Source organism: Gemmatimonas sp. UBA7669 (assembly GCF_002483225.1).
Taxonomy (GTDB): Bacteria; Gemmatimonadota; Gemmatimonadetes; order Gemmatimonadales; family Gemmatimonadaceae; genus Gemmatimonas.
This window is the reverse complement of the sequence record NZ_DLHL01000027.1, coordinates 1-56,570: the sequence shown is the minus strand read 5'-3', so window position 1 is coordinate 56,570 and position 56,570 is coordinate 1. Positions and strand designations below refer to the sequence as shown.

The window sequence follows — 56,570 nt, the reverse complement described above, 5'->3', positions numbered from 1 at the left end:
CCGAGCCAGGCCGTGGTGCCCTGCACACCAAGCGGATAGGGCGACGTCAGAAGGGTTGCACCACGCGCCACCAGCGCACGCGCCGTTTCACTGAGAAAGGGCTGTGCCAGCAAGACCCGCGTGCCGCGTCCGATGGGCGGCAGGTCGCGCGCACGACGTGGCGGGAAGAAATGCACCGGGCCCACGCCGAGCTCGTCGAACAGCCGACGGAACTGATCTTCGACCACGTCGGCCAGCGTGCCCACGACCAGCAACGAGGGCGTGTCGCCCGACGCGGCCGGCAGATGTGGTACGAGGCTGTTGAGACAGGCGTCCTCGCCCTGCGTGAACGTGGTCTCGATGCCGCTGCCACTGTAGTTGAGCACCTGCACGCGGGGCATGTGCTGCGCACTGAGGCGTTCCGCGGCGCGCCCGAGGTCGAGCTTGATGACTTCCGACGGACAGGAGCCGACCAGAAAGAGCGTGGCGATGTCAGGACGCCGTGCGAGCAACTGGCCCACCACGCGATCGAGTTCGTCGTTGGCGTCCGCGAGGCCAGCCAGATCGCGCTCCCCCAGAATGGCTGTCGCGAAGCGCGGCTCGGCGAAGATCATGACGCCGGCGGCCGACTGCACGAGATGCGCGCAGGTCCGCGAGCCCACCACGAGAAAGAACGCGTCCTGCATTTTGCGGTGCAGCCACACAATGCCGGTGAGGCCACAAAAGACTTCGCGCTGGCCGCGTTCGCGCAGCACAGGCAGTTCGAGCACCGTACTCATGAATGGCCTCCGGCCATGACTGGCAGGGTAGCCACTCGCGATGCCTGCTCTTCACGACGCGCTGCGCGCAGCTTGAGCAGGAATTGCACCGCATTGATGGTGTAGGCGGCGTAGGCCACGAGGGCCAGCACCATGAGACTGCGCGGCGACCAGGCCTGCGCCAGTCCCACCAGATACGCGGTATGCAGCGCAATGACCCCGAAGCTCACCACGTCCTCCCAGAAGAAGGACTCGTGGAAGAGGTATTGGCCGAACACCACTTTCTCCCAGATCGCGCCGGTCACCATGATGGTGAACAGCACGAGCGTCTTGATGACGATGGAAATGTGCGCGGCGGCGAGCCCGTCGCCGGTGCGCAGGTAGCGCAGCACGAGCACGACGGACACGGCCATGACGAGAAACTGCACCGGCGCGAGGACGCCCTGTACGAGCGTCCAGCGGGTTTCGTCTCTGCGCCGGCGTTCCTCCGGGGTATACAGCCCCCGGCGGGGTGGGTGCTTCGATGCGGCGGCCGAGGCGACGGCAGGGGCTGCCGTCGTCGGTGGGGTAGGTACTACGGTCATCTCGCCTTCTGGTCCGGGGGTTCGCTGCCCTGGTGATTCGACAGTACGGCCCGGAACACAAGTTGTCAAGCATTGTTGACGTAAACCATACTTGACAGACAAAATTTCTTATATCACTTTGCTGGTCCAAGCGTTATCCTGCAGCTCACCCTCGGGCTTCGTCCTCACCTGCCACGCGCCTGGAGTACGCCGTTGTTCGGCTCGTGCTCTTCCCTCCGCGCCAGTGGCCTGGATACGGTGTCCTCTTGCCCGGGACCGACAACAGGCGTCAATGGATCACGTCTCAACTTCGCGCCGTAGCGAGCGTCTCGAACGGACGATCCAGAATGAGCTGGTGCCGCGCCTGCTGCAGAGCCATCGGGCGGGGCCGCTTTCTCCTTCTTTAGCATCCGCCGTTTCACGCAATCTGCCGCCCGAAGACGTCCGCGCTTTCGTAAACGCCTTGCGCAACCCTGACGATGTCGTCGGGGCACATTTTGTCGACTCACGCCTGCAGGACGGCTGCACCATTGAAACGGTGTTTCTCGACCTGCTGGCCCCCGCCGCCCGACGGCTCGGGGAGATGTGGGAGTCCGACGAGGTGGATTTCGTCGAAGTGACCATGGCCATGGGGCGCATGCAGCGCTTGCTGCGCAGCCTCTCCCCGGCGTTTCTTGGCGATGCCGAGCGCCATGAGCCTGTCGGCAGCGTGCTGCTCAGCTGCATGAGCGGCGAGCAGCATACCTTCGGACTCATCATGGTCGGGGAGTTCCTCATCCGCGATGGATGGCAGGTGCTCGTTGGTGCCCCGTGGTCGGACGCCGACCTCGCTTCCATTGTCGCGACACAATGGTATGATGTGATCGGCTTCTCGGTGGGCACCGACAACCGCCTGCCGAAACTGCGGAACGACATTCGCCGCCTGCGGGCGGCGTCTCGCAACCCCAACGTGCAGGTCATGGTCGGCGGGCAGCCCATCGCCAAGAATCCCAATCTGGCAAGAGAACTGGGTGCAGACGCCTTTGCGGCGGACACCCGGTCGGTTCCCAAGGTGGCGCGCGCCCTCCTTGCTGCGGCGCGCGCCAACGCCCCGGCTGAACCTGCGTCCGAAAAAGGATCAGCCGCCCGTGGCCAGCTCCATCAAGACCTTCGCCGGGAGTAATCCCGCCTCCAGCGCTCTCGATCCGAGTACCGCAGCCGCCCTGCTGGCGGTTGCCGGGGATATTGCGTTGGTCATGGACGGTGCGGGCGTCATTCGCGACGTGGCCCTGTCTGCTGGCGGGGACTCGCATCTCGAAGAGGCCACACATTGGGTGGGCCGCTCGTGGATCGACACCGTCACTTCGGAGTCGCGCGGCAAGATCGACACCCTCATCAAGGAAGCCGCCAACCAGGGCGTCTCCAAGCGCCGGCAGGTCAATCACCTGCTGGCCGAAGTGTCCGAACTGCCCATCGCCTACACCGCGCTGCGTCTCGGACCGGGAGGCTCACTCGTCGCCGTCGGCCGCGACATGCGCAACGTGTCCACGTTGCAGCAACGTCTGGTCGAAGCGCAGCAGGCCATGGAGCGCGACTACTGGCGCATGCGTCACGTCGAAACGCGCTATCGCCTGCTCTTCCAGCTGGCCAGCGACGGCATCCTCGTGCTCGACGCCACCAACCTCAAGGTGCTCGACGCCAACGCCGCAGCCGGTCAGATCTTTGGCGAAGCCACCGACAAGCTCGTTGGGCGCAACTTCCCCTTCGGCGTCGACGCCGCGAGCATCCGCGTGGTTGAGGACCTGCTCTCTTCCGCGCGGAGCGCCGGGCGAGCGGGCGAAACGGCCCTCACGCTGCAGGGAGGACGCGGCTACCACGCGTCCGCCAGTTGCTTCCGTCAGGAATCGTCCACCTTGCTGCTGCTCCGCCTCTCGCCGATTGCGACGGAAGGTGGACCGGCCATGGGGGGACAGGCTCCATCGCGCGTCCTCGACCTCATCGAGCGCTCGCCCGATGCCTTCGTGGTCACCGACCTCGAAGGTGGTATCCTGGCCGCCAATCGCGCCTTCCTCGACATCGCCGAAGTCGCCACCGAAGAACAGGTCCGCGATCAGGCGCTGTCGACCTACATCGGGCGGCCCGGCGCCGACTTCGGCGTGTTCCTTTCCATGCTGCGCAAGAACGGCGCGGTGCGCCTGATGGCCACCTCCGCCTTCGGCGCGCTCGGGCATCAGTCTGAGGTGGAAGTTTCCGCCGTGTGGGTGCCTGAGGGCGAAGAGCCCTGCATCGGCTTCTCCATTCGCGATATCGGCCGCCGCCTTGCCGGTGGGCCGCAGGGCGCGCGTGACCTGACCCGCGCCGTCGAAGAACTTACGACGCTCGTCGGCCGCGTGTCCCTGCCCGACCTGGTGCGCGACACCGTCGATCTCGTGGAACGGCACTTCATCGAAGCGGCGCTCGAACTCACCAACGACAACCGCACCTCCGCCGCCGAAGTCCTCGGCGTCAGCCGTCAGAGCCTCTACGTCAAGCTCCGACGACACAAACTCGCCGACTCCGCTCAGGACCGAGACACCGACAGCTAGACCCAATATCCCGCGGCCGAACGTCAGCGGGTCTATCGCTTTCCCGCGGTGTCAACTAAACTAGACAGTCATGGGCGTCAGCCTCTCAGAACACTCGGCTCCCGCGCGTCTGGACCTCTCTGCGGTTCTCACGCTGCTCAAGCCGGTGACGTGGTTCCCTCCGATGTGGGCGTTTACCTGTGGGGCGATCTCAGCCGGGGTCCCCTTCACGAATGAACGCTGGTGGACGCTGGCGTTGGGCATCGGACTGACCGGTCCCATGGTCTGCGCCTCCAGCCAGGCAGTCAACGACTGGTTCGACCGCCACGTGGACGCCATCAACGAACCGCAGCGCCCCATCCCCTCCGGACGCATTCCCGGGCAGTGGGGCCTCGTCATCGCGATTGGCTGGAGCCTGCTCTGTGTGATCTGGGCGCTCCCCCTTGGCACGTTTGGCCTGACGGCCGTGGCGCTCGCCCTGGCCTTCTCCTGGGCTTACAGCGCCCCGCCCTTCCGCTTCAAGCGCAATGGCTGGCTCGGCAACGCCGCCGTGGGCTTCACCTATGAAGGCCTGGCCTGGGTGACGGGCGCCGGCATCATGCTCGGTAGCACGTTGCCTGGCACCAACGTTCTGCTGGTCGCCGCGCTTTACAGCCTCGGTGCGCATGGCATCATGACGCTCAACGACTTCAAGGCCATGGCCGGTGACGAGCGCATGGGTGTACGCTCCCTGCCCGTGCTGCACGGCGCGAAAGGCGCGGCGTGGTTGGCCTCACTCATCATGCTGGCTGCGCAGGCGGTGGTGATTGTGCTGCTGACCTCCTGGGGCCGCCCCATGCATGCGTTGGCCATTGGCGTGCTGGCTGCCGTGCAGGCCGGTCTCATGCTGTGGTTCGTGCGGGCGCCCGAGTCGCGTGCGCTCTACCTGAGTGCGTTTGGTGTGCCGTTCTACGTGAGCGGCATGATGGTGTCGGCCTTTGCCCTTCGCGCCCTGTGAACACCAGCACCCTGCCGTCGGCTTTGCCTCCGCTCAAATGGACCCAGATGGCGCGCCTTGGTCTGGTGCAGGCCGCCATCGGCGCCGTGGTCGTGTTGCTCACGACCACGGTCAACCGCGTGATCGTAGTGGAGCTTGCCCTGCCGGCGCTCATTCCCGGCTTGCTGGTGGCCGTGCACTTCGCCGTACAGCTCTATCTGCGCCCGCGGCTCGGTCATGCCTCCGATGTACAGGCACGGCGCACGCCGTGGATTCTGGGTGGCATGGGTCTGGCTGCCGTCAGTGGCGTGGGCGTCACGGCGAGTGTGGGACTCATGCAGCAGCAGCTGGTGCTCGGTGTGGTGCTGGCCTGCGTGGCGTCGATTCTGCTTGGCGCCGGCGTGAGTGCGGCCGGTACCCCGCTGCTTGCCCTGATGAGTGAGCGCGCCCATCCCACGCAGCGCGCTGCGGCGGCCGCGATCACCTGGATCCTCATGATCGTGGGCATCATCATCACCGCGATCGTATCAGGCAGTTTGCTCGATCCGTTCTCCATGACGCGGCTCGTGGGCGTGGCCGGTGGCATTGGTGGCGTGGGCCTGCTCATCGCCTGGATTGCCACACGCGGCATGGAAGGCGTGACCATGCGTTCTGCCGCGACAGTTGCCTCGACGCCCGTGCAAGACGAGGCCCGTCCGTCGTTCCGTCAGAGCTTTGAGACCGTATGGAATGAACCGGCGGCACGTCTGTTCGCCGGCTTCGTGTTTCTCGCCATGTTTGCCTACAGCGCGCAGGATCTCATCCTCGAGCCGTTTGCCGGTCTGGCCTTCGCCATGACACCGGGCGAAAGCACCTCGCTCTCGGGCGCGCATCATGGTGGCGTGCTGGTGGGCATGATCCTCACCGCCATCGCCGCGCGCTTCACCGGGCAACTGCGCCAGTGGGCCGCTGCAGGTTGCTTTGGTTCGGCACTCGCCTATCTCGCGCTGGTGCTTTCTCCGACATTCGGCAGTGTGACGGTCTTCACTGGCATCGTGGTCGTGCTTGGCCTCGCCAACGGCGTCTTCGCCATCGGCGCGATCGGCTCCATGATGGCGCTCACGGGCGATCGGCGTGACGGCCGCGCCGGTCTCAGACTTGGGGTGTTTGGTGCGGCACAGGCCATGGCCTACGCACTTGGCACACTCTCCGGCGCCGCTGGGGTGGACGCGGCCCGTGTTATCCTGGGTTCACCGGTACGCGGCTATGTCGTCGTGTTCGCGGTGCAGGCGGTGTTGTTCTCCGTGTCGGCGTGGCTGGCCTTGCGCAGTGCGTCCAGCGAACGCGCCACCTCTGTCCTTCGCGAACGCGGCGATATGCTGCAGGCGGTGTTGTCATGATGAGTTCCGACTCCCCGATGTCTCCCGTGTTCACATCCGACCTCGAAGATGGCGCGCTCGTTGACGTGCTCGTGGTCGGTGGCGGGCCAGCGGGCGCCACGGCGGCGCACGAGTTGGCCTGTGCCGGCCGCTCCGTGGTGCTGCTCGATCGTGCCGGACGCACCAAACCCTGCGGCGGCGCGGTGCCTCCGCAGCTGCTCCGGGATTTCAACATTCCGCAGTCGCTGCTCGTGGCGCGGGTCAATACGGCCCGCGTGATCTCTCCGCGTGCACGGAAAGTGGACATCCCGGTGGGACAGGGCTTCGTGGGCATGGTCGACCGCGATGTCTTCGACGAGTGGCTGCGCGTGCGTGCACAGTTGGCCGGCGCGCAGCGCATCACCGGCACCTTCACGCAGCTCGATCGCGACGCCGATGGTACGGCCATCGTGCGCTTCACTGATGGCCGCTCTCGGCAGGGCGCCCCGCGCTCGCTGCGCGCGCGCTTCGTCATCGGCGCCGATGGTGCCCTCTCGCCGGTGGCGCGGCAGTGCATTCCCGGCTCACATCGCGCCCGGCATGTGTTTGCCTACCACGAAGTGGTGAAGTCGCCCACGCAGGACAGCGAAGTGTTTGGGCATGATCGTGTGGATGTGTACTACAACGCCCCACTTTCGCCCGACTTCTACGCCTGGGTGTTCCCGCACGGCCCCACCACCAGCATTGGCACCGGCACGCTGCAGAAGGGCTTCGGCCTGCGCGAAGCGGTCGCCAAACTGCGTGCCGACACCGGCATGGATACGCTCGAAACCATCCGTCGGGAAGGCGCACCCATTCCCCTCGCGCCCCTGCCACGCTGGGACAATGGCAAGGATGTCGTAGTGGCCGGTGACGCGGCCGGTGTCGTGGCCCCGGCCAGTGGTGAAGGCATCTTTTACGCCATGACTGGTGGACGCGTGGCGGCCGACGCCGTCGAAGAAGCGCTGCAAACCGGTGATGCGCGGGCCCTCAAGCAGGCACGCAAGCGCTTCATGCGACTGCATGGCCCGGTGTTCTTTGTGCTCGACGTCATGCAACGCTTCTGGTACACCACCGATGATCGTCGCGAGCGTTTTGTGGCCATCTGCCGCGACCGGGACGTGCAGCAACTCACGTTCGACGGGTACATGCGCAAGCAACTCGTGCGCGCCAAACCCATGTCGCACATGCGCATCTTCGTGAAGAACCTGGCGCACCTCGTGGGTCTCGCGCCCGCGTGATCCGACATCCCGTCATCCGCCCGCCATGCTGATCTCGATCGCGATCGATTTCCGCCATGCCGATGTCGCCACGCGCGAGCGCTTCCACCTGTCGGAGGAGCGCCTCGCGCAGCTGTACCAGACGGTACGCACCGACGTCATCACCGAGGCGGCGCTCATCTCCACCTGCAATCGCACCGAGCTCTATGCCTGGGTGGCGAGTGACGCGCCCGAGGTCATCGCGCGCTCCGTGCAGGTGCTGGCGCGCCGCTGGATGCGCACGCGCGCCGAAGGCGAGGCGCTGCTCAAGGTGGCGTGTCTGCGGGAGGGTCGCGAGGCGGCGGAGCACATCATTCGCATTGCCGCCGGCCTCGAGTCGCAGGTGCTGGGGGATGGGCAGATTCTCGGTCAGCTCAAGACCGCGTACAAGCGCGCCGCCACCGGCGTCTCGGCCCCCGGGCCCAAGGCCACGGGACATACCGCGACGGGGCCGGTGCTGCATCGCCTGTTTGAAACCGCACTGCGGGCCGGCAAGCGGGTGCAGACGGAAACCGCGCTCACGGCTGGCCGCAACTCGGTCGGTGCCGAGGCGGCGCTCACGGCCGCGCAGCGTTTTGGCGATCTCGCCATGGCCCGCTGTGTCGTGGTGGGCGCAGGCAAGACCGGCGCCCGCGCCGCCAAGCAGCTGCACAAACTTGGCGCACGCGATCTCGTGATCGTCAATCGCACGTTCGAGAACGCAGTCACACTGGCGGCCATGGTGGGCGGTCGCGCCGCAGAGTGGGATACCCGCCACGTCGAGGCCGCCATGGCCGATGTGGTCGTGGTCGCCACGGGTAGTGAAGTGCCGGTACTCGAAGCGCCGCGGCTGGCGCTCGCACGCGAAGCCTGCGCCAACACGGGCTACGCGCTTCTGCTGCTTGACCTGAGCCTGCCCCGCAACGTGGACCCGCAGGCCGTGGCCATGCCGGGTGTGACGTTGGTGGATCTCGATTCGCTGTCGCAGCCGGTCCTGGCCGCGGAACACATGCGACGTGAGGCCGTCCCCCAGGCGGTATCGATCTGCACGCAGGAAGTCGAGGCCTTCCTCGACTGGCTGGCCACCATGCCGGCCCGGGCCGCCATCCGGCCCCTGCGCGCTGCGCTGGAGGATGTCGCCCGGCGTGAAGTGGCGTATCATGCAAAGGACGCCCATGTGGCCGAGCGCGCAGCCGCGCGCATTGTGGCGAAGCTGCTGGCCGGTCCCATGGCCGCACTTCGACGCGCTGTCCAACGTGGCGAACCCCTCGATCAGCATGCCATGATGTTGCTGGAGATGTTTGCGCCGAACGGCGCACTGGCCGATGTCCCTGTCGCCTCCGATGCGCGCGAGGTGTCCGCGCCGCAGCGCGAGGCCACGTCGCGCATTGGCACCGATGCGGACCTCGCCTCGCTCCAGCCGTCCCTGTCCCCGTTGCCATGAACGACTTGTTGTTGCGCGCCCTGCGCCGCGAAACGGTGTCCCGTCCCCCCGTCTGGATGATGCGTCAGGCCGGTCGTTACCTGTCGCAGTATCGCGCGGTGCGTGCCGGCTCCGATTTCCTCACCATGTGCCGCACGCCGGAACTGGCCACGGAAGTCACGCTGCAACCCATCGACCTCGTCGGCGTGGATGCGGCCATCATCTTCAGCGACATTCTCGTGGTGCCCGAGGCCATGGGCATGCATCTCACGCTGGACGAAGGCGTGGGGCCACAGTTTCCCTCGCCGCTGCGTACGGCGACCGATGTGGCCAGACTGCATCCGGTCGATCCGCAGGATCAACTGGGCTACATGCTGGCGGCGCTGCGCATGACGCGTCGCGCGCTCAATGATCGGGTGCCGCTCATCGGCTTTGCGGGCTCACCGTGGACGCTGGCCGCGTACATGGTGGAGGGCAAGGGCACCAAGCAGTTCGCGGTCGCCAAGAAGATGCTGTTTGAAGCGCCCGACGTGGCACACGCCCTGCTCGACAAGCTGGCCACTGCGGTGGGCGACTTTCTCGTGGCGCAGGTGGAAGCCGGTGCACAGGTGGTGCAGCTCTTCGAGTCCTGGGCTGGCGCCCTGGGTCCGCAGGAATTCCGCACCTTTGCCCTGCCCTATCTCGCCAAGGCCGCACAGCGCGCGCGCGAGGCTGGTGTGCCGGTCATCGTGTTTGCACCGGGGGCAGGTTGGGCCATGAGCGAGATTGCCGCGGCCACACATGCCGACGCGATTGGCGTGGACTGGCACACGACCCCGCACGAAGCGCGTCGCCTGACCGATCCGTTCTCCGTGGCCCTGCAGGGCAATCTCGACCCCTGCACGCTGTATGCCCCGGTAGGCGAAATCCAGCGGCGCACGCACCAGATGATTCAGGCCTTCGGCCCGGTGGGCCACGTGGCCAATCTGGGGCACGGCATTCTGCCGGACATGAATCCGGATCATGCCCGGGCGTTCATCGATGCCGTGAAGTCCTGGGAGTGGACCGAGGAGCGCATTGACACCGCCAGGCGTGCGAGCGGCCGCGCCCCGCAACTGGCGGAGATCGCATGACCCTCACCCTGCCCGCCGGCGAGTCGTCGTCGGTCCTGTCATCATCAGGCAGCGAGCCCACCGCACGCAGCAGTGCTCGGCCCGTCACCTCGAGTCACCGCGCGGACATCACGCGCTGGATGGCGGGCCTGCACGACGAACTCACGTCGTTCTTCGGTCGCCTCGATCGCGGCGGCACATTCACCGAAGACCGCTGGGAACGTCCCGGCGGCGGTGGTGGTGTGGCGCGTGTGATGACCGACGGCGTGACATTCGAAAAGGCCGGCATCAACCGCTCGGCGGTCATGGGCACGCTGCCCGACGCCGCCGCCAAGCGCCTGGGCGGCACCGGCGCCACGCAGGGCAGCACGATGTTCTTTGCCACCGGCGTGAGCCTGGTGGTGCATCCGCGCAGCCCCATGGTGCCCACGGTGCACCTCAACGTGCGCTACTTCGAGCTCACTGATGAACAGGGCCGCGTGACCGATCGCTGGTTTGGCGGCGGCACGGATCTCACGCCGTTCTATCCGCACGAAGAGGACCCGCGCACCTTTCACCAGGCGCTCGCGACCATGTGCGATCGACATCACCCCGCGTTCTACGGGGAGTTCAAGGCCTGGTGTGATCGCTACTTCGTCAACACACATCGCGACAATGAAGCGCGCGGATGTGGTGGCATCTTCTTCGATCATCTGCGGCCTGACGACCCGACGCATGGGCGTGATGCCGAGGCGCTGCAGGCGTTTGTCTCTGACGTCGCGCGTGTTCTGCGCTTTGCCTACGAACCCATCGTGGAGCGTCGTCGCGACGAAGCCTTTGGCGAGCGTGAGCGGGAGTTCCAGCTCGTACGTCGCGGCCGCTACGTGGAGTTCAATCTGGTGCACGATCGTGGCACCACATTTGGTCTGCAGACCAACGCGCGCGTGGAGAGTGTGCTCATGAGCCTGCCCCCACTGGCCATGTGGCAGTATGCGCCGCGCTACGCGCCCGGTTCATTCGAAGCACGCCTCGTGGCCATGCTCGCGCCACGCGACTGGCTGAGCGCTCACTGACCATGGGAACCCTCACCGGCCGCCCGGAGCAGCAGGACCACGACGGATCAGCCCAGCGGCTGCATCCGGAGGGTCGCTGCGCGGCTGTCGTGGTGGGGGCTGGCATTACGGGCCTGACGGCCGCGCATGCGCTGCGGCAACAGGGGGTATCGGTCGTGGTGCTCGACGCGGCGCCACAGGCTGGTGGCGTCATGCGCACCACACATGCCGACGGCTTTGTGGCGGAGCACGGCCCCAATTCCTTCGTCAGTTCGCCGGTGGTGGAGCAATTGCTCACGGCCCTCGACCTGCAGCAGGACGTGGTGGAGCCCGACACGGCGGCCAACAAGCGCTACGTGGTGCGCGACGGCAGTCTGCATGCTTTTCCGCTCTCGCCGAAGGCCATGCTGTCCACACGGCTGCTTTCCACCAGGGCCAAGCTCCGTGTGCTGCTCGAGCCCCTCGTGCCGCGTTACCAGGGCGCCGGCGAGGAGTCCATTGCCTCGTTTGTGCGCCGCCGGCTTGGGCGTGAAGTGCTGGACTACGCGGTGGATCCGTTTGTGTCGGGCATCTTCGCCGGTGATCCGGATACGCTGAGCATGGCGCATGCGTTTCCGCGGGTCACCGAACTCGAGATGGTACACGGCTCGCTGTCGCGAGGACTCATGGCGCAGCGTCGGCGCGCAGCATCGGCCGCCGGCGAGCAGCCCGCATCCCCGGCGCGGCTGGTCTCGTTCGTGGACGGCATGCAGACCCTGCCCGACGCGCTCGCGTCGTCACTTGGTGCGTCGCTGCATCTCTCGCGTCCCTTGCGTCACCTGCACGCGCAGGACGGGCACTGGGTGGTGGAATCGGGTGAGGGCCAGGACGCCCACACGCTGATTGCCGACACCGTGGTGCTGGCCACGCCCGCGCACGCGCTGGCGGCCATGGAGCTGCCGGCGGCACTGCGGCGATTTGCCGCGCCCATCGAGCATGTGAGCTATCCGCCCGTCAGCACACTGACGCTGGGCTTCACGCGGCAGCAGGTCGCGCATGCGCTCGACGGCTTTGGCATGCTGGTACCGCGTGTCGAACAGCGCCGCGTGCTGGGTGTGTTGTTCAGCTCTTCGCTGTTTCCCGCTCGAGCGCCCGAGGGTCATGTAACGCTCACCGTGTTCGTGGGCGGCGCACGGCACCCGCAGCAGGCCGCGCTCAACACCGAGGCGCTGCTGCCTGCGGTGCTGCGTGACCTCGGAGACTTGCTTGGCGTGAGCGGGAGTCCGGTGTACATGCATCATGCCTATTGGCCGCGCGCCATTCCGCAGTACCTCCTGGGGTATCAGGAGGTCAAGGACGCCGTGGCGCGCACCGAATCTGAGCACCCGGGGCTCTACCTCGCGGGCAATTATCACCTCGGCGTGTCGGTTGGCGACTGTGTGGCCAATGGCGTGCTGACGGCCGAGCGGGTGGCCAGCTATCTGGGCCGGTCGGCCTGACGGGATTCGATCAGTCGTCGGCACGCAGCTGACACATCTCGTATGCGGCGGGCTGGTTCAACCGCCTTGTCGCGGATGACACGGATAGGGCGGAAACAGCACGGATAAGAATCATCGACTGCTGGTCATCTGGTGTTCATCCGTGTGGTTTCCGTTCGTTTCCGCGTAATCCGTGATAATCAGTTGCGAGCGCCAGGGCCCGTGCCGCTTGCCGGAGGCCGTCCCATGGCCCAGCATTCGGCATGGATTCACTCGACCTGTTGTGCATCGCGCCGCATCGGGATGATGCCGAGCTGACCTGCGGGGGCACCCTCATCAAGGCCGTGGACGCCGGCAAGCGTGTCGGTATCCTCGACCTGACGCAGGGTGAGATGGGCACCCGCGGTTCGGCGGCCCTGCGTGCCGAGGAGGCGGAGGCGGGCCGGCGCGTGATGGGCGTGGCACTGCGCGAGAACCTCGAACTGCCCGACGCCGGGATCACCAACGATGACGCCTCCCGCGCACGTCTGGTGCAGGTCCTGCGGCGTCTGCGCCCCCGGGTGGTGATTGCCCCGGCACCACGCGGCCGGCATCCTGATCATCGTCGCACGACGGAGTTGGTGCGTGATGCCTGCTTCCTGAGCGGGCTTGCCCGCTACGCGCCCGGTGAGTTTGCGGCCTTCCGTCCGCTCAAGTTGCTCCACACCATCGCGTATCGCGAAGACCACGTGAAGCCCACCTTCGTGGTGGACATCACGGAGCAGTTCGAGCGAAAGCTGCAGGCCATCAAGTGTTATGGCTCGCAGTTCGATGGCACGACGCAGGCGGGCGAGGTCTATCCGAACGGCGAGCCGCTGTATGACATCGTGCGGCATCACGCCGCGCACTATGGCTCGCTCATCCGCAAGACCTACGGTGAGCCGTTCTACACAGACGAAACCATGGAAGTGGATGACGTCACCCAACTCGGCGTCTCCACCTTCTGAGTGCTGTTGCAGGTGTTCCTCCGCGGTACCGCGCCACACTCCCCGGCGTCCACCCATCTCGCGTTTCCGCGCGTTCATTCATGACCGACATCGACTACGGCTCCTACCTGCGCCTGGAGGAGTTGCTCGCGCTGCAATTGCCGCAATCTCAGCCCGAGCACCCGGACGAACTGCTGTTCATCGTGGTCCACCAGGCCAGTGAGCTCTGGTTCAAGGTGCTGCGCCACGAGTTCGACACCCTCATTGCGGCGCTTGAACAATTCGACACCATGCGTGCCCTGCTTTCGGTGCAGCGTGTCAACGCGCTCACCGAGATCATTTCGCAGCAGCTGGCCGCCCTCGACACCCTGCCGCCGCAGCGTTTCGCGCAGTTCCGCGGCTATCTGGGTTCGAGTAGCGGTTCGCAGAGCGCACAGTTCCGTGCCATTGAGGCAACGGCGGGCCTGCGCGACGCACACTTCCTGCAGACCATCAGCGAGCATGGTCCACCGCCGGCCGAGGTTCAGGCCGCGCTCGAGCGGCCCACGCTGCAGTCGCTGGTGCTGGCGCTACTGGCGCACGAGCAGGTGGAGCTGGCGGCACTCTACACAGGCCCCGGCCCCACGCCGCTCTTTCTGCTCGTTGAGGGGCTGCTGGAGTTCGAACAGCGCTTCGCGCGCTGGCGCTTCCTGCACGTGCAGTTGGTGGAGCGCATCATCGGCCCGGGCACGGGTGGGACGGGCGGCACGCTGGGCGCCAAGTACCTCTCGCGTACGGTCGCTCAGAAGTTCTTCCCCGAGCTCTGGGCCGTGCGTTCGGCGTTCTACGGACGCTGACGCCACGTCTTCTCACCCTTCGCTGACCCGTCAGGCCTCCCTGTGCTCTACGACATCTCCGTTCCCATGAGTGCCCGTACGCCAGAGTGGCCGGGCGATCAGCGATTTGATTGCGGGTGGACCTGTCGCCTCGACCGGGGCGACAGTGTCAACCTGGCGGCCGTCACCACCAGTCTGCATGTGGGAACACACGCCGATGCTCCACTGCACGTGCATGAGGGCTGGCCAGCGTCGGAGTCGCTGACGGTTTCGGCGTTTGTGGGACCCTGCGTCGTACTCTCGCTTCCATCAACACCCACCCAAGCGCAGGAAGTCGACACGTCCATGTTGGCGGCGCTGCTGGAGGCGCAGGGCCACCGCGACATTCCAGCCCGCATGTTGCTTCGCACGGGCCGCAGTGTGGCCGCCGGTGTGTTTCCCGACGACTGGCCCACGCTGAGCGCCGACGCGGCGACCTGGTTGGTGTCGCAGGGCCTCGTGCTCTGGGGCGTGGATGCGCCCAGTGTGGACACGCGGCACAGCAAGACACTCGATGTGCATCACGCGCTGCTTGGACGAGGGGCGTATGTGCTGGAGAACCTCAATCTGCGCGCGGTGACGCCGGGCTTGTACGAGTTGCTGGCGGCACCGCTGTCCATTGAGGGCGCCGACGCGGCGCCCGTGAGAGCGTTGCTCAGAGCGGGCGGCGTGCCACACTGAGCACTATCGGCTGCGCGTGTGGCACGGTGATTTCGAACATCTCGCGCACCGGTCGGTCCTGCAGCAGACAGAGCGCCAGTCGAATCCAGCCGGCGTGACTGACCACCAACACCCGTGGTTCGGGCCGTTGCGTGAGGCGACGCAGCGCCGTGGCGACACGCCGCTGCATGTGCGCGAGACTCTCTCCCCCAGGCGGTGCGGCCAACTGCCAGTGCGCCATCCAGGTCGCCAGTCGTTCTCCGTCCTCCGCCTCCAGCTCGCCCCAGGTCCGTCCATCCCACGCACCGAAGTGCATCTCGCGAAGATCCGCGTGCTCATGCACCGGTACCTCGACGCATTCGGAGATGGCAGCCGCCGTGTCACGCGCTCGGCTCAAATCGCTGCTTTCCACGTGCAGGTCGCCGCTGTCACCGGCGAGGAGCTGCCGTAGCGGCCCATCCGTCGTGATGAGGGATGTACACTGCGCTCGACCGGTATCGCTCAGCGGCACATCGGTCCAGCCGATGCAGCGCCCGTCACTGATCGCATCGGCGTGGCGGAGTAGAATGAGCTGCAATGGGCCAGACTCATCGTCCGGTGCCTTCCTCATGACCGTGCCACGATCTGGAGGAACGATGCCCCCTGCACGTTGGCCGAGAGCGCAAGATACACCACCAGTTCCACCACCTGATTGGCGGCGCCCAGCGCATCACCAGTGATTCCACCAAGTCGAGCACGGAAATAACGCGCTGCCAGTGCGGTCGTGGCTGCCGCCGCCAGGAGCACCGTCCAGACCGCGCCGCCCAGCAACACGACACTCAGCACCACGGCGCACCATACAGCCAGGATCACCCGAATTCGCGATACGCCCGCCACAAACGGCCGACCGGCACTCGCGCGCGCGGCCTCGCCGTCGCTGCGCACATAGGGCAACGCGCCGATGAGCGCGACGCTCGAGGCCCGTGCGAGCACATGGGCGGCCAGCATGGCCAGCACGGCAGCGGGCCATCGCCCCGTGATGCCGTTCGCCGGCAGCGTCGTGACCGTGGCGAGTTCCACGAGCAACGCGGCTTTGAGGACCAGTGCGACGCACATCCCCACCAGCGCATACGAACCCACGCGACTGTCCTTCATGATGTGCAGCACCTGCTCGCGCGTCCACCCGCCCCCGAAGCCGTCAAGCGAGTCCGCGAGTGCATCCTCGTGAAAGGCCCCGGTGAGCCGAATGGTTGCGGCCATGGATAACAGCACCGCGATCCATGGCGTCCAGAACCACGAGCCTATCCACCATACGGCCGCACCAGCACCGCCCACGATCAGTCCAACCAATGGGAAGTAGGCGGCGGACGCCGGAAGATCCGTCACGTCGTGTGCCACGACACGCCACGTGGGGATGCGCGTCATGAAGGTGCAGGCCGCAGAGAAGGCGCGCAGTTCGCGGCTCATGCGTGCGCGGTGGACACGCCGGCATCGGAGAAGGTGGCCATCTGCCGCATGAGCGCAGTAGCCGATCGCAGCAAAGGGACCGCCATGGCCGCACCGCTGCCCTCACCCAGGCGCATGCCAAGATCGAGCAATGGCCGAATCGGCACCTCGCCCAGCGGCTCGCCTTGCCGCAGGGTACTCCGCATGCCGTTGAGAGCCCGGATGGCTTCCGCATGTCCCGTCTCGCTGGATCGGTGCGACAACACCAGACGCTCGAGCAATGCAAACGCGGAGGATGTTTCGGACAAGACGCTCGACTGCGCCGCGGACTCGTGCAGCATGCGCGCCGCCGCCAACACGGCTACCGTGGAGATGAATCCGTCTGCCACCAGCAGCACCGGATGCTCGACGACCGCCATGGCGGCTCCGGCCATGGCGGCAATTTCCAATCCTCCCACGCGCCGCAGCCATTCGCGCGTGTCCGGAGTCTGCACCCCACTGGCTGCGAGCGCCGCCCGATGCCACGCGAGGGCGTCGTCCACCACCCCGCGCTTGTGTTGAAGGCCCTGGCCCTGCACGCCCGTGCCGGCGCCGACCGTGCGTTCGGCCGGGAGGCCCGTGAAGGCACTCAGCAGCGCCGCCGCGCTGGTGGTGTTACCGATGCCCATCTCGCCGAGGGCGATGGCGTCCATGCCGCAGCGCACCATGCGCTGTGCGCGCTCCGCGCCCACGGCCAGCGCCTGATCCAGCATGGCCGGTGACATGGCCGGCGCGCGTCGGAAGTTGTCTGTCCCAGGCGCCACCTTGGCCGCCACCAGATTGGGCCACGCCTCCAGTGAACCATTCACGCCGACATCCACCACATCGAGCGTGAGGTCATGCGCACGCGCCAGCACATTGATGGCCGCCCCACCGCGCGCGAAGTTGCGAGTCATCTCCGCCGTCACCGCCGCCGGGTAGGCGCTGACCCCTTCTGCTGTTATGCCGTGGTCGGCCGCGAAAATGCACAACCCCACGCGATCGATCACCGGCTCCACGGTCTGCTGCACTACCGCCGCCTGCACGGCCACGCGCTCCACTTCTCCCATGGCACCGAGCGGCATGGTCTTGTCGGCCATGGCCGCCTGTGCCGCTGGCACGGTGACGCGCGGCTCGGCACGCTGCACGTCGCCCAGCACGAGGCCCTCCGCGCATATGCTGCAGGACATCCACCACGCCGACGCATTGGGAATGCGAAGCCGCCAGAAGTCTGCGCCGGTGAGCCCCAGCGCCTCCTGCAACAAGACCCGCAGAACCAGGCCATGCGTGGACAGCATCACCGTCTGACCAGCATGCGCCTGCGTCACCTGCCGCAGCACGCGATGCACACGAGACTGAAGGAGCGATAGCGACTCCCCATTCGGGAACGCCACCCGCCAGGGGTCAGAACGCCAGTCAGCGCTGAGCCCAGTCGGCCATGAAGCGTCGGCCAGCCCCTGCACGCTGCCGTAGTGGAGCTCCATCAGCTGCGGGGCATCCACACAGGGACAATCACGATCCCCCATGAGCAACTGCGCCGTGCGCCAGGCACGCAGCATCGGCGAGGTATACACGGCGTCCACCGCATCCAGTACGGACGTCGTCAGTCGGGCGGCCAAGCGAAGAACCTGCTGTTCACCGATGTCCTGCATGGGCACATCAAGCTGTCCCTGGCAGCGACCGGCCGCATTGTGTGGCGTTTCCCCATGGCGCACCAGCAGCAGGCGCACCGACGCGGCCACTTCTGTCCGTGTGTGCGTCACAGCTCGATACCCGGTTGCGCACCAATGCCCTGCTCACGGAACGGATGCTTGACGAGGTGCATCTCCGTCACGAGGTCTGCTGCGTCGATGAGTGCGGGTGAGGCGTTGCGGCCCGTGACCACCACATGCATCCACGAGGGTCGCGCCCGCAGTACACGCAGCACCTCCTCTTCCTCGAGCCATCCGTAGGTCAGGCAGTAGGTCAGCTCATCGAGAATGAGGATGTCGAACGTCCCGGCCTCGATCACCTCCCGCACGCGCTGCCAGCCCCGCTCAGCGAGGGCCCGGTCTGCATTGATGTCTTCGGATAGCCAGGTGAAGCCGTCGCCGAGTGGTACGATGTCCACACCAAGCAGCTCCGCGGCAATGTGTTCGCCGTATCGAGTCTCCGCACTCTTGATGAACTGGAACATGCCGATGGAGAAGTCGTATCCCGCCGCCCGAACCAGAATGCCCAGTGCGGCCGTGGACTTGCCCTTGCCATTTCCGGTGTTGACCAGCAAAAGACCGCGCCGTCTTGTGCGATCGGTGCTCATACGTCGATGCCTCCCTGGGCCTTGAGACCCTCGCTGCGGTAGGGATGCTTGATGACCCGCATGTCTGTCACGAGATCGGCCGCCGCCACCAGGGCCTCTGGGGCATGACGACCCGTGACGATGACGTGGGTGCCCTGTGCCCGACCGCGCAGGGCGTCGATGACTTCCTGCTCGTCGAGCCACCCCCAGGTCATGGGCAGGGTCAGTTCATCCAGGATGAGCACGTCGTAGCGACCTTCCGCAAGAACGCCCTGCACGCGCTGCCAGCCGGCCCGCGCCCGTGCGATATCGGTGTCTGTTACGCTGCGTGCACCCGTGCAGCCCGCCCCCAGCGCCTCCATGACCACGCCAAGGCGCCGCGCCACGCGATGCTCACCGGTGTTGGTGAGTCGCTTCACGAACTGATACATGCCTACCTCCATGCCGCGACCATAGGCACGCAGCAGCACACCAAGCGCCGCCGTGGTCTTGCCCTTGCCGTCGCCGGTGTTGACGATGAGCAAGCCATGTCGCTGCGCGCGAGGCGGCACGCGGTAGGGGCCGGGGCGCTTTTGCCTCGGGATAGGCACCTGCCGACCGTTGGCAAGACGCGTGACGGCTGGTTGCTGCAGCGGGTCCGTGCGCGGGGTATCCTGCCCACCGCTGTCTTTTTCGCTGGAGTCCGGCACCTCGGTGCCTGCGCCCTGCGTGTGGGGTGTGCGTTCAGTCATGGCCCGTCTGGAAGTGGGTGGCCTGCGCGGCTATGGCGCGCAACAGTCTGGCATTCTCGTGAGGACGGCGGGCGGCCACGCGAATGTGGCGCGGGAGTCCGAAGGAACTGCAATCGCGCACCAGCATACGCTCGTGCCGGAGCAAGACGGCACGCGCGTCGGCGGCACTCCGACAACCGATGAGTCGGTAGTGTGTATCGCTGGAAGACACCGCGATGCCTTGACGACGGAGCGCGAGCTCGAGCTGCAGGCTCTCGGCGCGCAGTCGCTGCACCGTCTCCCGCGCATGATCCCGCGCTTCCGGTGTGAAGAGCGCTTTCGCCGCCGCCTGGGCCAACTGGCTGCTGGCCCACGGCACACGGGCCGCCTCGATCTGCGCCAACACCTCAGGATGACCGTGCGCAAAGGCCACGCGGACGCCGGCCAGGGCATGCTCCTTGGTCATGGAGCGCAGGTGCACGACGTGTGCACGATCCGGGAGTATCGGAGTGCCGAGCGGTGTGGGTGTGAAGGCGTCATAGGCCTGATCGACCACCAGCAGGACGTCGTGCGCCACGCAGGCGTTGGCCAGCCTCTCCAACGCGTCGCGTGGCATGCTGCGCCCGCACGGACTATCCGGTGTTGCCACGAAGGCCACGTGCACGTCGTACGCCAGGCATTCCACCATGGCCGCCACATCGTGCACGCCGTGCACGGACGCGCCGGCCAGAATCGCGGCACGTTCGTACTCTCCAAAACAGGGACGCAGCACGACGGCTCGACGCTCTGGGGCGAGGTAGGCGCGGCAGATGGCGTGCAGCAGCTCAGCCGAGCCGGCGCCCATCATGAGCCAGTCCGCATCACAGCGCCAACAGCCCGCCGCTGCCCTCCGCGCGGCCCTCGCCGTGGGATCCGGATACTCGTCCACGGCGCAGGTGGTCATGGCCTCGCGTACCACCGATGACGGACCGTAGGCATTGAGGCAGACGCTGAAGTCGAGCACCGCTGCCTGCTCATCAGGCAGCGCGGCGCGTCCGCCATGCACGGCCGGCGCGAGCCGCGCCATATGCGAAGCAGGCGTGGGCACGCGTCAGCTCAGGTAGGACAGTTCAATGCCCACCACCACCAGCAGCGTCGCCATACGCACCAGTCGACGACCTGTGATCAGATCGTGCGCGGTTGGCGCGCGGCCTGTGGCATTCAGCGTGTACGTCTGACGCTTATCCAGCACGACACCCAAAGCACCAGCCATGGCGGCCATGGGCCAGCCGCCATTGGGGCTTGGTGTGCGCCGCGCATCATGGCACAGACAGCGCCAGGCGCCCCGCGGTGAGGCCTTGCACAACACGCTGGCCAGCAGCAACGCCGTGCCCGCCACACGCGCCGGAACGAGATTGCACAGATCATCGAGGCGGGCGGCGGGCTTGCCGAACCGTTCGAGCTCCGGACTGCGATACCCGAGTACGGCGTCGGCCGTGTTCACAAAGCGATAGGCGTACGCGCCCGGCAGCCCGGCCACGCGGTACGCCAGCAATGGCGCCACGATACTGTCGGAGAAGTTCTCGGCCAGCGATGCGAGCGCGGCGCCTGCCACTTCGTCGGCGCGAAGATCCTGTGTTGGACGTGACACCAGATGCCAGGCCAGTTGGCGGCGCGCCTCCACCAGACCGGCGTGTTCGTCGGGCATGGTGAGAGCCTGCTGCACTGCATGGGTCGCATCCAGCAGGGCACGCGCCGCCATGGCGGGCTTGAGCAGCACACCGTGAGTCAGGGCCGCCAATGGTTCGAGCGAGACGCCGACGTCGCGGCGCGATACGCCCGGCAATCCGGCACCGCGCGCGGCAGCCGCTGCCAGCACCCACGTCAGCAACCCGGTCAACGCGAGCGACGCGGCGCACACCAGCAGGAGCCCGAGCAGCACCCACGCACTACCCGCCGCCAACTCACGCAGTGCTGCCCTTGTATCGCCACGTGCGCTCGCCATGACATGCGCGTGTGCGCGCGCACGGCGCAACCAGGCGCCCATCCACACGGTGGGATGAAACCGAGCGGGCGGTTCGCCAAGACACCAGTCGGTGACCAGGGCAACGGACACCGCACCACGCACCGGGCCACCCCAGAACGTGTGCACTTATCAGAACGTACGGACCGTGATCGACATGGGGCCGGCACCCACCGCGATGCTGTCCCGCAACACGAACGTGCTCCTGTCGTAGACAAACACATAGGGCGCGAGACTCTGGGCCGCACTGCCGAAGAATGTCTGATACATCACGCCCGAACTGGCGGCCGTGGCCGACGCGGCGCCTCGGCAGGTGTTGCTGGCCGCACGGCGGGCGCACACCGGATTGTCTGGCCCGCGCACCCAGGTCCGGGTGCGGGTGTTGAAGACCACGGTGGCGTCGGAGAAGCTCGAGATGTATGCGAGCCCCTCGGCGTCGATGGCAATGTGTCCGGCACCCACGCTCAGCGGGCTGATGAGCGCGACGCGCTGCATGCTCGACGGATCGATGATGGCCATACTGGCCGGCGCCACGTAGTTGCCGGTGTTGACCACGTACAGCAATCCATCGGGGCCCACAGCCGCTTCGGTGGGATTGGTGCCACCGGTCTGCACCGTGGCAATCACGGCCATCGTCACGGGATTGATGGCGGTCACCACGCCTTCACCGACCGGCACGAAGTTGGCCAGGTTGCCCGACACGGCCAGCACACGACCCGCGGCAAATGCCATCGCGGTGGGCGACGGCGCCACCTCCACACTACTGGTGATGTCCGTGCCGGTCTGATTGATATAGAAACGGCCGACACGGTTGGTGGCCGTGTTGGCGGCAAACACCGTGGTGTCGTTGCTCCACACCGAGCCCGTGGCATTGCCACTCGGGAAAGTGAAGAATCGACTCACGCTCGATGTGCTGAGATCAACCAGCGCCACGCTGGCCGCATTGCCGAGTGGTACGGCGGCGCGACGGCCACGGAGGGAGAAACCCACCGGGGTGACTGTGGCGCTCGAGCCAAGCGGAATCTGCTGAGTGACCGTTGGCGCACCGAGCTGGAACAGGGTGAGGGACTTGGTCCCGGTATTGACGACGATGCCGATCTCGCGATTGCCAGCCACACCACCCAAGAAGCCAGGCGCCGGTGTGGGTTCGGTGATGGTGTCATCACCGCAAGCGGCCACGCCGATGGTGGTGGTGATCAGGGCCAATCGCGACCAGCGAGCGAGCACGGTGCGGAGAGCGGACGGTGAATTGTGTGACATGTGCGACGCAGGGTTCAGGGGAGTGCCGAAGCGGACGGCGGACGCAGGCGAAGCGCGATGCTCCACAAGCGAGTGGGAAAGGGGTAATCCACCAGCATCGCGGCTTGCGTGGAGAGGAGATTCTCCACCGCGAGCATGGGTTGCAGCGTCCAACCGGCACGCTGCCATTCGGTGGACAGGCGGGCATCCGCCATGCGGTAGGCCGGCAGCGCATTGAGCGCCGAACCGGCCACTACGCGGCGCACACCCACGTGACGCAGCACGAACTCGGCGCGCGTTGTACCGAGACTGCTACCGATCTGGAGATTGGCAGTGCGACGCGGACGATACGCCACCTGTCCGCTGAGAATGCCGCCAGCATAGCTGACACGCGATTCGTCGAGGCCACCTTGCAGATCGAGATGCCAGCGCGGAATGCGTAGGCCCCCGCGCAGTTCCCAGCCGCGACGCGTGGCATCGTAGTTGCTTGGACTCCAGATGAACCGGAAGTCGGGCAGCCAAAGGATCATGCCATCAACGTCGGCCCGGTACCTGGCCGCCTCGGCGTGCCATAGCGCTCCGAAGCGTGGCAACTCGCGCGCGGACAGCCGCACTTCCACATCGTGCCGCGTGCGCTCTGGGCGCAGCGCCGGATTGGCGCGCACCTGCACCCCTTCCTGGAAGAACTGATCGGCCAGCGTGGGCGGCGCAAAGCCGGCGCCATAACTGACGCCCATCGACAGTGTGCCGGTGGACCAGGCGCTGCGCGTGAACTGCGTGGCCACGCGGGGCGACCAGGCCACACCGTCCAGCAGCGTGCTGTGGTCGGCACGCAGCGCGCCTTCCGTTGTCCATCGCCATGCACTCCGGCCTACGGCCTGCTCGCGACGTGCGTTCACCCAGCTGCCCAGCAACGTCTGTCCGGTGGGAGCGCCCGAAGCGAGCGCATTGGCGCGCACTCCCAAGTGCCGCCATTCGACACCGGCCGCCGTGGTCACACCGCGCCAGACTCGCGTGGCACTGGACGCGGCGGCGAGTGTCGTGGCCGTCGTGCTGTTGTCAAAGGCCGCGCCAAAGGGCGGCGTGGCATCGGCGAACACGGCGGACTCGCGCGCCGCATCGAGGCTGTGGGTGAACACCCAGTCGGACAGCGTGTGCTGTGACGTGGCGCCTACACTGGCGCGATCGAACACCTGACGCCCCGTCAGCGAAGGCTGCACGATGGAGCCCGCCATGCCGCGCCTCGTGTGACCATAGGTGGCCCGAAGCACGACCTGCTGCGCACGCCCGTCCAGCGATGCGCCCGCCACCACCTGCGTGTTGGCCACATCGGCGTTTTCACGCCGGGCCCATCCGCCACCTCGCACCGCCGGCAGTGCAAAACGAAAGTCCCCTCGTGTGGCCCGATGATCGACGCCCAGCGACCACGAGCCCTGACGTCCACCCACGGGAGCCTGATGGGCGACCGCGGCGGCTGCACCCCATTCGCCCAATGCCCCTGTGCGCAACACCAGCGACTGTTCGGTGCGCGGACGGCGCGTCACCACCTCAATGACACCGGCCATGGCGCGTGGACCGTAGCGTGCCGACTGCGCGCCGGTCAGCACCGTGATGCGCTCCACGTTCTCCACCGGCAACAGGGAGAGATCTGCGGCACCCGACAACGCGGAGTTGAGAGGCACACCGTCCAGCAGCACGAGGACCTGATTTGCGGATGAGCCGCGAATGGACACGCGACTCGGCTGACCCGGGCCACCCGAGCGGGTAACGACCACGCCCGGCAGGTTCTGCAGCACATCGGCGACATCACGCGCGCCAGAGCGCTCGATGCCGGCGCGGTCGACGATCTGTGCGTGAAATGCGGCAGTGTCCTGCGTGGCACGGACCTGCTGCGTGGTCAGGGTCGCAGCCACCCGTGCGAGGCTGATCTCCACCTCACTCACGCGGGCATTGACGACCTGCACATCTACGGCGGTGCTGCGGTAGCCAAGGGCCTGCACCCGCACACGGTGTAGGCGCGGATCGAGACTACGCACGTGGAACGAGCCATCGCTGGCCGTGCGCAGTCGCACGGCGGTGCCTTCCAGTTCCACCTGCGCACCGGCCACCGGCACGCGATCGGTGGCGTCGATGACCCGTCCGCGTACTTCACCGGTGACCTGACGCGCCTGAACGGCCGACGGGGCAAGCAGGAGACCCGCACACACCGTCCGCTGAGCGACGCGCCACAGCAAAGCGGAGACTGTGCCCGATGGGCGACTTATCATGGGATCTCCTGTCGCATCGGGCGCCGCTCGGGCACGATCTGCGGCGCCCCCTCGCGGTGCGCGATTACCTCGACGGGCCATTCGTAGACCGACTCCACACGCGGCGCGAGCAGGACGTCGCGAGGCGCCCCCTGCGCGACGATGCGGCCCGCATGCAGCAGCACGAGCTGATCGGCATAGCGGGACGCCAGGTTCAGTTGATGCGTGACCAGCACGGCCGTCCTGCCCGTGGCGCGCAAGGCCGCAACCTGCTCGAAGACCGCCATTTCGTAGCGGATGTCGAGCGCACTGGTGGGTTCGTCGAGCACCACGATGTCGGTCTGCTGCGCGAGCGCGCGCGCAAGACGCACGCGCTGCCGCTCGCCGCCGGACAACGAGCCAACCACTCGATCGGCAAAGGGCAGCACGCCGCATTGCGTCATGGCCTCGACAATCGCCTGCGCATCGGCTGTCGTTTCACGTTGCCACGCGGCACGATGCGGATACCGCCCCATGGCCACCGTGTCACGCACCGTGAACAGCGGCTCGGCTTCGGCTTGCGGCACAACGGCCACTGTGCGCGCCATGTCGACCCGGCGCCAGCTGTGCGCCGGCGTCCCGAACAACGTCACGTGTCCGGCGTTGGGTACCGCCACGCCGAGCAAAAGATACAGCAGGGTGCTCTTGCCCGCCCCGTTGGGACCGATGATGGCCGTGACGCGTCCCGCTGGAATCTCCAGCGATACCTCGGACAGCGCGCAGGTAGAGGCACCGGGATGACGGAAACCCACCGCATCGAGCTGCCACACGACGGCACCGCCGACCGCCGCGTGCCGGGGCATGACCGGAGCCATTGGCCGCGCTCGCATCAGACGTTGGCTCCGTTGACGGGACGGCGCAGCAGCCACACAAAGCATGGCACGCCCACCAATGCGGTGACGACGCCGATGGGCAATTCGTTGGCGCCAGCTACAGTCCGCGCCGCGGTGTCCGCCGACACCATGAACGCCGCACCAGCCAGTGCCGACGCGGGGACGAGCAGGCGATGGTCGCCGCCCCAGAGCAGCCGCAGCGCATGTGGCACCACCAGCCCGACAAAGCCGATTGATCCACTCACCGACACGCCGACGGCGGTGAGGAACGTGGCGGCCGCATATGCCCACCACTTGCTGCGCTCCACATTGGTCCCGAGGAACGCGGCGGTCATTTCCCCGATGGCCAGCAAGTTGAGGGCACGCGCCTGCCACAGCAGTACGACCGCCGTAGGCAGCATGACCACCGCGAGCACCGACACGGAACGCCACGATGCGCCCGAGTGGCTTCCCATCATCCAGAACACCGCCGTGCGCACCGATTCATCGTCGGCAAAGGTGAGCAGCAACCAGATGCAGGCCACCAGAAAGGCGCTCACCACCACACCCGACAGCAGGAGAACCCGCGCGTCAAGTCGATGGCCCACTGACCACGCGATGCGAAACACCAGCACCATGGCCAGCACCGCGCCCGCGAACGCGCAGAGAGGCAGCGCCCAGACTTCGCGCTGCGACCAACCGTTCACCACGCTCACCACGGCACCGAAGGCCGCGCCGCTCGACACGCCCAGCACATAGGGCTCGGCCAGAGGATTGCGCAGCAGGGCCTGATAGGTGGTACCACTCAGCGCGAGTGCCGCACCAACCAGCGACGCCTGAACGGCTCGCGGCAGGCGCAACTCATGCAGAATGTTCTGGTGCACCAGCGATCCGCTGCCATGCAGCGCGTCGAGCACATCGATGGTGCTGAGCGGCACCGCACCAAAACGCAGGGCCGCGAGCATGGCCAGGCCAAGCAATGCGCACAACACGAGCAACCGCGCGATGGGCACGGCTCGCGTGTCGGCGGCCCAGGAAGTGCCGGCACTCATCGGCGTGTCGCTCGACCGTCTACGGTGGTCGGTGCCAGCCCATCGGCGGACCCAGCCCGCCAGTCCGTGTCGGCGGCATGCACCGCGGTGGCGAAGGCCGGGAACATGGCCGCGCGCAGGACCCGGGCCGCCTTGCCGATGTTGGGGCTCGGCCGGCTCAGCAGATTGGCCGGCACCTGCACGAGGCGTCCTTCACGCACCGCAGGCAACGTGCGCCACCCAGGCATGACGCGCAGGCGTCCAAGGGCCTGCCCCTTGAACTCGCCAACAGGCACGATCACGATGTCCGGATTACGCCGCACAATCTCTTCCATGGGGACATTGGGCCAATTGGTGGCGGCGTCCGCAAAGATCGACGTGCCGCCGGCCAGGTCGATGAGCTGCCCGATGAAGGTGTGTGGCCCGACAGTCATTGGCGGGTCGTTGAACACCACATACAGGACGCGCGGACGTGGCAGCGCGGCCACGGAGATGCGGACACTGTCCAACTCCGCTCGCAAACGCGCGGCCGTCAGTTCCGCGCCGCGACTGTGCCCGGTGAGTACACCCAGGTTGTGCAGGCCGCGATAGACATCGCTGGTATCCTGCGTGCGCAGCATGAAGATGGGCACGCCGAGTCGCTCGAGCCGTTCGCGAAACTGCTGGCGTTTGTCGCTCTCCCACGACACCACCAGATCGGGGCGCAGCGCCGCAATGGCTTCGATGCTCGGGTCCACCGAACCGCCGACGAGCGGCAGATGCTGCACCTCCGGTGCCACGTCATAACGCGTGCGTCCCACCAGCAGCGGCCCTGCGCCGATGGCCAGCAGAGTTTCGGTAGCGCTCGGAATGAGGCTGACCACGCGACGGGCGGGGTGCGACAGCTGCACCGTGCGCCCGGCATCATCGACGACGGCAACGGCCGCATCGCCTTTGCTTTCTGCCATTGCCGACTCCGCAACTGCCGACACGCGGCGATCGGGCTCGGCGTCGCCACGCGTCCCGCACGCCGCCAACACTGCGGCAGCGTACGTGGCGACCATGCGCGAGATGCCGAAACCACGTCGGCGAAGCCCAGAAAGCACGAAACCCGTCCAGTCTCGGATGCCGAGAGGGGACGGGGGCGCAGGGCACAGCATCACGCACCGGGGTGCGTGATGTCCGTTCGATGAGCCCCGCAATCCTCCCTCGAGGATGTACAGCGGGAGCGAACGGACCGGTCTCCTGGCTCGAGGCATTCGTTCCCTCCCTTCCCGGCGCGAACGGCCAGTGGGACTGCGTTGGGAACGACGGTGAGTCGTGGTGGATACTGCTGCACCACGAAGCGCCTCATACAGTGGCGGGGCCGCGCCGGCTTCGCACCGGCTTCCAACTAATGGCCCGTTCGTGTCTTCAGTTGTCTTGTGGAATTAGCGGCAAGCGGCCGCAACGCGCAAGGTGCCTCACCAGTTCCCGCCCTTGCCAATTGGGGCGCAGACAGAAATGCTGCGGGCATGGCCACCTCGTCTCCAACTTCGCACACAGCGCCGCATGCAGCGCCGCTCGGGCGCGTGCTCATGATTCAGGGCACGTCGTCACACGCCGGCAAGACCACCGTGGTGGCCGCACTCTGCCGCTGGTTCGCCAACGCCGGCTACCGCGTGGCGCCATACAAGGCGCAGAACATGTCCAACAACGCCGCGGTAACGCGCCACGGAGAAGAAGTCGGTCGCGCACAGGCCATGCAGGCGGCGGCGGCGCGCGTCGACGTCACGGTGGATATGAATCCAGTGCTGCTCAAACCACAGAGCGACCGCACCTCGCAGATCGTGGTCCTCGGCAAACCCTGGCTCACCGCCGACGCCACTGACTACTACGCCCGCAAGCATCATCTCTGGCCCATCGTGACGGCGGCGCTCGACCGTCTGCGCGCGAGCCATGACCTCGTGATCGTGGAAGGCGCCGGCAGTCCGGCGGAAATCAACCTCGCGCAATACGACATCGTGAACATGCGCGTGGCGCGTCATGCCGACGCCCCTGTGCTGCTGGTAGGTGATATCGAACGTGGTGGTGTGTTCGCTGCGCTGTACGGCACGCATGCGCTCCTCAGCGACGACGAACGCCGGCTGATCAAGGCCTTCGTCATCAACAAGTTTCGCGGTGACCCCACGCTGCTCGATCCAGGGTTCGACATGCTCGAGGCGCGAACCGGCGTGCCCACCATCGGCGTCCTCCCGTGGTTCGATCTGCGGGACCTTCCGCAGGAGGACGCACTCGAGTGGGCGCAACCCGACCACGCGCGTGAGGTGGCTGCCGAGGCGACGCCGCGTGCGCTGGATATCGTGATTGCTCGACTCCCGCGCGTGGCCAATCTCGACGAGTTCCAGCCACTGCTGCTCGAACCCGGCGTCCGCGTGCGCTTCGTGGGCCACGCCGGGGAGTTCGGCACGCCGGACCTCGTCATCATACCTGGCACCAAGTCCACCATGGACGACCTGCACTGGCTGCGTGAACGTGGTCTTGCCGATCGCATCCAGCGGCACGCCGCAGCGGGCGGCCCCGTGCTCGGTATCTGCGGTGGATATCAGATGCTCGGGCATCGCATTGACGATCCGGCCGGCGTGGAAGGTCAGGGATCGGTAGAAGGTTTGCGCCTCCTGCCCGTGACCACCGAATTCGCCCGCGAGAAGGTCACACGCCGCGTCCGTGCCACGGCCACCAATGCGTCATCACTCTGGCAGGCTCCGTCCATCGCGTTGCCGGCCTACGAAATTCACATGGGGCGCACCACCGCACTCGACCATCAGGTAGACCTGCGGCCGGCGTTTCGTGTGAGCGCTGAAGCCCCAGGTTCCGACGAGACGCCGGATGGATGCTGCTCTGCCGACGGATTGATCGTGGGCACCTATCTGCATGGGGCCCTCGAACACACGGCACTGCGGCGCGCGCTGCTCACGCGCAGTGCCGAACGCGCAGGAATTGCGCTGCCACCGCCGGCCTCCGCCCTTTCACTCGACGACGCGTTGGACAGGCTGGCCACCGTCGTTGGCGCCAACCTCGACATGGAGGCGGTCTGCGCCATGCTCGACCTGCCGCAGCGTGCGACCGCATGAGCACTGCGACCAGTGTGCTGTTGCTTGGCGGCGTACGAGCGGGCAAGAGTGCCCGCGCGTTGACACTGGCCGAATCTGCGCCCGCTGCCTGCCATATTTTCGTGGCGACCGCGCAGGCTTTTGACGAGGAGATGGCGCGCCGTATTGCCGCGCACCGCGCCGAACGCGATGCCCGCTGGCACACGATCGAGGCATCAGCGGACATCGTCACACCGCTCGCGGCGGCACTGTCCGCACGCCCGCGCGCATCGGACGAGGCGACCGTGGTGCTGCTCGATTGCATCACGCTGTGGGTGAGCAATCTGCTGCTTGCGCTCGATACGATGGACGACGCCGAACAACACATCGCGAGGCGTGCGGCGGAACTGGTGCAGCTCATGCAGACACAAGCCGACGTGCGCTGGGTGCTCGTGAGCAATGAAGTCGGGCTTGGCGTCGTGCCGCCCACGCCACTCGGACGCGCGTACCGCGATGCGCTGGGACGCGCCAATCAGCTGCTGGCCGCCGCCGTGGATCGCGTGGAGCTGATGGTGGCTGGCCTGAGTCTGCGCCTCAAGTAGCCGGCCAACGTGTGATGTGGTCTTTGCCACGACACACCACGTAACGCTACTCGCCGCGCGATTCGTCCTTGAGCGCGCCAAGCTTCGCCTTTACTGTCGCCGGCAACAGCAAGTCATCCGCGATGGCCGCCACGCCCTCGGCCTCGGCCCACGCGCGCTCAAGCGCCGACAATTCCCCTTCGAGCGCGGCACGTTCGGCGTCTTCGTACACCGCCATTTCAAAGGCAAGACGCGCCGGTGCCGGAATGGCGTTGAGATCGCCGGTATCGCCAAAGGTGCTGGCGGCGGCCCACTCGCGGCGGCGCGCGGCGGCCCAGCGACCGAATTGCTCGGGGCCTCCGGCATCTTCGATGAGACGCACGCCATCCTGCACCGTGTCGGACTTGGCGCCCCCACGGTTGATGAGCGGCATGACCCAGCGCAGAAAGGGAACGGCGTCGCTGCCGTGCAGCACCGTGCGGCCGACTTCCTGATTCTTGGGTGTGCGAAGCAGGACATCCAAGGGCGAACGCATGGGCAGCGTACGGGGATCAGGCCCGGCATGACTGTAACCGGTTTCGACTGCCCAGCCCTCCCCGCGATCGCTGGGCACCAGCCGCGGATTGCCGAACGGCACAAAGGTCCCCAGCTCCGGGTGCGGTAGTCGACGCGGATTGAGCCGTGCGTGCCGCAGCAGCGTCGCCACATTGAACAACTGAAACGCGGGAACCACGAGTGCTAGTCCGGCACCGGTGGCCACGGCACCCGCCGCGATGGCACCAATTCCCGCCACACCGGCCGCCGAGTACATCATGACCCGCCGACGCCGACGCCCGAACTGATCGCCGTAGCGCCAGGCCGCAAACTCTGGCCGCTGCGGCGCGCCAATCCGCACCAGATCCGTGCCATCGCGCATGCGCGCGAGCCCGATGTTGTCGGTACTCACACGCACGCGCGTATCACGAAAGAGCCGCTCCGCCTGCTCGATCGCCTCCCAGCGCGCATCGAACGGCGTGAGGTTCCATCGCTCACAGCCGCGGCACACTACCCACAAGCGCCCCTTGGCCGCATCGAACGCGAGGCGTCGCCCAATGGGCAGCGCCTCGATGCTTTCGTTGGTGCCCAGGGGTTTGGCGCAGTGAATGCAGGTGCTGTACATGCGCGGAAGTTAGCCCGGCAGCTGGCCGGACCGCATGTCCCGCAGGCGCTGTTCCACCGACTCGGGTGTAAACATGTTGTCGGCAATGCGCGCAATCTCCTCGGCCTCTTCCCACGCGCGCTCGAGCGCGAGCAATTCGCCTTCCATGGCGAGACGCTCGGTCTCTTCGTGCAGCGCCATCTCAAGCGCGAGACGCGATCGCACGTCGAGCGTGTGCAGCGCGCCCGGCAGCTTCTGCACCGTCTCGCGCTTGTTGTTGCCCTTCCATACCGTCGAGTCACCACCCCAGCGGCGATCCCCTGGTTTCCAGCCATGGTTCTTCTGCACCGTGGTCCACACGCGCATGGGGTCACCCGCCGCCTCCAGGAACTGCACGGCATCCTGTACCTGCGTGCGCGAGCCGCCAAAGCGATTGACCGCCGGCATGATGCGCTGCGCAGCCCGCATGGCGGCTTCGCCGGTGAGCAGGTAGGTGCCCGTCTTGGCTTCGAGACGCAGTTGCAGCGGGCCACCCTCTTCGGCGCGAACCAGGGCACTCATGCGCGCATGGCGACGCTGCAATTCCACGAGCCGTCCGTCATCCAGTTTGACGTGACCGATGGACTTGCTCTGGTTGCCGTGAATGAGCCCCTGCCAGATGGCACCGTTGGCCCAGAGGCCGGAAAAGGCGCCCATGCTGACACCGATGGCCATCACGCCACCGACGACGGCGGCCGCACTGCCCACCACGGCCCCGGTGATCAGCATCTGCCGCTTGCGCCGCGTGCCGAACTGATCGCCATAGCGCCACGCCGCCATCTCGGGGCGCTGCGGCTCACCAATGCGGATGAGATCCACGCCCTCACGCAGCCGCGCGAGGCCGATATTGTCCGTGCTCACGCGCAACCGCGAATCGCGAAAGCGCCGCTCCATGGACTCAATCGCTTCCCAGCGCTCGTCCAGCGGCGAGAGGTTCCAACGCGCGCAGGAGCGACAGATGACCCACAGACGCCCGCGCCGCGCATCGAACGCGAGACGGGAGCCCACGGGAAAGCCTTCGAAGGCCTCGTTCTGGCCGAGAGACTGGGTGCAGTGAATGCAGGTCGTGAACATGATCGGGGCTGATGGACCCTTCACACTACGGGACGAACCGCGCCGAAGTTCCGCCTTCCGTCCCGGATCTCGGGGCCAATCCACCGGCCTAAGTTCCACCGCTGTAGCCGCTTAGCTACATTTCAGGGATGTCCACCACCCCCATCTATCTCGACCACGCCGCCACGACCCCGGTGCGCGACGAGGTCATGGCTGCCATGGCGCCGTTCTTCGGCCCGCGCTTCGGCAATCCCAGCAGCGTGCATCGCTGGGGCCGCGAGGCGCGGGTCGCCCTGGATGAAGCGCGTGAGCGTGTGGCCGCCTGTCTTGGCGCGCACAGCGACGAAGTCTGCTTCACCTCCGGCGGCACCGAAGGCGACAATCTCGCCGTGCTGGGCGTGTTCCGCACACGTCGGAGCGAAGGTCGACGCGCGGCCATCACCACGCCCATCGAGCACAAGGCCGTGCTGGCCGCGGCACATCAAGTGGCGCAGGAGGGTGGTGATGAGCGTCTCGTACGCGTGGACCATCGTGGCGTGGTGGACCACGCACACTTTGTCTCGCTGCTCGACGACACGGTGGCCGTGGCCAGTGTGATGTGGGTGAACAACGAAGTGGGCGTGGTGCAGGACGTGCCGGCGTTGGCGCGGGCCGCCAAGGCCGCCGGTGCGGTTTTTCACACCGACGGTGTGCAGGCGTTTGGCAAGGTGTCCATTGACGCGCGCCAGACGCCATTCGACCTGCTCACCATTTCCGGTCACAAGATCGGTGCCCCCAAGGGCATCGGTGCGCTGTACATTCGACGCGACACGCCACTCTCGCCGCTGTTTCACGGCGGCTCGCAGGATCGTGGTCGGCGTCCCGGCACCGAGAACGTGGCCTTTGCGGTGGGCCTGGCCACGGCGGCCGAGCTCACACTGGCCGAGCATGAAGCCGAGCACGCGCGGCTCGAAACGCTGCGCCGCGAATTTGTCACGGCATTGCGCGCGCGCGTGCCGGACGTGGTAATACACGCTGAGGGTGCGCCAACGGCGCCGCACATCGTGAACCTGTCCATTCCCGGTACCAACAGCGAGTCGCTGCTCATGGCGCTCGATCTGCGCGGCATTGCCTGCAGTGCGGGCTCGGCGTGTCAGAGCGGCAGCGTCTCGGCGTCACACGTGCTGACCGCCATGGGCGTGCCCGTGGAACTGGCCAACGCGGCGCTGCGTCTGTCGTTTGGCGCGCTGTCCACACCCGAGTGTGTGACACGCACGGTGGACGCGCTGGCCACGCTGGCGGACAAGGCCCGCGCACCGCGCGCACAGGCGCAGTTCGCGGTCGTGGACTTCTGATGCTGTCGTACTCTTCCCCGTATCGCGTGTCATGATCTATTCGCCCACGTTCCCGTCGCTCGTCACGCCGCTGCCCGCCAAGGGTGAGCGGGTGCTCGTGGCCATGAGTGGCGGCGTGGATTCGTCGGTGGCGGCGGCCTTGCTGGTGGACGCCGGATGCGACGTCGTGGGTGTGACCATGAAGCTGCATGGTGACGACGCGGACGTGCCTGACCGGCCGTGCTGCTCGCTCGATGCCACCAGCGACGCGCGGCGCGTGTGCGAAACGCTGGGCATACCGCACTACGTCACCAACCTGGTCGATCGATTCGGTCAGGATGTGCTGAACAACTTCGTGCAGGAGTACGCGCGCGGCCGCACGCCCATTCCCTGCGTGCGCTGCAACACCTTCACCAAGTTCCGCGATCTGCTGGCCAAGGCCGACGCCATCGACGCGCGCTGGCTCGCCACGGGACACTATGCGCGCATCGGTCGCCGCGATGGTCAGGCGGTCATGCTGCGCGGTCGCGACGCGGGCAAGGATCAGAGCTACTTCCTCTGGGGCATCGAGCGCGCGGTGCTCGATCGTCTCGTGCTGCCCATTGGCACGCAAACCAAGGCGGAGACGCGCGAGATTGCGCGGCGCTTTGGATTGCGCACCGCCGAAAAGATCGAGAGCCAGGACATCTGCTTCGTGCCTGACGGCGATCACGTGCGTGTCATTCGCGAGCACTTGGGCGCCGACGCGCCGGCGCTGCAGCGAGGGCCACTGCGCCTGGTGAGCGGCGAGGTCGTTGGTGAGCACGAGGGCTTTGCGCGCTACACCATTGGGCAGCGCCGCGGCCTGCCGGGCGGCTTTGCCGCGCCGATGTTCGTGGTGGATATCGTGCCTGACGAGCGCGCCGTGGTGATAGGTCCGCGCGAGGCGCTGCTGGGCCGCGGCCTCGAGGCGCGCGAACTCAACTGGATGGCCGATGCGCCGCAGGTTGGCGACGCGGTGCAGGTGCAGGTGCGCAATCGCGCCAAGCCCTCGCCGGCCACGGTGCTGCGCATTGATGACCGCGACATTGAGCTGGCCCTTGATGAGCCCATCCAGGCCATTTCGCCGGGACAGTCGGTGGTGCTGTACGACGGCGAGGTGGTCCTGGGCGGCGGCGTCATCGAGAAGGGGCGGCGGATGCTCCCGCAGTTTTCGTGACCGCTGGTGCGGTCGTGGACTGCCACTGCAGTTGCGGGAACTGAAAACGCAGTCGTGGACAGCCACCGCGGTTTTGGCGCCGCCAAAGCGGTCGTGCAGACTGCAGTGGCCATCCATGACCGAAGTGGCAGTTTCCCCGCGACTGCAGTGGCAGTTACTGCTTTTCCGCTGTAAGCACGGCCACTGCCATATCCGCCGTCACGTTGAGCAGCGTCTTGAACATGTCCGGCAGCGTGTCGAGCGCGATGAGCATGCCAATGCCCTCGATGGGCAGTCCGATGCTCGTGTAGAGCGGCACCTGCAGCAGCATGCCGCCGCTCGGGATGCCTGGCGTGCTGAAACTCAGCACCACACTCGATGCCGCCACCAACGCCAGATTGCCGGTGCTGAGTTCAATGCCGTACAGCGCGCCCACGAACAGCGCACCCACCACCCAGTACACGGCACTCGTGAGCTTGAACACCGACGCCGTAAGCGGCAGCACGAAGCCCGTGGCCGTGCCCGGCAGGCGCAGCACATCGGTGGCGCCCTTCACCATGGCCGGCAGCGCCGCCAGTGAACTGCGTGTACCCATGCCCACCGCCTGCGAGGGCAATAGCGCGCGCGCAAAGTCGCGCAGCGGGACCCGACGCGAGAGCGCAACAAGCACGTAACACGCCACCGTGGCCACCAGATGCAGTACCACCAGCACCATCACGTAGAACGCAATCGCACCCAGCACACTCGCGCCCAGCTTGTGGCCCAGCACCGTGGCCAGCGCAAAGATGCCGATGCCACCAAGCGCCAGCATCCAGCGCACCACCACCAGCATGGTGTCGGCCATGCCGCGAAAGAACGCCAGCTGTGCCGTGCGCGGCCCCTCGTTCACGCGGCCCAGCGCAAACGCGTACAGCAGTGTGAACAGCACCACCGGCAGCAGCGTACCGTCGGCCGCCGCCTTGATGGGATTGGTGGGAATGAGCGACAGCACCCAGGTGCGCAGCGACAGCGCATCGGCCGGCGGCACCTCAATGCGCGCCGTTTCCCGCAGACGCGCCGTGGCTGCAGGGTCGAGGGCGAGGGACTCGAACCACACCGGTGCCACCAGCAACGACATGACCGCGCAGGCCACCAGCATGGCCAGCATCCAGCCAAACGCCCGCGCCCCGACGCGGCCCGTCATCTGCAGATCACCGCCGCCCGCCACACCCACAATGAGCAGCGGCACCACCAGCGGAATCACCGTCATGCGCACGGCATTGATCCACGCCGTGCCAATTACATCAAGAACAGCCAACAGCGACGTGGTGAATGCCGAGGGCGCGCTCTCGCGCCCGAGCAGCATGCCAAGAGCCAGACCCAGCACGAGGCCAAGCGTGACCTGCACCCCCACCGAGCGCAGGGCTGACGAACGCAGGGGCGAAGAACGCGGGGCGGGAGGAGGCGGGGTCTGTGGAGCCGATTCCGTCATGCGCGCGAACCTATGCCCTGCACCGCCATTGCGCGACCCTTGCGTGCCCCTCGCCTGCCTCTTTGGGGCACGCGCCGATCAACTCAGCGCAGCTCAGCCCCCGTGCGCCTGCAGCAATCGCTTGGGCGCCACCTGCCGATATCCGTCCCGCAGCAGTTCCTCCACCTCGCGCCAACGCGGTCGCTTGTCCAGCCACATGCCCACCCACCCCGACGGCCCCACATAGGGCGGCGAGAAATAGCGCGCAGGATCCAGCTCCATCAGCAGACGCTGATTCTCCGCCCTGGCCTTGATCCACACCGCCGGACGCCCGCGCCCGTGATGATTGCCCGGACTTGCATACATGGCAAACAGCTTGTTGCGCACACGAAACGTGGGCTCGCCCCAGGCCTCCACTTCGTGCGCATCGGGCAGGGCCAGACAGAGCGCGCGCACACGGTCCAGTGCGTCCAATGTCGCCGCCGCGCTCATGACGACGCGTGCTCCATCGTCGACGCGCTTGGCTCATCGCCACCCGAATCGGCCAACACCTCGGAGCTGGCATCACCCAGCGGATGGTAATTGCCGACATGCCACTCCTGGCCCTCCGGATCACGCACCGTGAACTCACGCGTGCCATAGGGCGTGTCCTCAGGAGGACGGGTCACGACCGCCCCTGCCTCCCAGGCGCGCGCACACAGCGCGTCCACTTCGTGCGCCGACGCGGCCACCATGGCCACATACAGCGACGCATGACGCTGCGGCAAACTGCTCGCCGCCGCCCATCCGCGCTCGTCGCGCGGCGGACCAATCATGAGCGCCACCGACCCACGCACAACCTCTGCGTGCGCAATGCGGCCGTCGGCGTTTCGATGCACGACCATGGGAACGAAATCAAAGGCCTCCCGCAGAAACACCAGCGCGGCGTCGGGATCGGCATAGGTGAGACAGGGATAGCAGTGCAGCATGAAGGGACGCATGACGGGACGCAGGTCAGAGGAGACGGTGAAGTGCGTCCGTTGAATCTGGGGGGCGTCCAGCGTCAAGGCTTGAATGTTTCGGCTGTCAGCAGGCACGAGCGTGGCATCGTGACGCGCAACCGACCGCAACAATTCGTCGGCTCTACTCGCCCGGCAGCGGCAAACCCATGAGCTCCGTTCCCGCCAGCGCTTTGTAACGCGACGGTGTCATCCCGGTAAACGCCACCACATCACGGGTCAGATGCGCATGATCGGCGTAGCCGACCGCCGCCGCAACAGTGCTCAGCGATGTCTGGGGCCGGGTGCGCAGCACATGCGTGGCGCACTCCACACGATGCACCGACAGCAGACGACGCGGCGTGAAGCCGGTGGCGTCCTGCACAAGCGCTGAAAACTTCTTGTTGCTCCAGCCCAGTGACTGCGCCACTTCCTGCACCGGTCGCACGCGAAAGGCCTCGCCCGCCAACACATCCACCGTACCGGTGCTCGCACAGCCCGCCGGCAGACCGAGCTCCGTCCACGCCCAGCGCATGGCAGCCGGAATGCGCGGGCTGCTCATCCAGCGGCGCACGAGGGCCGCATCCAGCAACGCGAAACGCGTGGGCCAATCCGGCGCCGACGTGAGGTCCTCAACCAGTTGACGACCCTCGGCCCCCATCACCGCCGGCAGATCGATGATGGCATTGGTGATCTCGTGCATGGGACAGCCCAACAGACGACGCGCCCCCAGCAGCGAGAAATTGACCTGCAGTGCCACGCTGACGGTCGACATGCGCACGTCGACCCAGCAATCGTACGGTCCCGCAATGAGGCTGCCGCGGATTTCTGCCGTGCGCTCGAGCGCATCCCGCAGCGAGTAGACCGCGCCGAACGGAATGACGCAGGGCACCAGCAGCGACGGTGTCTCGCGGCGTACGATGGACTCATCGAATCGCTCGACCCACGCGACGTAGTCGCCGATGATGGCGTCGCGCAGACAGGGAGACGGTGCCGAGGAAACGATGGAACAGGAAGGCATCTGTGATGACAGTGGGAACCCGGCACGACCGCGACTCCGCGAGTCGGATCGATGTGCGCACTACCTGCGGACTACGTGCTTAGAACCCGAAACCCGCCGACCAGGTCACCATGCCCTTGCCACGTTCACCCTGTGCATCGCGGCCCAGCGGCACGTAGTAGCCCACCTCACCACCCAGCGCGAGCAGCGGCCAGAGATGCACACTGCCGCCCACATACGTCCGCTTGGCCAACGCGCCGAGCGGATTGTCAAACGTGCGCAGAATGCCCGCCGTCACCGCCGTGCCACTGCCCCAGTGTCCAAGCGAGTTGGCAAGACCCACGTTGAAGCTCGCGCCGCCCAGTCCCACCTTGGCCGCGCCGAGGAAACACCAGTCGGTGGTTTCGCTCTCGCGCACATAGCCCATGCCATACGCGAGGGCAAACTTGAAGGGCGCGCCGTATGTCAGGCCGCCCATGCACTGATCAAAATGCCAGCGCGGCGCTGAATGCGTGACCGTGTCCTGGGCCGCAGACGCGGCCGCGACCGCGACCGCGCGTGCGCTTCCCGCCTGCATCGCCACCGGCTCCGGTGCCGCCTGCGCACGCAGCGCGCTCGCGCTCGCGCTGCCGACCTGCGCCACACAGGCCGTGGTCAGCAACGCCGCGTACGTGGTCAGCGACCTCCGCGCGGCATGCATCAGAACTTGAGCCCACTGGCTTCCGCAAACTCCCGCATGGCCTTCTCCTGCGCTTCGGTGAGCGATTCCGGTACGGTGATCGTGATCTCCACCAGCAGGTCCCCACGCTTGCCATCCTTCTCGATGCCCTGTCCCGCCACCTTGAAGCGACGACCGGCCGACGTCCCGGCCGGAATGCGCAGCGCCACCTTCTTGCCGTCGAGTGTCTTCACGCTGATGCGCGAACCCAAGGTGGCCTGCGCGATGTTGATGGGCACCGTGGCAATCAGATCGAGACCGTCCCGCTTGTAGAACCGATCGGGTTGCACGTCGAAGGTGATGACAAGATCGCCGGCCTGCCCGCCCGACGCGCCCTTGCCCCCCTGACCGCGCAGTCGCACCTTGTGCCCCGTTTCCGCACCCGGCGGCACCGAGATGAGCACCGTGCGACGCACCCGTGCCTCTCCCGTACCACGGCAGGTGGGACAACGTTCCGACGGCACGCTGCCGCGACCCACACACACCGGGCAGGGCCGGTTCACCGCAAAGCTGCCCTGACCAAATGAGATCACGCCGCGGCCGTTGCACTCGTTGCAGGGCTTGATCTGCGCGCCGGGCGCGGCGCCGTTGCCACGGCACACCGCGCACTCCTCGTTGACCTCGAGCTCCACCGGGACCTTGCCACCGGCCGCGGCCGTGCGGAACGGCACCTGCACGGTCTGCTCGATGCTCTGCCCACGTTCAGGGCCCTTGCCGCGCGCACGCGCCGCACCAGCCGCGCCGCCAAACATCGACGAAAACAGATCGCCAAGTCCACCGAGCCCACCCACGTCGAAATCGGTGAACGTGCCCGCACCCGACTGCCCGGGACCGGTACTGCCAAAGCCACCCGGCCGCGACGACGGGCGCGCGCCACCGAAGCCGCTCATGCCACCAAAGGCACCGAGCCGCCGCATGTCGTCGTACTGTTTTCGCTTGTCGGCGTCGCCCAGCACGTTGTAGGCCTCGGAGATTTCCTTGAAGCGCTCCGATGCCTTGGGGTCGTTCTGATTCGCGTCCGGATGGTACTGCTTGGCCAGACGGCGATACTGCTTCTTGATCTCGTCAGCCGTGGCTGACGACGACACACCGAGAATCGCGTAGTAGTCGGGGCTATTCGCCATGGATGGCTGTGCGGGTCAGTTCCCGTTCCACTGCTTCACGACGACGCGCGCGGGACGCAGCACGTGGCCGTTGATCACGTAACCAGACTGGAAGCACACCGCGACCACGCCGTCTTCCTCGGCCGACGCGGCGGGTGCCGTGCTCACCGCTTCGTGCAGCGCGGGGTCAAACGCCTTGCCGGTGGCGTCGATGACTTCGAAGCCGTGACCAGCCAGCGACTTGTGCAGCTTCTTCTCGACGAGCTGAATACCGTCCACGACGGTCTTGCTGTCGAGCGTGGACGGATCGACGGTGGCAAAGCGCGTGATGTCGTCCAGCACGTCAAGCAGACCGCGCACGAGTTCACCCTGTGCGCGCCAGCCGGCTTCCTGCCGCTCCTTTGCGGCGCGGCGACGGAAGTTGTCGAACTCGGCGGCCAGGCGCAGATGCTTGTCCTTGAGGTCAGCAATCTCGCGCTGCGCAGCTTCGATCGGCGTGGCCTCACCCTGTTCGGCACCGGTCGACATGGCGTCGACCGTGGCCTCGGTAGTCTGCGCGTCGGTGCTCTGCGCGTCAGCGGTCACGGTGGGGTCGATCGGATCCGTGGCGGAATCAGTCATCGGGTCGGTCTGGGCTGAAAATCGGACGGGACCGCGGGCCGCATGGCGCCGGACTGGCGCGAGACTCGGGCTGTTGGTCCCACAGTGACAGGTCCCCGTACGCGAAGCCGGGGACAAAGGTTACCGGAAACGAATACCCTAAAGTTCGGCGGGTGGGGGGCCGGCGGCAACCGACGGTGATCGCGAGTCTCGACTGATTCAGTTGCCGCGGGCGGTCCAGCCGGTGGCGTCCTCATCACGCGCATACAGCTTGCGCAGCCGGTCGAGGGCCAACTGACTGGCACGCCAGCGAATTTCGCTGCGGTCGCCCGGCAGGATGGCGCGCACCGCGCGCACCTCGCCGCGCAGATCGACGGCCACCCACACGGTGCCCACCGGCTTCTCGGCCGATCCGCCATCGGGGCCCGCGATGCCGGTAATGCCCATGCCAATCGTGCTGCCGAAGCGAAGCCGCGCGCCGGTGGCCATGGCACGGGCCACGGCTTCGCTCACCGCGCCCTGCGATTCGATGACGGCGGCGTCCACGCCCAGCTCACGCGTCTTGACCTCGTTGGCGTAGGCAATCGTGCCGCCAAGAAACACGCGGCTCGAGCCCGGCACGGCCGTGAGACGCATGCCCAACAGGCCTCCGGTGCAGCTCTCGGCCACGGCCATCGTATCGCCGCGTGCGCCCGCATCGGCGAGCATGAGGGCTGCGAGATCGTCGTCGCCTTCGCCATACACAAACCGGCCCACTTTCTCGCGGACCTTGTCGGCCGCCGCGCGCAGCGCACGCTCGGTGTCCATCGCGGGCTTGTTGTACGAAGTGAGACGCAGGTCGACACCGTCGTTGCCCGGCAGATAGGCCAGCGACAGCCCATCCACGCCGCGGGCGAGCTCGCCCAGGCGGTCGGCCAGCGCCGACTCCGCGATGTTGGCCGTGCGCAGGGTGCGCGCGCGCACCACGGGGCCGTGCTGCGGCAAACGGTCACGCAGCCGCGGCAGCATGGTGTCGGCCACCATGCCACGCATTTCACGTGGAACTCCGGGCAGCATGGCCACCCAGCGTCCGCGCGCGTCCTCGAGCCAGATGCCGGGCGCCGAGCCGTGGCGGTTTTCGAGGATGGTGCAGCCTTCGGGGACGAGGGCCTGCTGCCGATTGCTGTCGGGCAGCGCGTGACCGAAGCGCTTGAGCCACCGGGCCTCGAGATTGGCGAGGATGGTCTCGTCCATGACCATGCCGCGCCCAAAGATGGACGCAATGGCGGGCTTGGTCTGGTCGTCGGCCGTGGGGCCCAGGCCGCCGGTGGTGATGACGGCGCCGGTGCGATCGAGGGCCTGCTGGACGGCGTCGCGGATGGCGTCGGCGTCGTCGCCGCAGGTGGTGCGCCGCACGATGCGCACACCGAGGGCGGCGAATTCGCGGGCGAGATGAGCGGCGTTGGTGTCGATGGTGAAGCCGAGCAGGAGCTCGTCGCCGATGGTGACGATTTCGAGATTCATTGGGGAAAGGTACCGCAGTCGTTTGTCGAAGGCAGTCTGGGTTGAACGGCCACTGCAGTCGACTTGCAACTGCGGTCGGGGCGCTGCTACCGCAGTCGGAACCGCACCCGCGGTCTGGGCTACCGAAACGGCGGTCGTGGACTGCTACCGCAGTTGTGGACAGCTACCGCGGTTGGGGTCACACTGCAGTCGGGGTCGTCCGCCCAGGCTGTGGGTCGGGGTTGGGGTCGGGGTTGGGGTCGGGGTCGGGGTCGGGGTCGGGGTCGGGGTCGAAAGAAAAATCCGCCGCAGCCTCGGTGGCTGCGGCGGATTCCGAAAACAAACGGCGAATTGAACTCAGGCCGAGCGGCGACGACGAACAGCAACCAAACCGGCGAGGCCGGTCAGGAGCAGCGCAGCCGAGGCGGGCTCGGGGACGGTGCTCGTCGGGCCAAAGTCCCAGGTCTGTACATCCTGACCGGCGAAGCCCAGGCGTACAAGATCCACCGCGCCGTCAAAGCTTCCAGCGTCGGGCAGTCCCCCGAGGCCAACACTGATGCCATAAACGACCGCGTCGGACCCGAGGCATGAGTTCCACGAAGAGAGCGTTACATACAGGCTGCTATTGCACGCTTGCTGCCCACCCGAGAAGCGCCACCATTTGCCGGTGTTCAGGTCGTTGGTAAGCGTCTGCCATACGCCTTCTGGCGCCGTCTGCGTGCCCGAAGGATCGTTGTAGGCATACTCCCAGATCAACTCACTCAGGACCGTACTGTTTGACGACGCGACAAATAGGCGGAGTGCTGGCGACTGAACGGCTCCGGTCGTCGACGAAACTCCTCGATACCAATCAAAGCCAACCGTCGACAGGTTGGACAACAGGCCGAAACCACCAGAGCTAGAGAGCAACGCGACCCGATGGCGCAGACCACTTGGGGTGTTGGGGTCGCCGGAAAAGCGGAGAACGCCATCAACCGTGCCACGGTCGTAGTCACCCGGAGCATAGAAAAGCTCCTGCGTGCCGCGGATCGCTTCTGCTCCACCAAAACGATTGAGCGGGGCCCAGCCTTGCGTGCCGTCGATTGCGGTCACGCTAGTCTGCGCAGCCGCGCTGCTCGCCGCAATTGCGAGCCCTGCGAATAGTGAGAGGGTCTTCTTCATGACACCTGCGGAGGAGGAGGAGGAGGGAGGAGGAGTGCATCGTCGCGTCACGTACCAGCCGAACACGGCCTGCATGACGTGCGCAACTCCTCATGAAGCCGCAATTATCGTTCCGGAATCTGAACGTCATACTCAGCGGGGAATTCCAGTGGCGCGCATCACAAAACTGCCTCTCGAGAGCAACTTCGTGTGGCGTCCACCGAACAATGATGCGGGATTCATCCATCGGACCAACGGCTCAGGCCGGCATGGGGAAAACGGCTCCCGACGTCCCGCGTGGCCACGGGTCAGCACGCCCCGATCGGGCAACAGAAAACGCCGCAGCCTTTCGGCTGCGGCGTCATCCCAGGTGGTGCCCTGCCCGCTCAGGCCGTCCGGCGACGGCGCGCTGCGGCCAGGCCCGCGAGGCCGGCAAGCACGAGCACGGCCGATGCCGGCTCCGGCACGGCCGTGTGGCGGCCCGAGAGCACGCCAACCAGCAGCATGTCGGCGTCATAGTCGCCGGCCGCGAACGCATTGCCTGCGTAGTCCGTGAAGGCATCGTTGCCCGTGAAGTTGCTGTTTACAATCCACGAGTTGGTCGCGGCATCGTAGGTCCCCATGTCGCCGGCCAGGCCACCGGTGAAGCGCACCGCGTCGATGCTCGCATCACTGCCCAGGCCAAAGAGGCTGAAGTCGATGAAGCTGAAGAAGCCCGTCGAGCCCGAGCCCGCCTTGTACGACTGCGCGGCAATGTACCGCATGTCCGACCACGCGCCGCCGCTGTACACGCTTGTGTAGAACAGCTCGGAGCCATTTTTCGCGTCGCCGTTCTCGAAGACGAAGAGGTCGAAGCCCGTCGCATTCGCGAGGCCGCCGCTGTAGGTCAGCTCGAGCGCGCCACGTGCGCCACCGTTCGTGAGGATGACACTGCCCCACCCGTTCTGGCAGTCGAACCCGGTGGCACAGGCCATCGCCGTGGGACGCAGGTTCCCGCCCGTCACGTGCACGCTGTGGAAGTCCGTCGAGCCACTCACCAGGACCCGATTCGTGGCCCCAGACCGCGTGATGCTGCTTGGCTGCAAACCAAGGTCATAGCTGACCGACGTGGGGTTGCCCGTAATGCCACCGCTGATGGTGACCGTCTGGGCGTGGGCAGCACCGGCCGAAGCCAGTGTGAGTGCGGCGAGGGAGAGAATGCGTCGCATGTGTGGGGCTGGGAGGAGGGAGGGGGAAGCTGGTCGCCATGCAGACGGGCCAGGCCGACGGCTTCCGTATTCCGCTACCTGCAATTCCCATTCCGACGGTGCAATTCTCGCGCTGCACTTTGCTTCGCTCGCAACACCCATCGCCTGACACCATTCGGGAGCAACTTTGTGTGGTGCTCCCGCCACATGATGCGGCATTCATCCCTCGGACCTATTGTTGAGCTCGCCCCAGCCTCGACCCAAACCTCGACCCGGACCTCGACCCCAACCCCGACCCGGACCCCGACCCCGACCCACAGCTCAGGCGGACGACCCCGACTGCGGTGTGACCCCAACCGCGGTAGCAGTCCCAAACCGCGGTAGCTGTCCACAACCGCCGTTTCGGTAGCCCAGACCGCGGGTGCGGTTCCGACTGCGGTAGCAGCCCCCCGACCGCAGTGGCAAGTCGACCGCAGTGGCTGTTCAGCCCAGACCGCGGTTCCCCCCGAAGACCACAAAGCCGTATCTCCGCAGATACAACACCAGACTCCACACCGTCAGCGCGACCGCCCCCACCATACTCACCACGCCGACCCCCCCATTGAACCACGCAAAAAACCGGAACCCCGACTCCCCGAGCCACGACTGCTGTTCCGCCAGCGTGTGCGCAAAAAACCAGAAGTACGCCGCTCCCAACCAGATGCTCTGAAACGTCGTCTTCCACTTGGCCGGCCCAATCGCCGCGATCACGAGACCACGCCGCGCCGCGATCTGGCGGAACACCGTCATGAACAGCTCGCGCCCCAGCACCACCACCACGATCCACAGCGGCAGCGCCACTTCACCGATCGGCGTGAGGAACAGGAAGGGCGGCGCGTCGGGGCTGTCCACCGGCACCACAAACGCCTCATGCCGCTGCAGGAAGTACATCGGCACCAGCGTCGCCACCAGCAGCGCCTTGTCCGCCAGCGGGTCCAGCAGCCGGCCCAGATCGGTCACCAGATTGCGCGTGCGCGCCAGGTGCCCGTCCCAATAGTCCGTGATGGCCGCAATCAAGAAGAGCACGAACGCCGCCAGACGCGCGCTCCACGACGTGGCGAATGGCAGCCACGCAATCAGTGGGGTGAGAGCGATGCGGCCCACGGTGATTGCGTTCGGAAGATTCACGGCAGGGGGGCTACGCCAGTGTCTTCAGCACCAGCTTGGAAACGGCCTTGAGCGTATCGAAGACCCCGTCGCCTGTGACGGCCACGGCTTCGAAGTGGGGAACCCGCTCCACCCACTCGCCGGTGGGCAGCTGGTGTACAAGATAGTCACCCGGGCGGAAGGGATCAGGGGCTGGACGCATCCGGGTCGGGTCCGTGACCTCCCACCCGGGGTTCAGCATCTCCTGCAGCTCGGCCAGCGGGGCCGCATTGGGCAGGTCCCGCTTGTTGTACTGGATGACAAAGGGCATGCGCGTCAGGTCGTAGCCATACGCCGCCATGTTGTCATACAGGTTCTGCATGGACTCGAGATTGGCCTCGGCGCGCTCGGCCTGCGAGTCGGCCACGAACACCACCCCGTCCACGCCCTTGAGAATGAGCTTGCGGCTGGCGTTGTAGTACACCTGCCCCGGCACCGTATACAGGTGGAAGCGTGTCTTGAAGCCGCGGATCGTGCCCAAGTCCACCGGCAGGAAATCGAAGAACAGCGTGCGTTCCGTTTCCGTGGCCAGCGAAATCAGCTTGCCGCGCGTGTTCGGCGACACCTTGCCGTACACGTATTCGAGATTGGTGGTCTTGCCGCCGAGTCCGGGACCGTAGAAGACGATCTTGCAGTTGATCTCGCGCGACGCGTAGTTGATCATCGACATCGACGCGGCCCTCTACTGGAAGAGGCGGTCGATCTCGTCTTCGGCGCCGGCGAGGAATCCCGGTGGCGCCGACTGAGCCGCGCCGCCTCGCGCAAACACTCCCTCGAAAATCTTCGTCAGTTCGTCCACCGCGGCCTTCATGCGCAGCCGCACGAGACCCAGCGTGGTGCGGTTGTCGAAGAGCACCACGAGAATCACCCGCCGCGCGATGTCGGCCAGATACATCGACTCGCGCTCGCCCTGGTGGAAGAGCACGTTGAAGTCGCTCTCGCCGATGAGCCGCGCCAGCTGATCGTTGGCGCTGAAGTCCGCCGCCGTGAGCGTGGCGAAGGCCGTCGCGTCGAAGTTGGGCGGCTCGCCCACCGTGGCAACAAGTTGGCCACTGCGATCCACGAGCAGCGCACAGCGCGCCTTGGCGTCGTAGAGAAACCGCTGGAGCGTAATCGTGATGGCCCCGAAGTCGTCCTCGGTGAACGACCAGGTGGCAGCGCCGATGGGCATGATGACGGGGGTACCGGTGACGTCGGCCCGGGTGCCGACCCTGTGACGTTAACCCGTCACTCGGGACTGGCAACCCGGCACCGCAATTCTAGGAACGTAACAGCCGTTCCGTGCGCCGGAGGACCCCGCGGGCCCGGCGCCGCAACAGCGGGCTCGGCTCCCACTCCAGGTAGTCACGAAGGAGCCGCGCACTATCAACGCTCGGATGGGCCCGAAGGTAACCGAGTGCGGCGAGTCGCTTCACCTTGTCGGGATGAAACAGGGCAAGACGGTGACGGCGCTGGGTGGCACTCCACCCCAGCAACCCCACCGCCATCCCCACCAGCACACCGGCCGCCACCCAGCCGGCCGTCTTGGACTTGCTCATGTCATCTCCCGCCGCGCGGTCAGGGCCTGCGCGATTGTCACGCCGTCGGCGTATTCAAGGTCACCGCCCACCGGCAGCCCGCGGGCAATCCGCGTGATGCGCACCTGGTGCGGCGCCAGTTGTTTTTGGATGTACAGCGCCGTCGCCTCGCCCTCGAGCGACGGATTGGTGGCCAGGATGACCTCCCGCACGCCCTCGGGCTCGAGACGGGCCAGCAGCGAGCCCACCGTCAGGTCGTCAGGCCCCACCCCGTCCAATGGGGAGAGCCGCCCGCCCAGAACGTGATAGAGCCCGCGAAACTCGCCGGCGCGCTCGATGGACGCGATGTCGCTGGCCTCCTCCACCACACAGAGCGTGGACGCGTCGCGGCGCGGATCGCTGCACAGCGCGCAGAGCGGCATCTCCGTGAGGTTGTGGCAGCGCTCACAGGGGCGCACGCGCTCCGTGAGGGCCACCAGCGCCTCCGCCAGCTTGCGGCTCTGCGCCGGAGGCTGTCGCAGCAGGTGATACGTGAGCCGCTGCGCCGTCTTGCGCCCGATGCCGGGCAGACGCGCCAGTTCGCTCGTGAGTTCGTCGATGACCGACACGTCGCCTCAGAACCGCGCGAAGGTCAGAACGGCAGCTTGAACGGCAAGTCGATGCCGCCCGTGACCTTCTGCAACTCCATCTGCATGGCATCGGCCGCCTTCTTCTGCGCTTCGGCCACCGCCACGACAATGAGATCTTCCACCATCTCCTTGTCGTTCATGATGGACGGATCGATCTGGATGCGCTTGAGTTGCATCTTGCCATCGACATCGGCGGACACCATCCCACCGCCAGCCAGCGCGCTGAACGTGCGCTGCGACATCTCTTCCTGCATGGCCTGCATGCGGGACTGCATGTCCTTGAACTGGCCGAGCATCTTGAACAAATCCATCGGGTGTGTAGTAGAGTGTGAAAGGCGCTTAGTCCATCAGTTCCAGGTCGAGCGCCTGCACGGCGGCTTCGAGCAACGGATCCTTGGCCGCCAGGTGCGACGTGCGCTGCTTCTGCACATCGTGCGCGGTGAGGCGCTTGGTGGGGCGCGCGCTCGTGCCTGCGGCGCCTTGCGCCGAGGCTGCAGCGCCCGCGGCCTGCACACGCAGACCGGTCACGCCACGCAGCACTTCCTGCATGGCCTGCACGACATCGTGCCGCGCGCCGTCCACGGCCTGCGCAAACGTGTCGTCCGTGACCTCATACGCCACCGTCAGCACACCGTTCCCGTCCACTGACAGGGGCTGCATGCGCTGCACCGCCTGCGCCAGCATGCCGCGGCCACGTGACTGAATGGCTTCCACCACACGGTTCCAGCGCTTCTGCACCTGCTCCACCGACGGGGGGGCGCCCGGTGCTTCAGCCGGCGCCGAGCGTGGCGGGGCCAGCTGTGCCGCGGCTGCCGCCTCGGCCACCTGCTGCGTGGCCGTGCGCGGAATGGCCACCTGCGGAATTGCCACCTGCGGCATGGGCGGCGCGGGAATCGCATGCGCGGACGACGCGGCGGCCACCGCCGGCGGCGGCGAGGGCGGCAGTGCGTGCGCCGAGGCCACGCGCGGCTCATGCGCTACGCGGCGCGGCGGCGGATCATCGTGCCCGCCCCCGCCAAAGCCCTTGAGCACTTCTTCGAGCTCGACGGTGCGATCCATGAGCGCGAAGCGCACCAGCAGCGTCTCCAGCAAGAGCTGCGGCTGTCCGCTGCGGCGATACATGGGCTCGAGTTCGAGCAGGGCATGCAACATGCGCAGCAGGTCGCCGCCCGCCACGCGGCCCTTGCGTTCACTCAGCGCCGCGCGAAGACGCTCCGACAAGTCGGGTAGTTCACCACCCAGCGCCAGCGCGAGCTGTGCGCGCAACAAATCGCCCAGGCCCGCCAGCACCAGCACGAAGTCCACACCGTTGTCGGCCAGGCGCTGCACGGCCGGAAACACGTCGGCCGCACGTCGCTCGGCCACCAGGTCCAGCAGCGCGAGAAACTCCTCGTCGGGCACGAGGCCCAGCGCTTCGCGCACGCGCTCAGCCGTCACCTCGGCGCTCGCGCCAATGGACAGCACCTGGTCGGTGAGCGAGAGCGCGTCACGCAATCCGCCGTCGGCGGCGCGGGCGATCATGCCCAGCGCTTCCGGTTCGAACCTGACCTCTTCTTCGCTGAGCACGGCCGCGAGGCGCTCGCGGATTTCCGACGGCCCGATGCGCTTGAGGTCAAAGCGCTGCAGACGCGAAAGCACCGGTGCGGCGGCTTGCGCGATTTTCTGCGGCTCGGTGGTGGCAAACACGAACACCACGCGTGGCGGCGGCTCCTCAAGCACCTTGAGCAGCGCGTTCCAGGCCTCACGCGTGAGCATGTGCGCCTCGTCCACGATATAGACCTTGTAGCGGTCCTCACCGGAGGGCGCGTACATGGCGCGCTCGCGCAGATCGCGGGCGTCGTCCACGCCGCGGTTGGAGGCGGCGTCGATTTCCACCACGTCGAGCGAGGCCGAGCCGCTCCAGATCTTCTGGCAGCTGCCGCACTGCCCGCAGGGTTCGCCGGCCAGGGCCGGGTCGCCGCGGCGCTCGCAGTTGAGCGCCATGGCCAGCACGCGGGCCAGCGTCGTCTTGCCCGTGCCGCGCGGGCCGCAGAGCAGATAGCCGTGCGCCACGCGTCCGCGGGCAATGGCGCCCTTGAGCGTATTGGCCACGTGATTCTGCACCGCGACGGTGGCGAAGTTGCGCGGGCGGTATTTCCGGGCGAGGGCGAGCGACATGCCGGAATCTACTGCAAAAACGGTGGGGAAAGAAAAAGCGCGCAGCCCATCACTCGGGAGAGTGAAAAGGCTGCGCGCAGTGCCCCGGGCCTGACGAAGCGACGACAGGATCCACGTACCGCTGCTACCTGCGGGGTCCTGACGGAGTTGGCGGGCTGACGCCCTCCGGGACCCGGGACCTGTAGAAGGTACCACACCCGGCCGGCCGGCGGTACTGCCCCAACCGCTGTTCAATAAACGGCTCGGGGGCCCCCCAAGAGAGGACCGTTCACCTCACGTTGAACGCATTGCTTACACGATCGACCGCGGGAAGCAGCGTTCGAGCGGTATCGCGAACATCGAAACGCAGTCGATAGACCCCCCGCTCAACCAAGGGAAAATCAACGGCGACCACGAGGCGCTCACCAGGAGCCAGTCGGTTGAGGACGGCGTCGCACGAAAAGTCTGTGCTTGCAACCACCCACGTCGACCGTTCCTGACGCTCCAGCGTCTGCGGGCAATGACCGAGAAGGATCTCTGAGTCCTGCAGATTGCTGAAGGTGACGTTGATCGGACCTGCGCCGAGCACCACTTCCTCGCTGGCGGAGATCGCAACCCGTGGGTCGGTCGTTGGGTCGGTCGACGATCCGCCGCAGCCAGCAAGAAGGCCGCCAATCAGCACGAATGGGACCGCTATGGTCGCGTGAAAGGAAGTGCTCTTGATCATGACTCGTACTCCGCGGTTGTTGTTGAGGCTGCGGTTACACCAGACTACCAAACGAAATACACGTCGTTCCCAAGAGCCAGGTTCACAAATCCCGCGCTGCTGAACCATGTGCTGCCAACCCCACCTTGAAAGAGGGTGCCAACGGCGCGCGGTGTAGTGGGCTGACCTACCGTGCTTGGAATATACACAGTGCCACCACTATCGCCTCCTTCAGTGGTTGCCGTCGCGTTCATCGCGCAAAGGGTCCACATTCCCGGAAGCAGGGTGGACTGTCGATCCTGACAGCTTACAACTACGGTGCCGGTCGTCTGACCTCTCGTACGCCCAACCCGAGTAATGGTCTCTCCCAAGACCGCGCCGGTAACGCCACTTCCTGCATATGCTCGCCATCCTAGGTAGGAAGGATTCGCCGGTGGTGTGGTGGCAGTCGAAATCGCAGCCGTCGCCCATCCGATTGGAATGGTGTCCCGAACGGCAATCAAGGCGACGTCAGCGTAACGACACCAAACGTACCCGCCCCCGCACGATGTATAGACCTGTGCAATTCGAGAGACGTTCCCGATCGGTCTTGCTGATGATGGCTGACCGAATGTCTCGCCAACCAAGGAGATCTGGCTCTGCGTGCAGTGTGCAGCAGTCGTCATTACGGGTCGACTCATGTCCGGATAGGGATCGTTCGGCCCAATGGTCATATGGCCAAGGAATCCGATCGAGCAATCGCCAACGATGCTGTTGGTAACTTGAATTCCTCCTCGCAAGGTAGCAAAGGTCGACTGAAGACCCGCTTGGACGTCATATCCGTTGGTCTCGAGCGCAACTTTGGCTTCACGCGCCCCTATCTTCTGGGCTGCCAGTTGACTCTCTACCCACGACTTGCCGACCTCTGTTCGAACGTTCACCAGTACGGAGTTGGTTCGCTCGTCGATGCCAATACCTGCGACATCGCGATGCGAAGCGACGGAGCTGCGAATCTTCTCGTAGTACCCCATCAGCTCAGCGTAGTCGTACATGACTTTGAACGCCTCAATGCGCCGTGCGGTGAGGTCGGCACGTGAATTGCGGCGAAGCCAACCGTGGACTAACTCTTCGGTTTCCCGGCTAACTTCGCCCGTCTTGGTGGCGACGACTAGCTGGCCGTTCTCACCCACCCAAAAGCCGCCGAACGAGTGGTCACGTGCCGCAATCTCTTGAAAGTCTTCTCGGAGAGTGCGCAACACTGGCTGATTCTTCGCCCCTGACATCGACCTCGCGGGTTCGTCCATCGAGTCGGCAGCAGTGCTGCGACTAGGCTCACAAGCTGCGGCCAAGAGTGAAAGGCTCAATACCGTTGACGCTTTGACGTAACTTCTCATGCGCCCGCTCCATCAAGAGAGTGAATAGCTTGCTTACGGTCACTGGCCGTAAGCCGATTCGTCGGCGCAAGCCGGGATGTTCAGCATTTCGAACACTGCGCAAGCGCTGAAGTGGTGGCGATACGACGATCGAAGTTTCGAACGACCTTAACCGATGGGAAGGCCAAGCATTCCAACTCACCTTCGGTCTACTGATCGTCCTCTCGCGCCCTCTGAGATGAAGCTACCCGCCGAGCAACACTCCTCACGCGAGAGACTTGTGCGAATCGTCTTCACTCAGCCACATCAAAGCTGAAGTCAGCTTTGTGAATTATTCCCAATCTTGCAATAGGTCAAACACCCTATTGACTATTGCCCAGAAGTCATTGTTTGCGGAGAATGAAGTCTACGAGCCGAGCCCATCCGCGGGTTCGGCGATACAAAGTCGCTCTTTACTTGGCAGAACGCTGAGAAAGCCGGAGCTTGACGAGCGGATCCGTGCTGCGGCGGAGATTTGGCGCTGATTGGCGTCGAACACGGCCGGTTCTGCAGGCCTCGCGGCTTCCCTTGGGCGGCGTCCGCGCTATTGCCGTGGCGCGTGAAGCTGCCTTCGGCCTGGGGGCAGGCCGGTATGAGGCGCCGCAAGCGCATCAGGTTGTACGCGGCGCACGCGACGGTGACGATCCAATCGACTCGTGTGGTGCCCCGATGCTTCACTTTCCGCAGTCCGGCGAGGTTTCTTGGCCAGCCGAACACCTCCTCGATTATTTTGCGCGCGCGTTGGCCGATCGCGTAGACCTCTTGGCGCGTGGTGCGCCCATCGATGGCGCTGCCCTTCGCCCTCTCCGCCACGTGCGGCGTGAAGTCGGCTGCGCAGGCGCCCTCCACGAAGTCCCGCGTACCGTAGCCCTTGTCGGCGCCCACGGTCGCGCGCAGCGCGAGGCCGGCAATGCCTCGCAGGAGACTCAGCGCATCGTCCACTTCGGCTCGCCCATTCAGACTGCACACCACGGTGCTCACCACCAAACCGTGGCGATTGTCGACCAGCGCGCTCGCCTAGTACGCGAGGATCGACGCGACGTTGAACGATTTGCGGGCCCTGGGCGCCTCTGGATCCATCACGGACTGACGGGTCGTGTTGCGCCGCTTCTCGCCATGAACACTCACGCCGTCATTGCCCGGATCTACCGGTCAATCCGAGTCATCGTCCTTCGGTCGTACACTCGTTGACTCGCCCAGGCCCAGAGCGGCGTCCCATCGACCGAGAAGTGTTCGGCGAGAGCAGGCGCGCCCGCTCCGCCGTCGCCACGGTACGCGCGAGGCACTGCGCCGCGATGTCCCCTTCAAGCAGCCGCTGCCGATGCTTGGTGAACGTTGTGGCGTACCACGCCGCCACCTCGAGATCAAGACCGACAAACCAGCAGTAGAGCAGATTGTACCCGAGCTGCCAGACGAGCTGCCGTTCGCTCCTAATCGAATAGAGGAGCTGCAGCAGCAGCGCGCGCAGCTACTGCTCGGGCGGAATCGACAGGCGACCCGTCGGGTTGTAGAGCGCCTCGCATCGCTCGCCCCTGACTGAAGTCGTGCCAGCATACAACAACGCTGGCGTCACACCAGAGGTGACGCGAGCTATTTCAGCATCCTGCGAGGGCAGCACCGCGTTGATGATCAGATAGTCCCGGTTTGGCCGCACATCCACCTTGGTGCGCTCTACCACAACCGGCGTGCCACCGGGCGGCCTGGCGATGAGTCGCACGCAGCCGTCGAACATCTCCTTGAACTGCAGCGTGTAGACCCCGTCGGTGGACGTCTTCGTGCTGCCTGCCTGGGCAGTGCCATCAGATTCGCAGGTTGGGTGGATCAGCCTGACCTCGACCGGCACGTCCGCCACCGCCAATCCTGCGGTGTTGGACACGTTGCCCGTGACGGTAAAGGTTCCCGCCACACCGGTGGTTGCGTCTCGGCAAGCCGCAAAGATAAAAAGTACAACCAACAGCGGCCACCGTATCGATCTCACCCGCATAGTTCCACTTCCAGAGTCGACGATCCTTGCCTCGACACCAACTTGCAGGTTCCGTCGCACTTTCCCGGTACATGCTTGCCATCTTACCTCCAAAGTAAGTGGACCGAACGGACGGGGCGATTTTTTGCTCAAGGCAGTACACCAGGTAGTCTGAGCCTGTTTCGTCCCATGTCGTGTAGCTGGGACTGGCAACTATAACAGATGCCGTTATAATAGATACTGTGATACGCACCTTCGCCGACCTCGCCACCGAGGACCTCTTCAATGGCGTGGACAGCCGCCGCGCCAGGAAGGCCTGTCCGAGCGGCCTGTGGCCGGTGGTCATGCGAAAGCTGACGCAACTCAACCGGGTGCGCGATCTCCGAGAACTTGCCATACCGCCGGGCAATCGTCTGGAAGCGTTGCGTGGGACACGGATTGGTCAGCACAGTATTCGGATAAACGATCAGTACCGGATCTGTTTCCGGTGGGAGGATGGCTATGCCGACGACGTCGAAGTCACGGACTATCACTAAGGCGCCGAAGAGTGCGCCGCTGGTCCAACGCCGCCTCCCCACCCATCGGCCGCCCACGCATCCGGGTGAGATGCTGCTCGAGGAGTTTCTCAAGCCCCTCGGCATCTCGCAGTCCGCGTTTGCCATTCAGCTTGGCGTCTCGTTTCCGCGACTGAACGAGGTCATCAATGCCAAGCGGGCGGTCACTCCGGACACGGCGCTCCGGCTCGCGCAGGTCACGGGCATGAGTGCGGACTTCTGGCTCGGTCTCCAGCAGGACTGGGACCTGTGGCATGCGCTCCGTTCCAAGGAAGCGGAGCAAATTGCCAAGTTGAAGCGGCTACCTCGTACGGGCTGACCAGCAGAAGTCAGCGGACGCCGATGGTCAGCGACCGCCCCGTTGGCCTTCTCTTGCTTGCACTTCCGCCGTCCAGTTCGCGCGATCCACCACTACCTCTCGGTAAGCGCGCCCCGTTGTGAAAAATCCGAGCTGATACAGCGACCGACGCGAATTGCTGCCGAGCACGGGGAAACGGTGGAACACCACATGCGTCGAGTCCATTGTCTGTGCCGATGAACGTCGTGTGGAGCTCTTCAGCGCGCGCCACGCGACATGCACGGCGCGACACACCTCGGGATTCGCATCGTCGGCAATGTCACGCGCAACACGAACCATACCGGGGAATTTGTCGCAACGCAGTAGGCGGGAAGCACCGGCAATGAGCTGTGGTGGTGACGCCCACATCACTGTTGCCAGCAACGGCATCAGCCACCACAGGCTGCTTGTCAACGCCGCCTACCGCCCAAACCCGAACCTGAACGCCATCGAGTACGTGGGCTCAGGTGCACCAGGCTGCGAGCCTGCGGCAAACGGTCGACTGATTGCTGGTGTCAGCATGAACTGTTGACCGAATCGCAAGCCGACCCCCACGCCTGTTTCGCCAAGGCTGCGCGAAAACGTGGTGCGCTGCCCCTCGAATCCACTGGTGTTTCGCAAATGCAACACACCGAGGCGTGCGAATGGCACGAGAGTAAGTGAACCCGCAGAGAGCGCTCGCCCTACACTGAGGCCAGCCGCCCCCTGCACCTGGTGCAGGTTGTAGCCCTGGTTTGCGGGCCCGTCCTGCCACGCGGCCTGCACATACGGACAGGCACGCAGCCCCTTCTCCGCCGCAGGACCCGCTCGCCAGCTAGCACTCGCCCCAACCGCGCGGGCATCGGTTGAGCCAAACGACGTGCCGCGCACGCCGGCTTGCGCGCCCAACTGCAGGCGGCTGCCCAACCGCTCATACGCAGCCAACACGATGCGCTGCGCACCAGCACCGGCAATCGTGCCGCCAACCGCATTCCTCATGTTACTCACGGCAAGTCCGCCCATGCACTCCTGCGCCGATAGCGCGGCCACGGGAAACACGAGCGCAGCGCCCATTGACCACACCACCCGCCCCACACGTAATGTCGCCATGAGACTCTCCGTTGAAAGGAATTGCCGCATCTGCACCTCACCTGCCCCATCCGCACCATCAGGTGTCATGCTGGATCTCACGAGCCCTTCGTCACCGAAAAGCGAAGACTCCCGCGGTTCTGCAGTCGACTGACGTCGACGGTATCAACCACGGTACCACCCGAGCTTTGCACCACATCAAGTACCTGCGACTCAGCGACGAAGTGCATCTCGTACGGAATTCGCCCACGAATGCGCTTCCAGAAACGCCGCAGATGCTCTCGTCGCACGGTGTACAGAAGTGATGCGAGGGTACCGGGACGCACCAGAGGCCCTATCAGGGTGCTGAGAAAGCCGGTGTT

58 protein-coding genes, 1 other RNA gene and 1 riboswitch (1 of these 60 running past the window's edge) are annotated in these 56,570 nt (G+C 66.1%); of the genes, 18 read left to right on the top strand and 41 right to left on the bottom strand.

Features of this window, described 5'->3' with window-relative positions; genetic code table 11:
• Both B2747_RS07760 and bchF read right to left on the bottom strand, forming a co-directional pair.
• A protein-coding gene (locus tag B2747_RS07760) for a ferredoxin:protochlorophyllide reductase (ATP-dependent) subunit N (protein ID WP_291158725.1) crosses the window boundary here: on the bottom strand, positions 1–758 show its 5' portion. The gene continues 496 nt to the left of window position 1, outside the view; the window shows 758 of its 1,254 coding nt (coding positions 1–758); its start codon is at positions 756–758; the stop codon falls past the left edge of the window.
• On the bottom strand, positions 755–1,321 hold the full coding sequence (bchF, locus tag B2747_RS07755) for a 2-vinyl bacteriochlorophyllide hydratase (protein WP_291158721.1): 567 nt from the start codon (positions 1,319–1,321) through the stop codon (positions 755–757). The genes B2747_RS07760 and bchF overlap by 4 nt, the downstream gene beginning before the upstream one ends.
• A 271-nt stretch (positions 1,322–1,592) precedes the next feature.
• On the opposite strand from bchF, the gene B2747_RS07750 reads away from it, so the two are divergent.
• The 12 genes from B2747_RS07750 (at position 1,593) to B2747_RS07695 (ending at position 14,935) form a co-directional block, all read left to right on the top strand.
• Positions 1,593–2,462 carry a cobalamin B12-binding domain-containing protein gene (locus B2747_RS07750; RefSeq protein ID WP_291158719.1) on the top strand — a complete coding sequence of 290 codons (870 nt, stop codon included), beginning with the start codon at positions 1,593–1,595 and terminating at the stop codon, positions 2,460–2,462.
• The gene (ppsR, locus tag B2747_RS07745) at positions 2,428–3,864 is read left to right on the top strand and encodes a transcriptional regulator PpsR (protein WP_291158716.1); all 1,437 of its coding nucleotides are present in this window, start codon (positions 2,428–2,430) and stop codon (positions 3,862–3,864) included. The genes B2747_RS07750 and ppsR overlap by 35 nt, the downstream gene beginning before the upstream one ends.
• A 70-nt stretch (positions 3,865–3,934) precedes the next feature.
• The gene (gene chlG / locus B2747_RS07740) at positions 3,935–4,840 is read left to right on the top strand and encodes a chlorophyll synthase ChlG (RefSeq protein WP_291158712.1); all 906 of its coding nucleotides are present in this window, start codon (positions 3,935–3,937) and stop codon (positions 4,838–4,840) included.
• On the top strand, positions 4,837–6,198 hold the full coding sequence (locus B2747_RS07735; RefSeq protein WP_291158704.1) for a BCD family MFS transporter: 1,362 nt from the start codon (positions 4,837–4,839) through the stop codon (positions 6,196–6,198). The genes chlG and B2747_RS07735 overlap by 4 nt, the downstream gene beginning before the upstream one ends.
• Positions 6,199–6,224: 26 nt before the next feature.
• Positions 6,225–7,436 carry a geranylgeranyl diphosphate reductase gene (locus B2747_RS07730; protein WP_291158692.1) on the top strand — a complete coding sequence of 404 codons (1,212 nt, stop codon included), beginning with the start codon at positions 6,225–6,227 and terminating at the stop codon, positions 7,434–7,436.
• Positions 7,437–7,461: 25 nt separating this feature from the next.
• Positions 7,462–8,877, top strand: coding sequence for a glutamyl-tRNA reductase (gene hemA, locus B2747_RS07725; RefSeq protein ID WP_291158690.1), 1,416 nt, complete (start codon positions 7,462–7,464; stop codon positions 8,875–8,877).
• Positions 8,874–9,968 (top strand): uroporphyrinogen decarboxylase, encoded by a 1,095-nt coding sequence (gene hemE / locus B2747_RS07720; protein WP_291158686.1) that lies wholly within the window; start codon positions 8,874–8,876, stop codon positions 9,966–9,968. Before hemA ends, hemE begins: the two co-directional genes overlap by 4 nt.
• A complete protein-coding gene (hemF, locus tag B2747_RS07715; protein WP_291158683.1) occupies positions 9,965–10,999 on the top strand; it encodes an oxygen-dependent coproporphyrinogen oxidase in 1,035 nt (344 codons plus the stop codon). Before hemE ends, hemF begins: the two co-directional genes overlap by 4 nt.
• Positions 11,000–11,001: 2 nt before the next feature.
• Positions 11,002–12,456 carry a protoporphyrinogen oxidase gene (gene hemG / locus B2747_RS07710; protein WP_291158675.1) on the top strand — a complete coding sequence of 485 codons (1,455 nt, stop codon included), beginning with the start codon at positions 11,002–11,004 and terminating at the stop codon, positions 12,454–12,456.
• Positions 12,457–12,698: 242 nt separating this feature from the next.
• Complete coding sequence (gene bshB1, locus B2747_RS07705; protein WP_291158672.1) at positions 12,699–13,421, top strand: bacillithiol biosynthesis deacetylase BshB1; 723 nt, start codon at positions 12,699–12,701, stop codon at positions 13,419–13,421.
• An 80-nt stretch (positions 13,422–13,501) separates the two neighbouring features.
• Positions 13,502–14,236, top strand: a complete 735-nt coding sequence (locus B2747_RS07700) for a tryptophan 2,3-dioxygenase family protein (RefSeq protein WP_291158668.1) — start codon at positions 13,502–13,504, stop codon at positions 14,234–14,236.
• 42 nt (positions 14,237–14,278) lie between these two features.
• Positions 14,279–14,935 carry a cyclase family protein gene (locus tag B2747_RS07695; protein ID WP_291158665.1) on the top strand — a complete coding sequence of 219 codons (657 nt, stop codon included), beginning with the start codon at positions 14,279–14,281 and terminating at the stop codon, positions 14,933–14,935.
• On the opposite strand, the gene B2747_RS07690 is transcribed toward B2747_RS07695, so the two are convergent.
• The 12 genes from B2747_RS07690 to B2747_RS07635 are packed head-to-tail and all read right to left on the bottom strand — an operon-like array spanning position 14,910 to position 27,757.
• The gene (locus B2747_RS07690; protein ID WP_291158662.1) at positions 14,910–15,524 is read right to left on the bottom strand and encodes a histidine phosphatase family protein; all 615 of its coding nucleotides are present in this window, start codon (positions 15,522–15,524) and stop codon (positions 14,910–14,912) included. The genes B2747_RS07695 and B2747_RS07690 overlap by 26 nt on opposite strands.
• Entirely contained in the window at positions 15,521–16,360 is an 840-nt protein-coding gene (locus B2747_RS07685; protein WP_291158659.1) for an adenosylcobinamide-GDP ribazoletransferase, read from the bottom strand. The genes B2747_RS07690 and B2747_RS07685 overlap by 4 nt, the downstream gene beginning before the upstream one ends.
• Positions 16,357–18,120, bottom strand: coding sequence for a nicotinate-nucleotide--dimethylbenzimidazole phosphoribosyltransferase (gene cobT, locus B2747_RS07680; protein WP_291158656.1), 1,764 nt, complete (start codon positions 18,118–18,120; stop codon positions 16,357–16,359). Before cobT ends, B2747_RS07685 begins: the two co-directional genes overlap by 4 nt.
• On the bottom strand, positions 18,117–18,656 hold the full coding sequence (gene cobO, locus B2747_RS07675; RefSeq protein ID WP_291158653.1) for a cob(I)yrinic acid a,c-diamide adenosyltransferase: 540 nt from the start codon (positions 18,654–18,656) through the stop codon (positions 18,117–18,119). Before cobO (B2747_RS07675) ends, cobT begins: the two co-directional genes overlap by 4 nt.
• Positions 18,653–19,366 carry a cob(I)yrinic acid a,c-diamide adenosyltransferase gene (cobO, locus tag B2747_RS07670; protein ID WP_291158651.1) on the bottom strand — a complete coding sequence of 238 codons (714 nt, stop codon included), beginning with the start codon at positions 19,364–19,366 and terminating at the stop codon, positions 18,653–18,655. The genes cobO (B2747_RS07675) and cobO (B2747_RS07670) overlap by 4 nt, the downstream gene beginning before the upstream one ends.
• Entirely contained in the window at positions 19,359–20,432 is a 1,074-nt protein-coding gene (locus B2747_RS07665; RefSeq protein ID WP_291158649.1) for a pyridoxal phosphate-dependent aminotransferase, read from the bottom strand. The genes cobO (B2747_RS07670) and B2747_RS07665 overlap by 8 nt, the downstream gene beginning before the upstream one ends.
• 3 nt (positions 20,433–20,435) lie before the next feature.
• Positions 20,436–21,476, bottom strand: coding sequence for a CobD/CbiB family cobalamin biosynthesis protein (locus B2747_RS07660; protein ID WP_291158647.1), 1,041 nt, complete (start codon positions 21,474–21,476; stop codon positions 20,436–20,438).
• A 3-nt stretch (positions 21,477–21,479) separates the two neighbouring features.
• Positions 21,480–22,574, bottom strand: a complete 1,095-nt coding sequence (locus B2747_RS07655; RefSeq protein ID WP_291158645.1) for a YncE family protein — start codon at positions 22,572–22,574, stop codon at positions 21,480–21,482.
• Between the two features lie 47 nt (positions 22,575–22,621).
• Positions 22,622–24,853, bottom strand: coding sequence for a TonB-dependent receptor (locus B2747_RS07650; protein WP_291158642.1), 2,232 nt, complete (start codon positions 24,851–24,853; stop codon positions 22,622–22,624).
• Entirely contained in the window at positions 24,850–25,674 is an 825-nt protein-coding gene (locus B2747_RS07645) for an ABC transporter ATP-binding protein (protein WP_291158640.1), read from the bottom strand. Before B2747_RS07645 ends, B2747_RS07650 begins: the two co-directional genes overlap by 4 nt.
• A gap of 26 nt (positions 25,675–25,700) precedes the next feature.
• Complete coding sequence (locus B2747_RS07640; protein WP_291158638.1) at positions 25,701–26,735, bottom strand: FecCD family ABC transporter permease; 1,035 nt, start codon at positions 26,733–26,735, stop codon at positions 25,701–25,703.
• Positions 26,732–27,757 carry an ABC transporter substrate-binding protein gene (locus B2747_RS07635; protein ID WP_291158635.1) on the bottom strand — a complete coding sequence of 342 codons (1,026 nt, stop codon included), beginning with the start codon at positions 27,755–27,757 and terminating at the stop codon, positions 26,732–26,734. The genes B2747_RS07640 and B2747_RS07635 overlap by 4 nt, the downstream gene beginning before the upstream one ends.
• Before the next feature lie 154 nt (positions 27,758–27,911).
• A riboswitch (cobalamin riboswitch) is annotated at positions 27,912–28,113 on the bottom strand.
• Positions 28,114–28,207: 94 nt separating this feature from the next.
• Here B2747_RS07635 and B2747_RS07630 point away from each other — a divergent pair.
• Both B2747_RS07630 and cobU read left to right on the top strand, forming a co-directional pair.
• Entirely contained in the window at positions 28,208–29,806 is a 1,599-nt protein-coding gene (locus tag B2747_RS07630) for a cobyric acid synthase (RefSeq protein ID WP_291158632.1), read from the top strand.
• Positions 29,803–30,366, top strand: coding sequence for a bifunctional adenosylcobinamide kinase/adenosylcobinamide-phosphate guanylyltransferase (gene cobU, locus B2747_RS07625; RefSeq protein WP_291158630.1), 564 nt, complete (start codon positions 29,803–29,805; stop codon positions 30,364–30,366). The genes B2747_RS07630 and cobU overlap by 4 nt, the downstream gene beginning before the upstream one ends.
• A 46-nt stretch (positions 30,367–30,412) precedes the next feature.
• Here the strand turns inward: cobU and B2747_RS07620 are convergent, their stop codons facing one another.
• Both B2747_RS07620 and B2747_RS07615 read right to left on the bottom strand, forming a co-directional pair.
• Positions 30,413–31,504, bottom strand: a complete 1,092-nt coding sequence (locus B2747_RS07620; RefSeq protein WP_291158627.1) for a hypothetical protein — start codon at positions 31,502–31,504, stop codon at positions 30,413–30,415.
• A 9-nt stretch (positions 31,505–31,513) separates the two neighbouring features.
• Complete coding sequence (locus tag B2747_RS07615; RefSeq protein WP_291158625.1) at positions 31,514–32,596, bottom strand: hypothetical protein; 1,083 nt, start codon at positions 32,594–32,596, stop codon at positions 31,514–31,516.
• Positions 32,597–32,724: 128 nt separating this feature from the next.
• Here B2747_RS07615 and B2747_RS07610 point away from each other — a divergent pair, with 128 nt between their 5' ends.
• Positions 32,725–33,909 carry a cysteine desulfurase family protein gene (locus tag B2747_RS07610; RefSeq protein WP_291158622.1) on the top strand — a complete coding sequence of 395 codons (1,185 nt, stop codon included), beginning with the start codon at positions 32,725–32,727 and terminating at the stop codon, positions 33,907–33,909.
• A 31-nt stretch (positions 33,910–33,940) separates the two neighbouring features.
• Positions 33,941–35,086 (top strand): tRNA 2-thiouridine(34) synthase MnmA, encoded by a 1,146-nt coding sequence (mnmA, locus tag B2747_RS07605; protein ID WP_291158620.1) that lies wholly within the window; start codon positions 33,941–33,943, stop codon positions 35,084–35,086.
• A 154-nt stretch (positions 35,087–35,240) separates the two neighbouring features.
• Here mnmA and B2747_RS07600 read toward each other — a convergent pair whose 3' ends face one another.
• The 23 genes from B2747_RS07600 to B2747_RS07495 all read right to left on the bottom strand — a co-directional run bounded on the left by B2747_RS07600 (position 35,241) and on the right by B2747_RS07495 (position 54,162).
• Entirely contained in the window at positions 35,241–36,536 is a 1,296-nt protein-coding gene (locus B2747_RS07600) for a dicarboxylate/amino acid:cation symporter (protein WP_291158617.1), read from the bottom strand.
• A gap of 93 nt (positions 36,537–36,629) precedes the next feature.
• Positions 36,630–37,007: an MmcQ/YjbR family DNA-binding protein gene (locus B2747_RS07595; protein ID WP_291158615.1), complete on the bottom strand. Its 378-nt coding sequence runs from the start codon at positions 37,005–37,007 to the stop codon at positions 36,630–36,632.
• Positions 37,004–37,495, bottom strand: a complete 492-nt coding sequence (locus B2747_RS07590; RefSeq protein ID WP_291158614.1) for a VOC family protein — start codon at positions 37,493–37,495, stop codon at positions 37,004–37,006. Before B2747_RS07590 ends, B2747_RS07595 begins: the two co-directional genes overlap by 4 nt.
• 142 nt (positions 37,496–37,637) lie before the next feature.
• On the bottom strand, positions 37,638–38,513 hold the full coding sequence (locus B2747_RS07585) for a helix-turn-helix domain-containing protein (RefSeq protein WP_291158612.1): 876 nt from the start codon (positions 38,511–38,513) through the stop codon (positions 37,638–37,640).
• Positions 38,514–38,592: 79 nt separating this feature from the next.
• Entirely contained in the window at positions 38,593–39,192 is a 600-nt protein-coding gene (locus tag B2747_RS07580; protein WP_291158611.1) for a hypothetical protein, read from the bottom strand.
• Positions 39,192–40,334 (bottom strand): DnaJ C-terminal domain-containing protein, encoded by a 1,143-nt coding sequence (locus B2747_RS07575; RefSeq protein WP_291158610.1) that lies wholly within the window; start codon positions 40,332–40,334, stop codon positions 39,192–39,194. The genes B2747_RS07580 and B2747_RS07575 overlap by 1 nt, the downstream gene beginning before the upstream one ends.
• A gap of 15 nt (positions 40,335–40,349) precedes the next feature.
• Complete coding sequence (locus B2747_RS07570; RefSeq protein ID WP_291158608.1) at positions 40,350–40,934, bottom strand: nucleotide exchange factor GrpE; 585 nt, start codon at positions 40,932–40,934, stop codon at positions 40,350–40,352.
• A 198-nt stretch (positions 40,935–41,132) separates the two neighbouring features.
• Complete coding sequence (locus B2747_RS07565) at positions 41,133–42,416, bottom strand: competence/damage-inducible protein A (protein WP_291158607.1); 1,284 nt, start codon at positions 42,414–42,416, stop codon at positions 41,133–41,135.
• A gap of 336 nt (positions 42,417–42,752) precedes the next feature.
• Positions 42,753–43,556, bottom strand: coding sequence for a VPLPA-CTERM sorting domain-containing protein (locus B2747_RS07560; RefSeq protein ID WP_291158606.1), 804 nt, complete (start codon positions 43,554–43,556; stop codon positions 42,753–42,755).
• A gap of 365 nt (positions 43,557–43,921) precedes the next feature.
• Positions 43,922–44,743, bottom strand: coding sequence for a VPLPA-CTERM sorting domain-containing protein (locus B2747_RS07555; protein WP_291158605.1), 822 nt, complete (start codon positions 44,741–44,743; stop codon positions 43,922–43,924).
• Positions 44,744–45,205: 462 nt separating this feature from the next.
• Entirely contained in the window at positions 45,206–45,889 is a 684-nt protein-coding gene (locus B2747_RS07550) for a CDP-alcohol phosphatidyltransferase family protein (protein ID WP_291158604.1), read from the bottom strand.
• 10 nt (positions 45,890–45,899) lie between these two features.
• A complete protein-coding gene (locus B2747_RS07545) occupies positions 45,900–46,577 on the bottom strand; it encodes a GTP-binding protein (RefSeq protein ID WP_291158603.1) in 678 nt (225 codons plus the stop codon).
• Positions 46,578–46,589: 12 nt separating this feature from the next.
• Positions 46,590–47,078 (bottom strand): roadblock/LC7 domain-containing protein, encoded by a 489-nt coding sequence (locus tag B2747_RS07540; protein WP_291158602.1) that lies wholly within the window; start codon positions 47,076–47,078, stop codon positions 46,590–46,592.
• Between the two features lie 88 nt (positions 47,079–47,166).
• Positions 47,167–47,445: a hypothetical protein gene (locus B2747_RS07535; protein ID WP_291158601.1), complete on the bottom strand. Its 279-nt coding sequence runs from the start codon at positions 47,443–47,445 to the stop codon at positions 47,167–47,169.
• Complete coding sequence (gene recR, locus B2747_RS07530) at positions 47,442–48,032, bottom strand: recombination mediator RecR (RefSeq protein WP_291158600.1); 591 nt, start codon at positions 48,030–48,032, stop codon at positions 47,442–47,444. The genes B2747_RS07535 and recR overlap by 4 nt, the downstream gene beginning before the upstream one ends.
• A gap of 23 nt (positions 48,033–48,055) precedes the next feature.
• Complete coding sequence (locus B2747_RS07525; RefSeq protein ID WP_291158598.1) at positions 48,056–48,364, bottom strand: YbaB/EbfC family nucleoid-associated protein; 309 nt, start codon at positions 48,362–48,364, stop codon at positions 48,056–48,058.
• 28 nt (positions 48,365–48,392) lie between these two features.
• The gene (dnaX, locus tag B2747_RS07520; protein WP_291158597.1) at positions 48,393–50,210 is read right to left on the bottom strand and encodes a DNA polymerase III subunit gamma/tau; all 1,818 of its coding nucleotides are present in this window, start codon (positions 50,208–50,210) and stop codon (positions 48,393–48,395) included.
• An 80-nt stretch (positions 50,211–50,290) separates the two neighbouring features.
• An RNA gene (ffs, locus tag B2747_RS07515) (signal recognition particle sRNA small type) lies at positions 50,291–50,387 on the bottom strand.
• A gap of 91 nt (positions 50,388–50,478) precedes the next feature.
• Positions 50,479–50,916, bottom strand: a complete 438-nt coding sequence (locus B2747_RS07510) for a hypothetical protein (protein ID WP_291158596.1) — start codon at positions 50,914–50,916, stop codon at positions 50,479–50,481.
• A 44-nt stretch (positions 50,917–50,960) separates the two neighbouring features.
• A complete protein-coding gene (locus B2747_RS07505) occupies positions 50,961–52,178 on the bottom strand; it encodes a hypothetical protein (RefSeq protein WP_291158594.1) in 1,218 nt (405 codons plus the stop codon).
• A 438-nt stretch (positions 52,179–52,616) separates the two neighbouring features.
• Positions 52,617–53,294, bottom strand: coding sequence for a transposase (locus B2747_RS07500; RefSeq protein ID WP_343125880.1), 678 nt, complete (start codon positions 53,292–53,294; stop codon positions 52,617–52,619).
• A 154-nt stretch (positions 53,295–53,448) separates the two neighbouring features.
• Positions 53,449–53,742 carry a transposase gene (locus B2747_RS20245; RefSeq protein WP_414652189.1) on the bottom strand — a complete coding sequence of 98 codons (294 nt, stop codon included), beginning with the start codon at positions 53,740–53,742 and terminating at the stop codon, positions 53,449–53,451.
• Positions 53,743–53,754: 12 nt separating this feature from the next.
• Positions 53,755–54,162: a hypothetical protein gene (locus B2747_RS07495; RefSeq protein ID WP_291158592.1), complete on the bottom strand. Its 408-nt coding sequence runs from the start codon at positions 54,160–54,162 to the stop codon at positions 53,755–53,757.
• 329 nt (positions 54,163–54,491) lie between these two features.
• Between B2747_RS07495 and B2747_RS07490 the strand changes: the two genes are divergently transcribed.
• Together B2747_RS07490 and B2747_RS07485 are read left to right on the top strand one after the other, a co-directional pair.
• Positions 54,492–54,785: a type II toxin-antitoxin system RelE/ParE family toxin gene (locus B2747_RS07490; RefSeq protein ID WP_291158589.1), complete on the top strand. Its 294-nt coding sequence runs from the start codon at positions 54,492–54,494 to the stop codon at positions 54,783–54,785.
• Positions 54,751–55,122, top strand: coding sequence for a HigA family addiction module antitoxin (locus B2747_RS07485; RefSeq protein WP_291158588.1), 372 nt, complete (start codon positions 54,751–54,753; stop codon positions 55,120–55,122). Before B2747_RS07490 ends, B2747_RS07485 begins: the two co-directional genes overlap by 35 nt.
• Positions 55,123–55,560: 438 nt before the next feature.
• Here the strand turns inward: B2747_RS07485 and B2747_RS07480 are convergent, their stop codons facing one another.
• Positions 55,561–56,229 (bottom strand): hypothetical protein, encoded by a 669-nt coding sequence (locus B2747_RS07480; RefSeq protein ID WP_291158586.1) that lies wholly within the window; start codon positions 56,227–56,229, stop codon positions 55,561–55,563.
• Between the two features lie 77 nt (positions 56,230–56,306).
• The coding region (locus B2747_RS07475) for a hypothetical protein (RefSeq protein ID WP_291158585.1) at positions 56,307–56,570 on the bottom strand (264 nt) is incomplete at its 5' end.

What these genes read in the sequence shown, in the direction of transcription:
- B2747_RS07630 (WP_291158632.1), top strand. Translation starts at nt 28,208, where the DNA reads ATGGCCACCTCGTCTCCAACTTCGCACACAGCGCCGCATGCAGCGCCG.
- B2747_RS07540 (WP_291158602.1), bottom strand. Translation starts at nt 47,078, where the DNA reads ATGCCCATCGGCGCTGCCACCTGGTCGTTCACCGAGGACGACTTCGGG.
- B2747_RS07645 (WP_291158640.1), bottom strand. Translation starts at nt 25,674, where the DNA reads ATGCCCCGGCACGCGGCGGTCGGCGGTGCCGTCGTGTGGCAGCTCGAT.
- B2747_RS07575 (WP_291158610.1), bottom strand. Translation starts at nt 40,334, where the DNA reads ATGGCGAATAGCCCCGACTACTACGCGATTCTCGGTGTGTCGTCGTCA.
- B2747_RS07600 (WP_291158617.1), bottom strand. Translation starts at nt 36,536, where the DNA reads ATGACGGAATCGGCTCCACAGACCCCGCCTCCTCCCGCCCCGCGTTCT.
- B2747_RS07570 (WP_291158608.1), bottom strand. Translation starts at nt 40,934, where the DNA reads ATGACTGATTCCGCCACGGATCCGATCGACCCCACCGTGACCGCTGAC.
- B2747_RS07580 (WP_291158611.1), bottom strand. Translation starts at nt 39,192, where the DNA reads ATGCATGCCGCGCGGAGGTCGCTGACCACGTACGCGGCGTTGCTGACC.
- B2747_RS07620 (WP_291158627.1), bottom strand. Translation starts at nt 31,504, where the DNA reads ATGTACAGCACCTGCATTCACTGCGCCAAACCCCTGGGCACCAACGAA.
- B2747_RS07690 (WP_291158662.1), bottom strand. Translation starts at nt 15,524, where the DNA reads ATGAGGAAGGCACCGGACGATGAGTCTGGCCCATTGCAGCTCATTCTA.
- B2747_RS07505 (WP_291158594.1), bottom strand. Translation starts at nt 52,178, where the DNA reads ATGGACGAACCCGCGAGGTCGATGTCAGGGGCGAAGAATCAGCCAGTG.
- mnmA (WP_291158620.1), top strand. Translation starts at nt 33,941, where the DNA reads ATGATCTATTCGCCCACGTTCCCGTCGCTCGTCACGCCGCTGCCCGCC.
- dnaX (WP_291158597.1), bottom strand. Translation starts at nt 50,210, where the DNA reads ATGTCGCTCGCCCTCGCCCGGAAATACCGCCCGCGCAACTTCGCCACC.
- B2747_RS07595 (WP_291158615.1), bottom strand. Translation starts at nt 37,007, where the DNA reads ATGAGCGCGGCGGCGACATTGGACGCACTGGACCGTGTGCGCGCGCTC.
- chlG (WP_291158712.1), top strand. Translation starts at nt 3,935, where the DNA reads ATGGGCGTCAGCCTCTCAGAACACTCGGCTCCCGCGCGTCTGGACCTC.
- bshB1 (WP_291158672.1), top strand. Translation starts at nt 12,699, where the DNA reads ATGGATTCACTCGACCTGTTGTGCATCGCGCCGCATCGGGATGATGCC.
- B2747_RS07565 (WP_291158607.1), bottom strand. Translation starts at nt 42,416, where the DNA reads ATGAATCTCGAAATCGTCACCATCGGCGACGAGCTCCTGCTCGGCTTC.
- hemA (WP_291158690.1), top strand. Translation starts at nt 7,462, where the DNA reads ATGCTGATCTCGATCGCGATCGATTTCCGCCATGCCGATGTCGCCACG.
- cobU (WP_291158630.1), top strand. Translation starts at nt 29,803, where the DNA reads ATGAGCACTGCGACCAGTGTGCTGTTGCTTGGCGGCGTACGAGCGGGC.
- hemF (WP_291158683.1), top strand. Translation starts at nt 9,965, where the DNA reads ATGACCCTCACCCTGCCCGCCGGCGAGTCGTCGTCGGTCCTGTCATCA.
- B2747_RS07640 (WP_291158638.1), bottom strand. Translation starts at nt 26,735, where the DNA reads ATGAGTGCCGGCACTTCCTGGGCCGCCGACACGCGAGCCGTGCCCATC.
- hemE (WP_291158686.1), top strand. Translation starts at nt 8,874, where the DNA reads ATGAACGACTTGTTGTTGCGCGCCCTGCGCCGCGAAACGGTGTCCCGT.
- B2747_RS07635 (WP_291158635.1), bottom strand. Translation starts at nt 27,757, where the DNA reads ATGGTCGCCACGTACGCTGCCGCAGTGTTGGCGGCGTGCGGGACGCGT.
- cobO (WP_291158651.1), bottom strand. Translation starts at nt 19,366, where the DNA reads ATGACTGAACGCACACCCCACACGCAGGGCGCAGGCACCGAGGTGCCG.
- B2747_RS07610 (WP_291158622.1), top strand. Translation starts at nt 32,725, where the DNA reads ATGTCCACCACCCCCATCTATCTCGACCACGCCGCCACGACCCCGGTG.
- B2747_RS07585 (WP_291158612.1), bottom strand. Translation starts at nt 38,513, where the DNA reads ATGCCTTCCTGTTCCATCGTTTCCTCGGCACCGTCTCCCTGTCTGCGC.
- B2747_RS07560 (WP_291158606.1), bottom strand. Translation starts at nt 43,556, where the DNA reads ATGAAGAAGACCCTCTCACTATTCGCAGGGCTCGCAATTGCGGCGAGC.
- B2747_RS07555 (WP_291158605.1), bottom strand. Translation starts at nt 44,743, where the DNA reads ATGCGACGCATTCTCTCCCTCGCCGCACTCACACTGGCTTCGGCCGGT.
- cobO (WP_291158653.1), bottom strand. Translation starts at nt 18,656, where the DNA reads ATGAGCACCGATCGCACAAGACGGCGCGGTCTTTTGCTGGTCAACACC.
- B2747_RS07525 (WP_291158598.1), bottom strand. Translation starts at nt 48,364, where the DNA reads ATGGATTTGTTCAAGATGCTCGGCCAGTTCAAGGACATGCAGTCCCGC.
- B2747_RS07510 (WP_291158596.1), bottom strand. Translation starts at nt 50,916, where the DNA reads ATGATCAAGAGCACTTCCTTTCACGCGACCATAGCGGTCCCATTCGTG.
- bchF (WP_291158721.1), bottom strand. Translation starts at nt 1,321, where the DNA reads ATGACCGTAGTACCTACCCCACCGACGACGGCAGCCCCTGCCGTCGCC.
- B2747_RS07485 (WP_291158588.1), top strand. Translation starts at nt 54,751, where the DNA reads ATGCCGACGACGTCGAAGTCACGGACTATCACTAAGGCGCCGAAGAGT.
- hemG (WP_291158675.1), top strand. Translation starts at nt 11,002, where the DNA reads ATGGGAACCCTCACCGGCCGCCCGGAGCAGCAGGACCACGACGGATCA.
- B2747_RS07590 (WP_291158614.1), bottom strand. Translation starts at nt 37,495, where the DNA reads ATGCGTCCCTTCATGCTGCACTGCTATCCCTGTCTCACCTATGCCGAT.
- B2747_RS07535 (WP_291158601.1), bottom strand. Translation starts at nt 47,445, where the DNA reads ATGAGCAAGTCCAAGACGGCCGGCTGGGTGGCGGCCGGTGTGCTGGTG.
- B2747_RS07700 (WP_291158668.1), top strand. Translation starts at nt 13,502, where the DNA reads ATGACCGACATCGACTACGGCTCCTACCTGCGCCTGGAGGAGTTGCTC.
- B2747_RS07480 (WP_291158586.1), bottom strand. Translation starts at nt 56,229, where the DNA reads ATGGCGACATTACGTGTGGGGCGGGTGGTGTGGTCAATGGGCGCTGCG.
- B2747_RS07545 (WP_291158603.1), bottom strand. Translation starts at nt 46,577, where the DNA reads ATGTCGATGATCAACTACGCGTCGCGCGAGATCAACTGCAAGATCGTC.
- B2747_RS07615 (WP_291158625.1), bottom strand. Translation starts at nt 32,596, where the DNA reads ATGTTCACGACCTGCATTCACTGCACCCAGTCTCTCGGCCAGAACGAG.
- B2747_RS07750 (WP_291158719.1), top strand. Translation starts at nt 1,593, where the DNA reads ATGGATCACGTCTCAACTTCGCGCCGTAGCGAGCGTCTCGAACGGACG.
- B2747_RS07650 (WP_291158642.1), bottom strand. Translation starts at nt 24,853, where the DNA reads ATGATAAGTCGCCCATCGGGCACAGTCTCCGCTTTGCTGTGGCGCGTC.
- B2747_RS07685 (WP_291158659.1), bottom strand. Translation starts at nt 16,360, where the DNA reads ATGAGCCGCGAACTGCGCGCCTTCTCTGCGGCCTGCACCTTCATGACG.